Here is a 55,467-nt window from a genome sequence, read left to right as displayed (position 1 = left end):
CGCGTCATGATGGATCGCCCCGAACCGAACCCGGCTCCGCCCGCCGGCCAGGACCCCGCCGACGTCCACCGGGTCCGCCTCGGCCGGCGGGAGATCGTGCTGATCGGCACGGCCCACGTCTCCCGGTCGTCGGTGGATCTCGTCCGCCGCACCCTCGAGGCCGAGCGCCCGGACGCTGTGTGCGTGGAGCTCGATCCCCGCCGGTACCGGGCCATGTCACAGCGGGAGTGGTGGACGGCCCTGGACCTCAAGGCCGTCATCCGGCAGCGCCAGCTGGCGACCCTCGTCGCCAACCTGGCCCTGGCCGCCTACCAGCGCCGCATCGGCCACCGCCTCGGCGTCCCGCCCGGGACGGAATTCCTCGAGGCCGCCCGCTGGGCCGAGGCGGCCGGGGCCGAGGTGGTGCTCGCCGACCGGGACGTCCGGATCACGTTGAAGCGGGCCTGGCGCCGGACCCCCGTCCTCCGGAGGCTCACCCTCGCCGCCTCGCTCGCCGCCGGGCTCTTCGAGCGCGTGGATCTCACCCCCGAGCGGGTGGAGGAACTCAAGCGGTCCGACGTCCTGAACGGGCTCATCCGCGAGCTCGGCGAGACCCTCCCCTCCCTCAAGGAGGTGCTCATCGACGAACGGGACGCCTACATCGCCGAGAGGATCCGCCGGGCGCCGGGCGGCCGCGTGGCGGCCGTGGTGGGGGCCGGACACGTGGCGGGGATCCGCCGCCGCCTCATCGAGGGGCGGGGTGCGGACCTCGCGGCCTTGGAGGAGGTGCCGCCTCCGTCCCCCGCGGCCCGGGCCGCGGCATGGGGGGTGCCGGGGCTCATCCTCGCCCTTCTCGCCGCCGTGGCCGTCCGCAAGGGCGCGGCGGCCGCCGGGGACGACCTCGTCTACTGGGTCCTCGCCAACGGGATCCCCAGCGCCGCCGGGGCCCTCCTGGCCCTCGCCCACCCGGCCACCCTGGCCGCCGCCTTCCTGGCGGCGCCCGTCACCAGCCTCACCCCCGTGATCGGCGCCGGGTACGTCACCGCCCTGGTCCAGGCCTACGTCCGCCCGCCTCTGGTGGCCGACTTCGAGCGGGCCGGCGCCGACATCACCCGCCCGACGGCCTGGTGGCGCAACCGCCTCCTCCGGGTCTTCCTCTCCTTCGTGCTCCCGAGCATCGGCAGCCTGGTGGGCACGTGGCTCGGGGGCTACCGCCTCGTCCACACCCTCTTCCTGCGGCCGTAGCCGCCGGGATGACGCCGCCCCGGGGCATTTACCCTCGCCGGGGGCGACGCCGATGAGGTGAAGGGGACCGGGAACGCCGCGGCGGCCCCCGCCCCGTTGCCAAACCGGCACCGACCGGATAGTGTGAGGGAAAATTCCCCACCGGTTGGGCAGATACACGGATATCCATCCCTTGTTCGAAAAGCTCCACGCCCACAGGCAAGCCCGGGCCGCCACGCCCCGGTGCCTCCGTCTCCTGCCCCTCCTGGTCCTGGCGGCCGCCCTCCTGGCCGCGGTCCCGCGGGCGGCCCCGGCCTTCTCCGGCTTCGACTTCGAGGCCAACCGTGCCCGCCTCCTCGGGCTCCTCGTCCGGACCCAGCTCGAGAGCCACCACTTCAGCCACAAGCGGATCGACGACGAGCTCTCGCGGCACGCCTTCGCCCTCTACCTGAAGACCCTGGACTTCCAGAAGCGCTTCCTGCTCCAGGACGACGTGACGCGGCTTCGGGCCTTCGAGACCGACATCGACCAGGAACTGGCCGGTCGCAGCATGCCCCTCGTGGATCTGAGCGCCTCCCTCATGAAGGCCCGGGTGAAGGAGGTCCGGGAGATGGTCCGCGGCCTCCTGGCCGCGGACTTCCCCCTCTCGTCCCGGGAGACCCTCGAGACCGACCCGGAGAAGCTCGATTTCTGCCGCTCCCGGAAGGAGCTGAACCAGCGCTGGCGCCGGATCCTCCACTACCAGGTGGCGTTGCGCTACCTCGACCTCCTCGACATGGCCCGGACGGAGGCCGGCGCCCCCGGGGCGAAGGACGCCGCCCCGCCGGCCGAGGACCCGGCCCTTCGTGCCAAGGCGCGCGAGAAGGTCCGCGCGGCCTACGAGCAGTTCTTCGACCGGCTGCTCAAGGAGAAGGAACGCGACTACTACGACCGGCTCTTCGACGCGGTGGCCCGGGCCTTCGACCCGCACACGAACTACCTCGCCCCCCTCCAGAAGGAAGACTTCGACATCAGCATGAAGGGCTCCCTGGAGGGGATCGGCGCCCTCCTCCGGGAGGAGGACGGCTACGTCAAGGTGGTGCGGGTCATCCCCGGCGGGGCGGCCTACCGCCAGGGCGAGCTCGAGCCCGAGGACGCCATCCTCAAGGTGGGAGAGGCCGGCGCCGAACCCGTGGAGATCACCGGCATGCGGCTCCGGGACGCGGTGGAGCTCATCCGCGGCCGGAAGGGTTCCGAGGTCCGGCTCACGGTCCGCAAGCCGGACGGCACCATCAAGGTCATCCCCATCGTCCGGGACGTGGTCCAGATCGAGGAGACCTTCGTGAAGGACATGGTCCTCGGACCGGCGGACCGCCCGGTGGGCTACCTCCGGATCCCCTCCTTCTACCGGGATTTCCAGGCCATCAACAACGGCGGCAAGGGCCGCAGCTCCACCGACGACGTGCGAAAGGCCCTCAAGGCCCTCGAGGCCCGGCACATCCGGGGCCTGGTCCTGGACATCCGCAACAACGGGGGCGGTTCCCTGGTGGACGCCGTGGACATCACCGGCCTCTTCATTCCCTCCGGCCCGGTGGTGCAGGTCAAGAACAGCGACGGGAGCGTCCAGGTCCTCGCCGACGACGACCCCGCCGTGGTCTACGACGGCCCGGTGGTGGTCCTGGTCAACCAGTTCAGCGCCTCGGCCTCCGAGATCCTCGCGGCGGCCCTCCAGGACTACGGCCGCGCGGTGATCATGGGAGGGGAACACACCCACGGCAAGGGCACCGTCCAGGCCATGGTGGACATGGACTACATGGTCCGCAACGGTCGTTTCGCCAAGTACAAGCCCCTGGGCGCCCTCATGATCACCATACAGAAGTTCTACCGGGTGACCGGGGAGACCACCCAGTTCAAGGGGGTGGTGCCGGACATCGTCCTGCCCGACCGGCTCAACGCCCTCAAGACCGGGGAGCGCTACCTCGACTTCGCCCTCCCCTGGGACACGGTGCCGCCCGTGGCCTTCACACCGTGGCCGGGGCCGATCCGCGGGCGCCTGGCGGCGGTGAAGGCGGCCAGCGCCCGCCGCGTGGCCACCGACCCGGCCTTCGCCGAGATCCGGCGGGCCATGGAGGAAAGCGCCCAGCGGCAGGCCGACACGCGCCGGTCCCTGGACCTGGCCGCCATCCGGGCCGCCCTCGCCAGCGACCGCGCCCGCAGCCGCACCGCGCCGCACCAGGCCGCCCCCTTCGACGACGCCCTGCCGCCGCCCGAGGCGGACGACAACGCCACCGGCCCCGACGCCTGGCGGAAGGCCGTCCGCGAAGACCCCGTGGTCCGGGAGGCCATCCAGGTCCTGGCGGACCTCGGCGGCCCCGCCTCGGCCCGCAAGGCCCCTTCAGCCGCCGGGTCCCTCCTCCCCGCCCGGGAGCAGGCTCCCCGGCACCACCACGTCCCCGCCGTAGCGCTCCCGCAGCCGGTCCAGGGCCCGGTTGAGCGCCTCCCGTGACGCCGCAGCCCCCGGCCCCCCGAAGAGAGAGAGTTGGCGCCACGCCCCCTCCGGTCCGAACCCGGTGACGGTGAGCCCCAAAAGCCGCACCGGCCGCTCCGGCGGCACCCGGCCCAGGAGCTCCAGGCCGGCATGGAAGACGGCCCCGTCGTCGTCCACCGGGGCCGGCAGGGTGACGGAGCGGGTCACCGTGGAAAAATCCCCGAAGCGGACCTTGAGCACCACGGTCCGGCCCGCCAGGCCGCGCCGGCGGAGCCGGCGGCCCACCTCCCCCGCCAGCCGGAGGAGCACCGGCCGGAGGGCCGCCTCTCCCCGGAGATCCCGGGGGAAGGTCTCCTCCCGGCCCACGGACTTCGGCGGCCCCGGCGGCGCCACCGGCGAGGCGTCCCGCCCGCGGGCCCGGAGGTAGAGCCGGTGCCCCGCCGCCCCGAACCGGCGCACCAGGCCCTCCCGGTCCAAGGCCCGGAGGTCCCGGACGGTCCGGACCCCCATCCGCCCGAGGACCCGCCGGGTCACCTCGCCCACCCCCCAGATCCGTCCCACGGGCAGGGGGTCCAGGAATTCCTGCTCCCGGCCGGGCGGCACCACCACGAGCCCGTCGGGTTTGCCGAGGTCGGAGGCGATCTTCGCCAGGAGCTTGTTCGGGGCGACCCCGGCCGAGACCGTGAGGCCGGTCTCCCCGCGGACGCGGCGGCGGATCTCGGCGGCGGCCGCCGCCGGCGGCCCGTGGAGCGCCTCCGTGCCGGTGAGATCCAGGAAGGCCTCGTCGATGGAGACCGGCTCCACCAGGGGGGTGAAGGAACGGAAGATCTCGAAGACGGCCCGGGAGACCTCCCGGTAGCGGGCCGCTCGGGGCGGCAGGACCACGGCCCCCGGGCAGAGGCGCCGGGCGCGGGTCATGGGCATGGCCGAGTGGACGCCGTGGCGGCGCGCCTCGTAGGAGGCGGCGGCCACCACCCCCCGGGGCCCGGTCCCGCCCACGATCACCGGGCGCCCGCGGAGCTCCGGGCGGTCGAGCGCCTCCACGGACGCGAAGAAGGCGTCCATGTCGAGGTGCACGATGCACCGGAGTTCCCTGTCTCGGCCGCCGTCCATGGCACCTCCCCGCGGGGCGCGCGGCGGTCCCGGCCCTCCCCGGGCCGCGGGCACCCTTCCCATGATACCCCACCCCCGCGCCGCCGCGGAGCCCCCCCGTCCCGCGCCGCGGCCTGGATGCTGGCGCTCTGCCTCCTCCTGCCCGCCGCCCCGGCCGGGGCGGCCTCCCTGGCCGGCCTGGTGGGGGAGCGGCTCGAGTACCGGATCCGGTGGGGCCTCGTCCCGGCGGCCAGGGCCGAGCTCGAGGTGGCCCCGGGCCCGCCGGGGACCGTGGTCTTCCGGGCCCGGGCCCGGACCCTGGCCTACCTCGACGCGGTCTTCCCGGTGCGGGACCTCGTGGAGACCACCGTGGACCTCGCCACCGGCCGCCCCCTCCTCTACTCGAAGTTCGTCCGGGAGGGATGGCGCCGCCGCCCCCCCGTGGAGGTCCACTTCGACCCCGCGGCCGGCCTCGCCCGCCGCTACCAGGGAGAACGGCTCGCCCGGATCGTCCCCGTCCCGCCCGGCGTGCAGGATCCCCTCTCCTGCTTCCTCGCCTACCGCACCCGGCCCGAGGCCACGGAGGGCAACTTCACCCTGGCCGTCACCGACGGCAAGCGGGTGGTGACCGGCGTCGCCGTGGTCCACCGGCGGGAACGGGTGGAGACGCCCGCCGGCCGGTTCGACGCCATCCTGGTGGAACCCCGGATGGAGGGCATCGGCGGCGTCTTCCGCAAGAGCCCGGGGGCGCGGCTCTGGGTCTGGCTCACGGACGACGACCGGCGTCTCCCCGTCAAGGTGGAGACCGAGGTGATCGTGGGCCGCTTCACCGCGGAGCTGACGGCCATCCACGCCCCCCCGGGGACGGGGCCGGCGACCGGGACGAAGGGCAGAAGACCGGCACGATGACGGCCGGGCCGATGGGCCCGCACCCCCACCGGGGCCCCGGCTTCACATCCCGCCGTGCAGATTCGGGCCCGGAGAACCCCTCCACGCGAAACGTCGAGAAGCCCCGTTTAACCGCCGCCCCGTGAAGGTCGATGAGAGAAGAGACCCGCCGGGACGACCCCGCCCGGCGGAGGCGACCCATCCACCGCGGACCGGAAGGCACTCCATGGCAATCGTCCTGTCCGTCGCCTCGGGCAAGGGCGGCGTCGGCAAAACGATACTCTCCGCCAACCTGGCCCTCCACCTCGCACGGGCCGGGCGGCGGGTGGTGCTGGTGGACCTGGACGTGGGCGGGGCGGACGTCCACATGCTCTACGGCCTCTTCCACCCGGCCCACACCCTCACCGACTTCCTGGCCCGGAAGGTGGACGACCTCGACGCCGTGGCGGAGCCGCTCCCGGCCTTCCACGGGCTGCGGGTGATCACCGGGACCGGAGAGACCCTCAAGACCTCCAACCTCCCCTATGCCTCGAAGCAGCGCCTCATCCGCCACGTCCGAAGGCTGGAGGCCGACGTGGTGGTGGCCGACGTGGGCGCCGGCACCAACTACCACGCCCTCGACTTCTTTCTCATGGCGGACCTTCCCGTCTGCATCGCGACGCCGGATCCCACGTCCATCCTGGACCTCTACCGGTTCGTGAAGCTGGCCGCCATCCGGAAGGTCCTGGGCGTGCTCACCGCCCGGGGACCGCTGGGTGCGCCGCTCTCCGAGGCGGACTTCAACCGCATGGACGAGATCTTCGAGCTGGCGAGCCGGGAAGGGCCCGAGACCCGGGCCGCCGCGGAAGCGGCGCTCGCGGGCTTCATCCCCCACCTGGTGCTCAACCGGGTGGGGGCCAAGTCGCACCTGAACATCGCGCAGCTCCGGCGGCTCCTGGCCGGCTACGTGGGGGTGGATCTCCCGCTCCTGGGGGCCATCCCGGAAGACCCGGCGGTGACCGCGGCGGTCCGGGCCTACCTGCCCGTCCTGGAAGCGGCGCCGGCCTCCCCGGCCGCCCGGGCCCTGGAGGAGATCGGCACGGCCGTGGCGGAGAAGGTCGCCCGGCTGGCGGCCGCGGCCTGACCGGGGCGGCCGCGGCTGTCAGCCCGGCGCGGCCGACCCGGCCCAGGCCCGCCAGACGACCCGGCTGGAAACCAAGAGGCCGAAGCCCACGGCGATGTAGAGGCAGCCCGCCGGGGCCGCCGGGACACCGACGGCCCGGAGCCCCCGGCCGAAGAGGATCATGAGGGCCACCAGGGCCCAGTTGGAAAGGGAGAGGAACCCGCCGAGGCACCGGCCGTCCCCCCGTCGCTCGATGCGTGCCGCGATCCGGCCGGCCACCCCGTCGAGGACCCACCGGGCCTTGGCGGCGCCGGCGGCCAGCGCCCCCACCAGGACGAGGCCGCGGGTGAGATCGCCCCACGGCCGGAGCCAGGCCGCGCCGCGGGCCAGCATGACGGCGCCCACCACGGCCCAGACCAGACCGGAGACCATGAGGTGCGTCCGGCGGCAGGCCCCCGGCTTGAACCGCTCCAGGCGGTCCCGCCAACCCTCCCGATGCGGCCCCGGTGGGTGAACGGTCATGGCGCCCCTCCTCTGGACGGACCCGGTTGACGGCGGCCCCGGCGGCCGCTCATAATCGAAACCGGTCCCGGGGCCATTCATACCCCATCACCGCCCGCCATGCCAAGGAGCCGCGCCGACCGCCACGCCCCCCCGATCCACGTGGGGACCAGCGGCTGGAACTACCCCGAGTTCGAAGGGCGCCTCTACCCGCCGGGGCTCCCGCAGGCCCGGCGCCTCGAGTTCTACGCGGGCGTCTTCGGGGCCGTGGAGCTCAACGCCTCCTTCTACCGCTCCTTCCCGGCCAAGACCTGGGAGGGCTGGGCCCGGCGGACGCCCCCGGGCTTCCTCTGGGCCGTGAAGGTCCACCGCTACCTCACCCACGTCCGCCGCCTGGAGGTGGAGCCCGACTCCGCCCGCCGGATCTGGGCCGACCCCGCCCCCCTGGGGGAGAAGCTCGCCGTGGCCCTGGTCCAACTGCCCCCCGACCTTCCCTTCGACCCGGACCGCCTCGGGCGGTTCCTGGACCTGGCCGCCGGCGGCGGCCGCCTCGCCCTGGAGGCCCGCCACTCCTCCTGGCACGCCCCGGCGGCGTGGCGGTGCCTCGAGGCGCGGAACGTGGCCTGGGTGGTGGCCGACACCGCCGGCCGTTATCCCATGAGCGTCCGGGTCACCGCCGACTTCGCCTACGTGCGCCTCCACGGAGCCGAGGGGCTCTACCGGGGCCGCTACGGCGACGAGCGCCTCGGGGCCTGGCTCGAGACCATCCGCTCGTGGGGTGTCGAGACCTTCTGTTTCTTCGACAACACCGCCTCCGGGGACGCCGCCTCGGACGCCCTCCGGATGGCGGAGCTGGCGGGGCGGCGGCTTCCGCCCCCCTTCGCCGGCACCTGAAACGGAGGGACCCGCCCGGCCAGTGGACGGGTCCCTCCGGGGCTCGGTTCAGCAGCCCTCGATCTTCCGGCGCGCCGCCCGGCGCACCTTGCAGCGGACGGTGTCGCCCTGTCTCACGCCGAGCGGCTTCTCCGTCCCGATGACGAGGACCTCACCGCCCTTCGTCCCGGTCCAGGCCACGGCGGGAGAGGCCGCCTTCACCAGGGCCGCGGCCACATCGTCCGGGGAAGCCCCGGCCGGCACCAGCCCGATCACCTGCCCGACGGCCTTGGTGCCGCCGTCCGGGAGGAGCAGCACGGTTCGACCCGGCTTGGCGCCCCGAACGGCCTTGTCGTCCCGGACCACCACCAGCGGCCCGGTGGTGCCCGCGGCCGTGCAGCCCGGGCCGGCCACGGCGGCGGCCGCCTCGCAGGCGGGCGTCCCTTCCGGGAAGACCGCCGTCACCGTACCGGCCTCCGCCCGGAGGCCGCCCGCCAGGATCACCAGGGCGACGGCCCCGGCCAGCAGGATGCCCTTGCGCCCACGTGTCTTCTCCCACTTCGCATGTCGTTTCATGATGTCCTCCTTTTCTTCCGGGCCGTCGGCCCGTTCCGGCAGGGGATGCATCCCCGCCTTAGCGCTTCCTGCCGTGGCAGCCCGCGCACTTCGTGGGGCCCGCCGCCTTCCCCGCGGCCTTCATGGCCTTGTGGCAGCCCTTGCAGGTCTTGTGGTAGCCGGCGGCGAACCGCGCGGGCCCGCCCGCGCCCCGAAGCCGTTCCTCCACCCGCCGGCAGGGATCCGCGCCGAGCAGCTCCGCCTTCGAGGCCGCGCCCGGGTGGCAGGCCGCGCAGGTGAAGTCGTCCCGGTAGGCGAGGCCCGAGGCCGCCTGGTTCCCCGGGAGGTAGACCTCCGCGTGCCGCCGGTGGCTGAAGTCCGTCACCGCCTTCTTGTTCGCCGGAAGGCCCGGGATGTCCGGGCACATGGCCTGGAGATCCAGGGTGAGGGTCTCCGGCGGCTCCGCCGCCGGGGCCGGAGCAACCGCCAGGATCAAGGCGGCCGCGATCCAGGGGAGGAGCAACGGGGTGGTTCGTGGGCCTGGGTGTCGCTTCATGGTTCGTCTCCTTTCGTTCGTCGTTGTCGTCCGTGTCCCGAGGGGCGCCTGGCGCGGCGCCCGCCTTTCCTGGTTTGACTCTAGGCCCCGAACCCCTTAGCCTGAAGGGGACATCGGGCCGCGTGCCGCCCGATGTCGGGCCGGCTTCGGCCGGCGCCGGGTCGACATCGGCCCGGTCCCGGGCCCCTTGCACATGGAACACCTGGACGACAACCACGGGCAGGGCGCACCCATGGTGCGCATCGACGGCCGGGCCGCCCGGCGGAGGCGGGAAGAGCTCGGCCTCACCCAGCTCTACGTGGCCACCGCCGTGGGCGTCACCACGGACACCATCTCCCGTTGGGAGAACCGGCGAAGCCCCTCCATCAAGCGGGACAACGCCCTCCGGCTGGCCGAGGCCCTGGAGATGCCCCTGGAGGCCCTCCAGCCGGCGGAAGCGGCAGAAGGCGAGACGGCGACCGGCCGCCGCCCGTCCCGGCCCCTCGTGCTCCTCCTGGCCGTCCTGGCGGCGGCGCTGGCCGGGGGCGCGGCCTGGTGGCTGGCCCGGGGGCCCGCCCACGGGCGTATCGTGGCCGAGCGGCGGCTGCCGCCCCACGCCGCCCCGGGCGCCGCCTTCCCCGTGCTGCTCCGCCTCCAGGTGGAACGCCCGGGCGACTACTCCCTGATCCTCCGGGAGCGGCTCCCGGCGGGCTGCACCCTCCTGCGGGCCGACCCGCCGCCCACCTCCACCGCGGCGGACGGCCGGGAGCTGGTCTGGATCTTCCCGGCCAACCGGCCCCGGCTCACCTTCGGCTACGTGGCGCGCCTCGCCCCCGGGATCCCCATGGGCAGCCGGCTCGCCTTCTCGGGCCGCGTGAACTACCGCGGCGGCATGGCCCGCGGCCGCCACGAGACCGGCGGCACGGCGGCGCTCGAGGTGCGCCCCCTGCACTGGGCCGACCTCGACGGCAACCACGTCATCGACGACCAGGAGATCCTCACCGTCTACGACGTGCTGGCCCCGGCCACGAAGCTCGATATCGGGTTGAAGGAGATAGAGGCCCTCTGGGCCGCCAGCGGATACCGATGGAACGAGGACCGGAAGGAGTTCGAAGGTGAAGACTGACCCCCGCCCCGCCCGCAGGACCCAGGCCGCCGTCGTGCTCGCCCTGGCCGCCGCCCTCTGGATGGGCCTGCCGCCGGCCGCCGGCGCCGGCGTCACCGCCCGCTACGCCAAGATTCACCGAGGCGCGTGCCGCCTGGTGCTCGAGCTGACCGATCCCGCCCCCGCCACCGTGATCCTCGTCCAGCGTTTCCCGCCCGGGACCCGCCTCCTGGAGGCCGACCCGGCGCCGGCCGGGGTGGACGAGGCCCGCGGGCGGGCCAAGTGGCTGTTCAAGGCGGGACGGACCGGGAAGATCCGGGTGCGGTTCCGCCTGGAACCCCCGGGCGCAACGGCCCGCCTCCGGGGCGAGATCCGCTACCGGGACCCGGCGACCGGGCGCATGGAGACGCGGGAGGTGGCGCCGTAGGCGCAGGGCGGCCGGGGGCCTACTCCTCGACCTGGTGCGCCCGGTACTGGGCGTAGCCGTCCCGGATGGTGAGGTAGGGGTCGAGGGCGTGGCGCTTGATGTCCTCGTACTGGCCGATCTCGAGCGACGTCCGGTTGACGACCTCGGCTCCCCGCCAGGCGAGGCTCTGCCAGGGATCGAGCACCCAGGCCAGGGGATCCAGGAAGACGTCGCCCGCCAGGCCGATGCCGTCCCGGAGGCTCGAGGGACCGAGCAGGGGCAGCACGAGGTAGAAGCCGTGCCCGGCGCCGTAGGCCCCGAGGGTCTGGCCGAAGTCCTCCTCCTGGTCCCGGAGGTGGAGCCACGAGCCGGCCGGGTCGAAGAGACCCGCCACGCCCACGGTGGAATTGACCACGAAGCGGCCGAGCACCCGGGCCCCGGCCACGGGCCGGAGCTGGAAGAGGCAGTTGGCGAACCGGATGGGGGCGGCCACGTTGTGGAAGAGGCGCGAGAGGGCGTTCCGGGCGGGCTTCGGGACGACGAAGGCGTAGCCCCGGGCCACCGGCTTCAGGAACCAGAAGTAGACCTTGTCGTTGAAGGCGAAGACGGCCCGGTTGATGGGCTCGAGGGGATCTGCCACGGCGGCCGGGGCGGCCGCCTCTTCCCAGGGCGGGGCCTCCTCGGCCCACGGCTCTTCCCCAGGCCCTGATCCTGCCTCGACTCCGGGCCCGGCACCGGGCTCCACCGGCTCGGGCGCCCCCACCGCCGGAGGCCCCGCCGCCCGCGCCGGCGCGGCGGCCACGAGGCCGGCCGCGGCCAGGCCGAGGCACCCCACCATCACGATGCACGGGGCGATCCGCATGGACGGGCGGGCCGGGATCAGAACACCGAGGTCAGCCGGGAGGACAGCCCCCGGAGCCGCATGTAGACCACCCGGAGCACCGTCTTCAGGAGCCTCAGGGCGAAGTCGGGATGCCGGCCGGCCAGCTCGTCGAAGCGGTCCCGGTGGAGCACCGCCACCCGGGTGGGTTCCATGGCCACCGCGCTGGTGCAGCGCCGGGTCCCCTCCACCAGGGCGAACTCCCCCACGAAGGAACCGGGCCCGTGGACGGCCATCACCACGGAGTGGCCCTTGAACTCGGTCTCCTTGACGATCTTCACCCGGCCCGAGAGGATGAAGGCCACGAAGTCCGCCGGCTCGTTCTCGCGGTAGAGGGCCTCGCCCGGCTCGAGGTCGCGCCGTTCGAAGTAACAGTAGATGCCGTCGGCCTCCGCCTCGGCGAGGAAGCGGAAGAGCTCCATCTCTTCCTTGAGCTCCAGGCAGGTCCCCTCGGGACGGGGCGCCCGGACGGCCTCCTGGAAGTCGGCCCGGCGGGCGGTTTCGGCTCCCTTGGTCTCCATGTGGCCTCCGGTTCCGACCCGCCCCTCAGGAGGCGGAGGGCCGGTCGAGTTCTTCCACCTTGGTCCGCATGCGGCGGATGAGCCCGTCGTAGCCCTCCCGCTTGAGGATGGTCGCGTAGCTGGCCCGGTAGTTGGAGACCAGGCTGATCCCCTCGATGATCACGTCGTAGACCCACCAGGCGCCGCCGCGCTGGAGGAGGTGGTAGGTCACGGGGATCTCCTTGGTCTCGGTGCGGATCACGGTGAAGACCCGGGCGTACCTCCCCCGGGTTTCCTCCTTGGGGTAGAGGATGGTCTCGTTGTGGTAGGTATCGATCTTGTCGAGGTAGGAGGCCTCGAGGAGCCGGGTGAAGAGCTCGATGAACTGCCGCTGTTCCTCGGGCGAAAGGCGCCGCCAGTTCACCCCGAGGACCCGGCGCGACATCTCCTCGAAGTCGAAGCGCGCCCGGACCAGGGCCCGGATGCGGGCCCGGCGCTCCGGCCGGGGGAGATCCTGCTTGAGGACCGCCACCACCCCGTCCACCGTCTGCCGGATGAGGGCGCCGGGGGTCGGGCCGGCGGCGGGCGCCGGGAGGACGGGGGAGAGGACCAGGGCAAGCCCGGCGAGCAGGAGGGCGGCGGCCCGGGAAACGGGTCTATTTTTCGAAGACATACTTGCTGATCAGCTCCTCGAGGTTCACGGCCGACTCGGTCTCCATGATCTCGCCGCCCGGGGGAATGAGGTCGGGGCTGCCGCCGGGCTTGATCTCCACGAAGCGATCCCCGATGATCCCGGCGGTCCGGATGGAGGCGATGCAGTCCTCCTGGAGGGGGACGCCCTTCCGGATCCGGAGGCGGACCACCGCCTCGAAGCGGTCCGGATCGAGGCGGATGTCGGCCACATTGCCCACGGGGACCCCGGCGATCTCCACGGTGGCGTCCTTTTTGAGGCCCGAGACCGAGGTGAACCGGGCCACCACCGGGTAGCTCTCGTCCCGGAAGAGCCCCACGTCGCCGAGACGCACGGCCAGGTAGGCCAGGCAGGCGAAACCGGCCACCAGGAAGAGACCCACCACGGTTTCAAGGTTGAAGCGTTTCACAGGGGCATCATTCCTTCCCGGAACTCGTCCGTATCATAAATGGTCCCCATGGTGGATTCAATGAAGTCCTTCACGTAGGGGTTGGAGGAGAGCTGGAATTCCTCGGGCGGGAGGCAGGCCTGGACCTTGCCGCCGGCCACGAGGGCCACGTAGTCGGCCAGTTTGAAGATCTTCGGGGCGTCGTGGCTCACGATCACCGCCGTGTAGCCCAGCTGCTGCTGCGCCCGGTAGAAGAGGCGGTAGATCTCGGTGCTCCGCTTGACGTCCAGGCCGGTGGTGGGCTCGTCGAAGAAGACCACCTTGGGGTCGAGCACCAGGGCCCGGGCGAGCCCCGCCCGCTTCTGCATGCCGCCGCTGAGCTGGGCGGGGTACTTCTCCTCCACGCCCTCGAGGTCCATCATGGCGAGCTTCTCCCGGACGATGCGACGGACCTCGTCCTCCGGGAGCCGCGTCCGCTCCCGGAGGGGGAGGGCCACGTTGTCGTAGATGTTCATGGAGTCGAAGAGGGCCACGCCCTGGAAGAGGACCCCGAAGTTCAGCCGGACCCGGCGGAGCTCCCGGGTCTTCATGCGCGTGATGTCCCGGCCGTCGAAGAGGATCCGCCCCCGGTCCGGGCGGAGCAGCCCCAGCATGTGCTTGATGATGACGGACTTGCCCTCGCCGCTCGCCCCCACGATGACGGTGGTCTTCCCCTCGGCCACGTCGAGGTCCACGCCGTCCAGGACCTTCTGGCGCCCGAAGGACTTCTCCACCCCGATCATCTGGATGATGGGCCGTGTCGCTTCCATGCCGCCGCTCACATCAGGATGGCCGTGATGAGGTAGTCCATGACGAGCACCGCCACGGACGAGGCCACCACGGCGTTGGTGGTGACCCGGCTGACCCCCTCGGCGCCGAAGCCGCCGGAGCGCTCGTGGTGGAGGAAGTAGCCCTTGGAGGTGGAGATCCAGACCACCAGGAGCCCGAAGCACAGGGATTTCACCAGCCCCATGGAGACGTCCTTCCAGACCACGCTGTGGACCATGCCCTGGTAGTAGGCGCCCGCGCTGACCCCGAGGAGGTTGACCCCCACGAAGCGCCCGCCGGCGATGCCCACCACGTCGAAGATGCTGGTCAAGAGCGGCAGGCAGACCAGGGCCGCCACGAACTTGGGCACCATGAGGTACTTGTGGGGGTCGATGGCCATGCACTCCAGGGCGTCGATCTGCTCGGAGTTCCGCATGATGCCGATCTCGGCGCACATGGCCGACCCCGCCCGGCCCGTCACCATGAGGGCGGTGAGCACCGGCCCCAGCTCCCGGATGAGGCTCAGGGCCACGGCGGAGCCCAGCGCCCCCTCCGACCCGTACTGCCGCAGGGTGTAGTAGCCCTGGAGGCCCAGGACCATCCCGGTGAAGGCCCCGGTGAAGAGGATCACGAAGACCGACTTGGCCCCGATGAAGTGGATCTGGCGCAGGATGGGCCGGAACTTGTAGGGGGGCAGGAGCGCCTGGACGCAGCACTGCCCGAGGAAGATCCCCATCCGCCCGTACTGGTTGAGGTAGTAGAGGGCGTTGTCGCCGATCCACTCGAAGATGCGGAAGATGCCCATGCGCCGTCCCGGTTGCGGAGGAATACCGCGCGGGAGCGCCGCCGCCCCCGGCCCCTGCATGGTGACCGATCCCGGCCGCGGGGTCAAGCCGGGCGCCCCCGCGCCGCCCCTACCCGCCCCCCGCGGCCTCGGCCACGAAGCGGTCGAGGTCGTCCCGGCGGCCGAGCACCAGGAGGGTGTCGCCGGCCCGGAACCGGATGGAGGGCGGGGGCGCGATGGTGACCTCTTCATCGCCGGCCCGCTTGACCCCGATGACGTAGACGCCGAACCGGCTCCGGATCGCCAGCTCCACCAGGGACTTGCCGACGAAGCCCTCGGGGGCCGGGACCTCCACGATGGCGGTCTCGGGCGAGAGGGCGATGTGGTCCACGAGGTTCGGCAAGAGGAGCTGCCGCGCCACCCGGTCGGCCATGTCCCTTTCCGGGAAGACCACCAGGTCGGCCCCCATGAGCCGGAGGGCCTCGCCCTTCTCCCGGGTGTCCACCTGGGCCACCACCCGCCGGACCCCGGTGTGCTGCCGCAGGTGGTTCACCAGCAGGACCGAGACGTCGAAGGAATGCCGCAGCCCGATGACCACGGTGTCCATTTCGAAGACGCCGAGGTGCTCCAGGGCGGCGAAGTCCATGAGATCGGCGGCCACGGCCCGGCCCGCCAGGTTGGCCACCTGCTGGACGAGCCGCGGGTCGCGGTCGGCGGCCAGCACGTCGGCCCCCGCCCGGCACAGTTCCGCGGCCACCTGGAAGCCGAACTTGCTGAGGCCGAGAACGGCGAAGCTTTCCGAAGGTTTCTTCATGTCACGGCACCTCCGCGGGGCGCGCCCGGCTACCCCACCATGAGATCCTCCTCTGGGTAGGTATAGAACAGCCGCGGCCGCTCCCCCACCAGGGACGACACCAGCACCAGGGGCCCGATCCGCCCGGTGAACATGCATGCCATGAGGACCACCCGCCCGGCCTCGCTGAGCTGCCCGGTGACGCCCGTGGAGAGACCCACCGTCCCCACGGCGCTCATCACCTCGAAGAGGTGCTCGAGGAAGAGACCCCGGCTGGCCACGTGGGGCACCTCCCCGAACTCCGTGGCCTGGAGCACCGTCATGGCGAGCAGCACCACGGCCGCGTAGAGCACCACCACGCCGAGGGCCTTGGAGACCACCTCGAAGGGGATGCTCCGCCCCAGGGCCTCGGGGCGGGGGCGGTTCCGGAGCCGGGCCCGGACCAGCGCCCCCACGACGCCCAGGGTGGTGGTCTTGACCCCTCCGCCCGTGGAGCCGGGGGAGGCACCCACGAACATGAGTACCATGAGCACCAGCAGGCTCATGTTGGTGAGCTGCCCGGTGGGGACGGTGTTGAAGCCCGCGGTCCGCGCCATCACCGAGAGGAAGGCCGCCTCGAGGCACTTGATGCCCCAGGACTGGTGGAAGGCGGGGTTGTCCCACTCGAAGGCCAGGAAGAGGGCGGCCCCGCAGGCCACCAGCCCGGCGGTGAGCCGCAGGACGAACCGGCTGTGGAAGGAGAGCCGGCGCCGGCGGCCGGCCAGGCGCGCCCGGGCCTGTTCCACGAGGTCCACGGCCACCACGAACCCCATCCCGCCCGCCACCACCAGGGCCATCACCACGGCGTTGACCACGGGGTCCGCCTGGTAGCGGGAGAGGCTGTCGGGAAAGGGGCTGAAGCCGGCGTTGCAGAAGGCGGAGATGGAATGGAAAACGCCCAGCCAGAGGGCCTTGCGGGCGGGGTAGTCCGCGGCGAACCGGGCGGCGAGACACGCGGCGCCGGCCCCTTCCGCCGCCGCCGTGAAGAGGATGACCCCGCACAGGACCTTGGCCGGCGGGGTGGCGTAGAGGGCGCCGAAGACGTCCCGGGTGCCGGCGGCCCCGGCCGCCCCCATCCGGCCCCGGACGGAGAGCAGGATGAAGTTGGAGATGGTGAGCAGCCCGAGCCCCCCGGCCTGGATGAGGAGCAGGAGGATCACCTGCCCCCGGAAGGTCAGCCCGGTGCCGACGTCCACCACGCTGAGCCCCGTGACGCAGACGGCGCTGGTGGCCATGAAGGCGGCGGCGAGACCCCCGGGGTGCCCGGCGAACCCGTACCGGTCCAGCAGGACGGCCCCCGCCGCGATGAGCAGCAGGAACGTCGAGACGATCTGGACCCCGGGACGCCTGAACCCGACCATGGTACGCCGGTCCTCCCTTCGGGCACGGCGGCTCTCCCGTCCGCCGCCGGCCACGGACCTTCTACCACGGCGGGGGCCGGCCGGCAAAGCCGCCGGGGTGCACGGGGGCGGCGGCTCAGACGGGTTCCGTGTCGTCCGGCGGCAGCGCCGGGGCGAAGTGGTTGAAGGCGGCCACCACCCCCAGGGCGAAGAGCGCCGTCCCGGCGCCCAGGAGGGCGGCCACGGCCACCGGGGCCATGAGGGCCAGGCGGATGAAGACCGTGGACACGGCGAAGGCGGAGTTCCGGAAGGCCATCCGGTACCCGGAACCGTACCGGAGGGAGAGCAAGACGATCAGGATGTCGCTGAAGATGAGCAGCGTGTAGAAGGAAGCGAAGGTGTCCACATCCCCGCCGCTCATCACCAGGCGGCCGAGGTCCAGGAGGCCCATCCCGGTGAAGGCGGCCAGCAGCGCCAGGGCCACCCCCTTCTTGGCCGCCACGAAGGCGGCGCAGTCGGCCTCCTCGGCCTGCATGGGGTCGCGCCGGAGCGCCCTGTAGTACAGGCCGAGCACCACGAAGATCACCAGGGCGGCCGCGGCCGCCGCGGCCATGCCGCCGACGGCCCCGCCGATCTGGGGCCACGCCAGGGGCTCCGTGAACTCCGCGAATTCCTTGAAGGTGTCCCGAAGGAGGATCAGGGAGAGCACCTCGAACTGCTTGCCCAGGGAGACGGAGACCGACTGCGCCAGGGTGAAGATGAGGGAGAGGACCTCCACCACCAGGAGCAGGGTGAAGGCGAAGCGCACCGCGGCCAGGTGGTTGACGGGAAGGATCCCGGCGGCCGGCGCCGGCAGGAGGTGCCGGCGGTTGGCCTCGATGAGGAGCACCGCGCCCAGGAAGGCCAGGGCGAGCCCCGTCCCGAGCACGGGGCGGAGCCGGGGCGATTCCCATCCGGCCCGGAGCCGGTCGAAGCATCTGATGTGGAGGGATGCGGCATGCATGGGGGATCTCGTTCGCCGCCGGCGCGGCGGCCGGTCACTCCTTGAAGACCTCGGGCGTGTGGCGGACGATCTCCGCCTCCACCAGGTAGACCACGTCCTCGGCGATGTTGGTGGCATGGTCGGCGATGCGCTCGAGGTGACGCCCGATGGAGAGCATGTGGATCAGGCAGTTGACCCGGTCGGGGTGCCGTGCGAGTTCCTCCTTCATGACGGCGTACATCTCGCGGTTCATGGCGTCCACGTCGTCGTCCTCGGCCCGCACCCGGTGAGCCAGCCGGACGTCGAGGTTCACCAGGGCGTCGATGCTCCGCGAGAGCATCCCCTGGGCCTTCTCGGCCATGCCCTCGAAGTCGAAGGGCATGCAGATCCGCTCCTGGGTGGCGAGGAAGGCGGCCCGCTCGGCGATGTTCACCGCGAGGTCGCCGACGCGCTCGAGGTCGCTGTTGATCTTCAAGACGGCGATGATGAACCGGAGGTCGATGGCCACCGGCTGGTAGAGGGCGAGGAGTTTGAGGCACTCCTCCTCGATGTCCACCTCCATCTGATCCACCTCGATGTCGCCCTGGATGACCTCCTCGGCCATCGGGGCGTTGCGTTCCATGACGGCCTGGGTGGCCTTGTGGACGCTTTCCTCCACCACGGCGCTCATGGCCAGGAGCTGCTTCTTGAGGTTTTCGATGTCGCGCTGGAGATGCTTGGACATGGGGGCCTCCCGGTTCGCCTTACCCGAACCGCCCGGTGATGTAGTCCTCGGTCTGTTTCTTGGAAGGATTGGTGAAGATCTGCTCCGTGGCGCCGAACTCCACCAGGCGGCCCTCGTAGAAGAAGGCGGTGTAGTCCGAGACCCGGGCCGCCTGCTGCATGTTGTGGGTGACGATGACGATGGTGTAGTCGGCGCGCAGTTCCCCGATGAGCTCCTCCACCCGCGCCGTGGAGCGGGGGTCCAGGGCCGAGGCCGGCTCGTCCATGAGGAGGATCTCCGGCCCCACCGCCAGGGCCCGGGCGATGCAGAGCCGCTGCTGCTGCCCGCCGGAAAGGCCCATGGCGTTGGCGTCGAGCCGGTCCTTGACCTCGTCCCAGAGCCCGGCCCGGACGAGGCTCCGCTCCACGATCTCGGCCAGCTGGCGGCGGTTCCGCACCCCGTGGATCCGGGGACCGTAGGCCACGTTGTCGAAGATGGACTTGGGGAAGGGGTTGGACTTCTGGAAGACCATGCCCACGCGCTTCCTGAGCCGCACCACGTCGGTTCCCGGGGCGTAGATGTCCTCCCCGTCGATCAGGACCCGGCCCTCCACCCGGGCCCCGTCCACGATGTCGTTCATGCGGTCCAGGGTGCGGAGGAAGGTGGATTTTCCGCACCCGGAGGGCCCGATGAGGGCGGTCACCCGCCGGGCCTCGACGTCCATGTCGATGCCGAAGAGGGCCTGGGTGGCCCCGTAGTAGAAGTTGAGGCCCCGGACCTGGATCTTGATCTCGCCGGACGGCCGGCGGATGCGTCGCGCTACCATCGGTATCTTTTCCGGTAGTGGAGGCGGAGCAGCACCGCCCCGAGGCTCATGCCGAGCACCAGGACGAGCAGCACGAAGGCCGTCCCGTACTGCATGGGGAGCACCTTCTCGGCCTCCGGGTGTTGGGTGGCCAGCACGTAGAGATGGTACGGCAGCGCCATCACCTGGTCAAAGACGGACTTCGGCAGCTGCGGGAGGTAGAAGGCCGCCACGGTGAGCAGGATGGGCGCCGTCTCGCCGGCCGCGCGGCCGATGGCCAGGATGGAGCCGGTGATCATCCCCGAGACGGCGTAGGGCAGGACGTTGGTCCGGATGGTCTGCCACTTGGTGGCGCCCAGGGCCAGGCTCGCCTCCCGGAGCCCCTTCGGGACCGCCTGGAGGGCCTCCTCGCTGGCCACCACGATGGTCGGCAGCACCATGCAGGCCAGGGTCAGGCTGCCGGCCAGGATGGAGGCGCCGAAATCCAGGAAGATCACGAAGAGGCCCAGGCCGAAGAGGCCGAAGACGATGGAGGGGACGCCGGCCAGGGTCACCACGGCCAGCCGCACGAGCCGGGTGAAGCGCCCCTGCCGGGCGTACTCCGAAAGGTACACCGCGGCCCCGATGCCCAGGGGGAGCGCCGCCGCGATGGTGCCCGCCGAGAGGCAGAGGGTACCCACGATGGCGGGGAGGATCCCGCCCTCCGCGCCGCTCCGGCGGGGGAAGCCGGTCACGAACTCCCAGCTCATCACCGGCAGCCCGTGCCGGATCACGTCGAAGAGGATGTAGCCCACCACGGCCACGATGAGGTAGGTGACCAGGCGGAGGCCCCAGAAGCCCGCGCGCTCGAGGTGTTCCCGCCTCATTTCATCATCCCGTAGCGCTTGAGGACCCGCTGGGCCACCAGGTTGATGGCGAAGGTGGCGGCGAGCAGCACCACGCCCACGCAGAAGAGGGCCCGGTAGTGGTCGCTCCCGAAGGGCACCTCCCCCATCTCCGCCGCGATGGTGGCGGTCATGGTGCGGACCGGGTCCAGGGGCGAGAAGGTGATGATGGGGGAGTTGCCGGTGACCATCATGACCGCCATGGTCTCGCCGACGATGCGCCCCATGCCCAGCATCACCGCGGCGATGATGCCCGGCAGCGCCGCCGGCACCGTGACCCGCCAGATGGTCTGGAAGGGGCTCGCCCCCAGGGCCAGCGAGGCCTGCTTGTACGAGCGGGGCACGCTGTTGATGGCGTCCTCGGAGATGGAGATGATGGTGGGCACCGCCATGAGGGCCAGCAGCAGGGCGCCGGTCAGGGCGTTGAGCCCCGTGTAGAGCCCGAAGGCCCGCTTCACCAGGGGCGCCACCACCACCAGGCCGAAGAAGCCCAGCACCACCGAGGGGATGGAGGCCAGGATCTCGATGAAGGGCTTCAGGAACTCGCGCTCGGCGGGCCGGGCCACCTCGGCGATGTAGACGGCCCCGAAGACGGAGAAGGGCACGCTGAAGACCGTGGCGAGCGCCGTCACCAGCGTGGAGCCCGCCGCCAGGGGGGCCAGGCCGTAGCGTTCCCGGACGAAGGAGACCGGGGCCCAGCGGGTGTCGAGGAGCGCCCCGAGCCCCGGCTCTTTGAGGAACGGGAGGGCCTCCTTGCCGAGGAAGACGAAGATGAGCGCCACCACCAGGATGCTGGTGGAGGCCGCCGCGAGCAGCAGGAGGTGGATGGCCCTTTCCCGGAACATCGCCCCCCTACCGGACCGGCACGTACCCCGTCTCGCGGACGATCCGCTGGCCCTCGGGCCCCAGGCAGAAGTCCACGAAGGCCTTGGCCAGGCCCCGGGGCGCCCCGTTGGTGTAGAAGCGGAGCGGGCGGGCGATGGGGTAGCTCCCGTCGCGCACGGCGGCCTCGGAGGGCGCCACCGCCGGGGCGGCCGCGTCCTTCCGGATGCGCACGGTCTTCACCCGCCCCTTGGCCTCCACCGCGTAGCCCAGGCCCACGTAGCCGATGGCCCAGCGGTCGGCCGCCGCGGCCTGGACGATGGCCGAGGTGGCGGGCATGAACCGGGCCCGGGGGGTGTAGTCCTCCTTCTGGAGGACGTGCTCCAGGAAGAAGACGAAGGTCCCGGAGCTGTTGTCGCGGGAGAGGACGAGGATGGGGGCGTCGGGGCCGCCCACCTGGTTCCAGCGGGTCACGGCCCCGGTGAAGATCTTCCGAAGCTGCTCCAGGGTGAGGGTGGAGACGGGGTTCGCCGGGTTCACCACCACGGCGATGGCGTCCCGGGCCACCACGGTGGCCACGGGCTGGATCCCGCGCCGGGCGGCCAGCTGGAGTTCCCGGGGCCGGATGGCGCGCGAGGCCGCGCAGATGTCTGTGGTGCCGTTCAGGAGCGCGGCGATCCCCGTGCCCGAGCCCCCGCCCGTGACCGAGACCTCCACGCCCGGGTGGGCCTTCATGAAGGCCTCGGCCCAGGTGCTGGCAAGGTGCACCATGGTGTCGGAGCCCTTCACCGTGAGGTAGCGGGCCTCCTGCCCCGCGCGGGCGGGACCGGCGGCCGCGGCGAGGAGCGCGGCCGCGGCGGCCAGCAGGAACAGTGTCGGGATATGCCTCTTCATGGGTCTTCCCTCCCTTCCGGGTACCGACGGCACCCTCGTTTCTAGATATCGATTGTTAGGATCGTGTTAGGCCGGGATGAGATTCGCGCAAGGGACGGCGACGTCATCAGAACTTCACCTGCCAGACCGCCTGCACCTTGTGCTCGTCGCCCAGGCGGTTTCCGGGGACCGGGGCCTTTCCCTTCCCGCCGCTGTCCCGCCCGTAGTCCGTGGCCTCCCAGGCCAGGAGCAGCATGTTCCCCTTGTGGAAGTCGTAGGAGAGGCCGGCGATCCACATGTCGTAGCCGGCGTCGCGGGCCACCCGGCCGTCGGTGTCGGCGTCGAAGTGGTCGAAGCGGCCGAGGAGGGCCAGGCGCCGGCCGGGCACCGGCATGGCCACCCGGCAGAAGAAGGAATAGCCCCCGGTGTCCAGGGCCCGGCCCAGGGCGTCCACGTAGGTGCCCTGGGCGTTGCCCTCGGTGGTGAAGACCTGGGCCGTGGCGATCACCCACGGGTGCTCGAAGCTCGCCATGCCGAGGTGCACGGCGTAGTCCGGGTACCCGCCCGTGGGGACGAAGGCGGTGTTGCCCTCGCCGCGGATCCCGAGGTAGCTCAGCTGGAACCCCGGGACGAGGTCCGGCAGCGGCCGCAGCGTGAAGCGGCCCTCCAGCACCTTGTTCCCGTTCTTCTCCGAGGCGTGGTAGCCGGAGCCGTTGTAGACGCCGACGTGCCAGCTCCCGTACCGGCCGTCGTAGTGGGGGTTGCCGGTGCGCCGGGCGGCGCCGGCGAGGCGGCCGAGGAACCCGCCCCGGAGGCTCACGCCGATGTCGGCGGAGTTGAAGATCCCGGCCCGCTCGACGGCCATGGTCCCCTGGCACCGGTACGGGTTGACGTGCTCCTCGAAGTCGAGCCAGGGGATGTGGCCCTGGCCGATCTCGAGCTTGAGCCCGGTGAGGGGGCCGAGGTCGCCGGGCCGGATCTCGGCGTAGAGGTACTTGAGGCGAACCTTCCAGTCTTCATCGGCGTCCCGGTGGATGTCGGTGGTGATCCGGGCGCCGAGCCAGGGGGCGAGGGTCTTCTGCACGGTGAGGTAGCCGCGGGTGAGGGTGAAGCGGTTGAAGCTCGTCGAGGCGTCCGCCGGGGCCGCGGCCTCGCCGGCGGCGTAGTCCAGGTAGGCCAGGACCCCCACCTTGAGCCCCTGGAGGGCGGGCGGGAGCTCGGCCGGCGGCGCCGCTTCGGCCTCGCCGCGGATGCGGGCCGCCTCGGAGGGGGTGAGGACCCCCTTGCGGACCAGGGTATCGACCAGGGCATCGTCCGCCGCCCGCGCCGGCGCCGCGGCGGCCGCGAGCACGGCCAGGGCCAGGGCCAGGGCGAGCATGCCCGGGAGCCACTTGGGGAATCGGGGTTTCGGATCGCGCATGGTGTCGTCCCTCCTCTCCCGGGTGCCTCGGCACCCCGAGTTTCAGGACGAGCCTAGCGGGCCCTTGTAAGAGAACGGTTAGGGGCGGGTTAAAAGTCGATGGCGCCGCCTCACCCACGGTGCGGCGGAAGGGACGCGCCGCGTTCCGGCGCCGAGGGACCTCGGGGGCATCCCCGGGGATCACGCCGACAGGAACAAGGCCGTCACGGCCAGGGTCAGGAGGGTGACCGGAACGCCGGTGCGGGCGTGGTTCCGGTAGGTGAAGGCGACCCCGGAACGCGCGGCCGCGTCGGCGACGATGATGTTGGCGATGCTGCCCACGAGCAGGAGGTTGCCCGCCAGGGTGCTGGCCACGGCGAGGATCAGCGGCGCCGCCGGATCGGTGGCCGCGGGTATGAGGAGCATCACCGCCGGGACGTTGGAGACGGCGTTGCTCAAGAGGACGGTGACCGCGAAGAGCCACCCCGGCCGGGAGGGATCCGCGCCGAGCCCCTGGAGCCCTGCCAGCGCCCGGGCGGGAAGACCGGTCTGCTCGAAGGCGTGGTTCACCACGAAGAGGCCGATGAACAGGACCAGGAGCTGCCAATCGACGAGGTTGAGCATGTCCCTCGAGTAGACCCTGCGGCTGGCGAGGAGCACCCCGGCGCCGCCGAGGGCGGCGATCTCCCTGGGGATGCCGGAGAAGAGGAAGAGGGCGAAGAGGACCGAGGCGACCAGGAGCCCCTTGAAGGTCTGCTCGAGGTCGAGAGGCGGGATCCCCGCCGCCGCGGTTTCCGGAACGCTCTTTCCGGGCGTCTCTTCCCAGCGGCCGCGGAACTGGAAGACGATCACCCCCCAGGTGATCAGAAGGCCGGCCGCGGCCGGCAGCGATGCCGCCTCGGCGAAGGCCACGAAATCCAGCCGGAAGCTCTGGCCGATCAGCATGTTCTGGGGGTTGCCGATCAGGGTGGCGGCGGAGCCGATGTTGGCGGCGCAGGCCAGGGCGAGGAGGAAGGGAAGCGGGTCGAGCCGTTGCTTGCGGCAGCCGTCGATGAGCACCGGCGCCATGGCGAGGCAGATGATGTCGTTGCTGAAGACCGCGGAAAGGATGCCGGCCAGGAAGATCACCGCGGCGAGCCACAACGGCGGCGCGAGGCGGAGCTCCGCGGTCTTCCGGGCGCAGAAGGCGTAGAAGCCGCCCAGGCGGAGCTGGGCCGAAACCACCATCATGGCGAACAGCAGGGAGACGGTGGGGATGTCCACCGCCGTGACCGCCTGCCCGAGGGTGGTCCGGCCGGAGGCCACCAGGACGATGGCGCCCAGGAGGGCGATGCCGGTGCGGTCGAGCCGCAGCCTGGGGAACCTGCCCGCCATCATCCCCAGGTAGACGAGGCCGAAGACCCAGGCCTCCAGCGGTCCGGTCACGGAGGTCATGGGGAGAGCCGTTTGGTCAGGATCACCCGGTGGTCGCCGGCGAGATAGAAATCGCGGACCAGCGCCTCCTCCCTGAATCCGTGGGCCAGGTAGAAGGCGCGCGCCGGGGCGTAGGGCGGGCTGCTCGATGTCTCCACCACCACCAGCCGGCCTCCCTGGCCGGCGATCCGCCGTTCCGCCTCCGCCAGGAGCGCCGAGGCCACGCCGCGACGCCGGGCGCGCCGGGCGGTGACCAGCCAGTAGACGTCATGGGTGCCCACGGTGCAGGGGGTGGGACCGTGGCAGATCCAGCCGCAGACACCGATCCCGTCCTCGGCCACCAGGGAATGGTAGCCGGAGGCGGCCCCGCGGCTGATCGCATCCTCGAACACCTCGCGCCCCACCAGGCACTCCTCCGGCCGGAACACCCCGGCTTCGTACAGGATATCCATCACCGCCTCCTGGTCGCCCTTCACCGCCTCGCGCAAGCTGAGGGGCGCCGTGGGGAGCGCGGCGGAGTGCCCTGCCGGGAGGCTTCCCGGAGCGGCCTTCATCGAGGTACGCACCATGGCGGCGACGAAATCGGCGTAAGGGATCTCGCCCGCCTCCAGGGCGGCGGCGAACCCCGCCTCGGGCGAGATGTCCGGGTTGGCGTTCACTTCGAGGACGAAGAGGGCGCCGGTCGCACTCTCGAGCCGCATGTCCACCCGGGCGTATCCCCGGGCGCCGGTCGCCCGAAAGGCGGCCAGGGCGGTCCGCCGCACCAGGGCGGCCGTCCCTTCGTCCAGGGGCGCGGGGAGGATCCGCGGGGTGTTGTGGAAGGCGAACGAGTCTTCTTCCCACTTGGCGCTGTAGTCCACCACCCGCGGGGTTCCCTCGGGAAGGCGGGAGAAGTCGATCTCCGCCAGGGGCAGCACCACCGGCCCCCCGCCCAGGTCCACCACCGAGACGTTCAGCTCCCGGTCGCCCACCAACGCCTCCACCAGCGCCGGTTGGCCGAAACGCTCGTGGACGGCGCCGATGGCATCGTCCAGCCTCCGGCCGGGCCCGTCCACCACCGACTCGTCGGCCCGGATGCCTTCGCTGGCGTCGGCGCGGACCGGCTTGACCAGCAAGGGACCTCGGGGCAGCCTGGCACCGTCCGCCTGGGTGCCGGGAGGGACCACCACCCCGGGGGGGACGGGGATGCCGGCCTCGGCCAGGGCGCCGCGGGTCCAGGCCTTGTCCAGGGTCAGGGCGAGGCAGGCGGTCTCCGAACCGGTGCAGCCGCGTCCCAGGGCCCGGCAGATGGAGGGCACGTGGACGGCGTCCTCCGGCCGGCCGGGAAAGGATTCCACCAGGTTGAAGACCACCGGCTCCTGGCCGGCCTGGAGCAGCGGCAGCACCTCCTCGAGGCGGTCGGCTGGCGCCGTGCGCACGCGAAACCCCTTCCCGGCGAGCGCCCTGGCCACGGCCTCCACCTCGTCGAGGACGCCCCGGTCGCTTTCGGGGGCGTTCTCGCCGGGTCGGTTGTAGAGGATGATGACCCCGGGAAGCGGTTCAGCCGCCATGGCCGAGCCTCTTCCGCGCCGAGGCGACGATGGCGCCGATGAGTTCCCCGTATTCCATGCCGCAGGCGGTGGCGGTCATGGGGAGATCCGAGTGGGTGGGGTGGAGTCCGGGCAGGGGGTTGATCTCGAGAAAGGCGGGGTTGCCGTCCGCGTCGAGGCGGATGTCCACCCGGCCGGCGTCGCGGCACTGCAGGGCGCGGTAGGACGCAAGCGCCAGTTCCTCGACGGCGGGGAGGACCGGATCATGGGTGACCAGGAGGTAATCCACGTACTGTTCGCATTCCTCCTTGACCTTGAAGGAGTAGTCGCCGTCGGGGGCGTCCGGGCGGAGGCGGACTTCCAGGGTCCCCAGGACCCTGGCCTCCCTGCCGGTGCCGAGGATGGAGGTGGTGAACTCCCGGCCGGGGAGATATTCCTCCACCAGCACCGGCTGGCGGAAGGTCTCGAGCAGCCGACCGCAGACGGCGGCCAGCGCCCGGCCGTCGTCCACCCGGCTCGCTCCGTCGATCCCCTTCCCGGTCCCTTCCGCAAGGGGCTTGGCGAAAAGGGGGTAGCCCAGGGAAAGAGGGTCGAGGTCGTCCAGGGAGGCGATCACCCGGGAGGCGGGGGTCGGAAGCCCTGCCGCCCTGATCACCTGCTTGGCCATCTCCTTGTCCAGGGTGAGCGCGCAGGTGAGCGGATCGGAAAAGGTGTAGGGGATCGAGAAAAGCTCCAGCAGCGCCGGGACCTGCGCCTCGCGGCACCGGCCGCCGCGGCCCTCGGCGATGTTGAAGACCAGGTCCCAGCGATGGCCCTGGGCGAGCCGGGCGCACAGGGCCCGGCCGTTGCCGATGCGGTCGACGTCGAAGCCGTTTCCGGCAAGGGCTGCGGCGATGGCGTCGATGGTCTCGGCGGAGTCGAATTCCGCCGCTTCTTCAGGGCTGAGCCCTTCGGCCAGGGCGTCGCTGCGAAGGTCGTAGGCGAAACCGATGACGGGTTTCATAGGAGTCTCCATGGGGAAAAGGGTTTGTTAGCGGATGCGGGAGGCGACGCCGCGGAAGAGCGCCTTGGCCCCCCGCTTGAGGTTGGCGATGCTGTAGCCTCCTTCCTGCACCAGCAGGAGGGGGCGCCTGAGGGAGGCGAGCTTGCGCCCGATCTCCTCAAGAGCCCGGGCGGAAAGGCGGAACGACCCGGTGGGGTCGCCGGCCATGGTGTCGAACCCCAGGCTGACCACGAGGAACTGCGGCGCGAACCGGCCGATCCGCCGGAGGGCCTCATCCAGCGCCGCCAGATAGTCGCGGCCGCCGGTATTCTCCGGCAAGGGCAGGTTGAGGTTGGCCCCCTTCCCTTCCCCCTCGCCGGTTTCGTCGGCAAAGCCGCTGAAGTAGGGATAGGCGTGGTTGGGGTGGCCGTGGATGGAAACGGTGAGCACGTCGCCGCGGCGGTAGAAGATATCCTGGGTGCCGTTGCCGTGGTGGAAGTCGATGTCGAGAACGGCGGTCCGCCCCATGGCGCTCAGCCGGTTGGCGGCGATGGCGCTGTTGTTCATGTAACAGAACCCGCCGAACAGCCTGTGTTCCGCGTGGTGCCCAGGCGGCCTGCAGAGCACGTAGGCCACCGGCGCGCCTTTCAAGATGGCATCGGCGCCGCTCAAGGCGGCGTCCACCGCCTTGCGCGCGGCATCGAAGGCGTTCCGGGTGAGGGGGGTGAAGGTGTCGATGCAGTAGTAGCCGGCGCGGACGGCGAGCTCCCTGGGCCTCCGCTCGGGGCGGCGCACCGGGAAGACGTACGGATAGACCGCCTTGTTCGGCGGCAGCCCCTTGCACACCTTCTTGAGATAGGCGAGGAACTCGGCGTCGTGCACCGCGGTGATGAACTGGTCGCCGTAATGGCGGATGGGCTGCTCCTGGAAGAGTTCCAGGCCTTGGACGGCCTCCGCCAGGGCGTTGACCCTGGTCGGTCGTTCCACGTAGCCGGTGTCATGGACATGGTGGATGATGTGCTCCCGGGTGATGAACAGGGCGAAGGGCTTGGCGAGACGGCCGGTGGCCACCCCGTCCTTCTGCGCGGTGCGCTTGATGTACCGCGGCGGCCGCAGGCGGACCGGGTCGTCGGTAAAGGACTCCACCACCAGCCTGATGTACTTCCGGTCGGTGATGGCGGCGTATTTGCGGGAGAGGATCAACCGTACCGCGGCCTGCGCCTCCTTCCGCCGCAAGGGTGAGGTCCGGCCGAGCCCGTCGAAAAGGAGCATGGGCGCCGGGCCTTCCCCGATGGGGGTCTCGTAGGCGGTGCCCACCACCGGCAGCACGGAATACCGTTCGTAAAAGCGGAGCCGTTTCCGGTTTTCGGCAAGGGTGGCTTCGTCCATGCCGGGCAGGGGGTTGTCGGGGAGCGCCTCGAGGTAGAGGCCGTGACAGCCCACTCCTCGGCAGAACTCCCGCACCGCCTCGTAAAGGGCGCCGCCGACCCCGCCGCCGCGGAGCCCACCCGCCACGGCCATGAAGTCCAGGAAGGCGAAGTGGGCGTCGGTGAAGTGGAGCAGCAGCGCGAACCCCACCACCTTGCCCGTGGGGCGTTCCGCCACCAGCAGCACGGTGCGGTAGCCCGCGCTCAGAGGGTCGTCCAGCCGCTGGGGGATCTGGTCGGCCACCTCGGCAGCACCGCTGAAGTTCGCCAGGAAGAGATCCTGCACCTGGGCGATGGTCCCTTCCTGTCGAAAGGAACTGAAAATCCTTCGGATACGGATCATATCGCCCCCGGTTCAAGAACGGCGTCGGGCCCGCCGGAGGATCCTGGCCGACCTCTCGGGCAGGATCGTGCCGCAGCCGCCGGCGGCGAGATCGAAGACCGTCGGCGCCTCAGCGGCGGTGCCGGCGCAAGGCCCTTGGCCTCCGTTGTCCTGCCGGGGCTCGGGGTAGCTCACCAGCATCCCCTCGAAGTTCCTGAGCACCGTGTGGGTGGGGCTCACGGTGACCACGTAGTTGGGAAGGACCGGGATCTTGCCGCCGCCCCCCGGGGCGTCCACCACGTACGTGGGGATGGCGAGGCCGCTCAGCCGCCCCCGCAGGTATTCCATGATGGCGATACCCTGGCTGATGGAGGTGCGGAAGTGTTCCACCCCCCGGACCAGGTCACACTGGAAAAGGTAGTACGGCCGGACCCGGTTGCGGACCAGGGCGCGGAAAAGGGTCTCGAGCACCTGCGGATCGTCGTTCACCCCCTTGAGGAGGACGGTCTGGTTCCCCACCTGGATGCCGGCGTCCACCAGCCTTGCCAGGGCCTGGCTCGCCGTAGTGGTGAGCTCGTTGGGATGGTTGAAATGGGTGTTCAGCCATATCGGCTGGTACCGGCGGAGCATGGCGGTGAGTTCGTCGGTGATCCGCATGGGGAGGGTGACCGGCGTCCGGCTGCCGATCCGGATGATCTCCACCGACTCCACCGAACGGACGGCCGCCAGGATGGTTTCCAGCCGTTCGGTTGCCATGGTCAGGGGGTCGCCGCCGGAGATGATCACGTCACGGATCTGGGGATTGGCGCGGAGATAGTCGACGATCCTCTTCAGCCGGGACGGGGCGAGGGACCATTCCCGCCGCCCCGCCACCCGCTTGCGGGTGCAGTGGCGGCAATACATGGCGCACATCGAGGTGGCCAGGAGGAGCGCCCGGTCGGCATAGCGGTGGACCAGGCCCGGGACCGCCATGTCGTGGTCTTCCTCCAGGGGGTCGTTCTGGAGAAAGGGAGGGTCGTACAACTCCTCGGGCTGGGGCACGGCCATCCGGTACACGGGGTCGGACGGGTTCCATTCCCGGATCAATGAGGCATAGTACGGCGTGATGGCCAGCGGGAACTTGAGGGCCGCTTCCACCATTTCCGGGACGATATCGATCTCGGGAAATGCGCGGGCCAGCTCGGTCAGGTTGCGGAACCGCCTCTTGAGCTGCCACCGCCAGGAATCCCAGGATTTGGCGCAGAAACCGGCGGGAGAGAGGGAGGAGGTGCGGTTGGCGGAGGGGATGGCCCTGAACGGGCGGAAGGCGGAAGTGGGCGAAGGGGACTTTGCCGCGGCTGTCGACGGAGGTTCGTCGTCCTCGCTTTCCAGGACGCTTGCCTCCGTGGTGGGGCACGGTCTGGCGCCTTTGACTGTGAAGCTTCTGGTCTCTTTCATCGTTTTTTCTGGCCTCTCCAGGACGATGATCTTCGCCCCCCCACGGGGAGGGGATCCTCTCCCCCCATATATGTATCCCCCGCAGAGAAAGCAAGAAGATTTTGCAGGGGGACAAAAAAAACGGGGAGAGCTCGCCGGCCGGCGGCGGGATTGTATAACTTGATATTTTTACATCAAAAGTCATCCACTCTTCGGCGACCCCGCCGGCGTGCCGCCCCGGCAGGACGGCGGCGATCCCGGCCACAGGATCGGCAAGCACCCGGGAGCGTTCCAGCTGCGGGTGACGGCGGCAGCCTCGTCCCCGCCGGCGCCGCCCTGGCCGAGGGTCCCTCCCGCCGGAGCGCCGCCAACCCCTTGGCGCCCAGGTATTTCGGACGCAGCAGTCAGCGCCGCATCGGGGGCTCCCGGGCGTCGCAGGTCCGGGCGGGCCGTGCCGCGGCACCTCGAACCGCCCGGGACCCCATGGATTTCGGAGGCACCCACCCCGATCCCCCTCCCCGGGGCGGCGCCCGATTTTTTTATTGACTTGTTTTTAACGGAAAATTATTCTCCAAAACTAGGTTCCGGAAACGAGGAGGAGGACCGCCGCTCCATTGGGAGACCCCCGGACAAGACTGGAAGCGATGCTCGCGCGGTTGCGGGAGCGCAAGTTCCGCATCACGCCCCAGCGGCTGGCGGTCCTCAAGATCCTCTCCGAGAGCCGAGGCCACCCCGGTGTCGAGGCCATCTACAGGCAGGTGCAAAGGGACTTCCCCACCACCAGCCTGGCCACCATCTACAAGACGATCTCGCTTTTGAAGGAACTGGGCGAGGTGCTGGAACTGGGGTTCCCCGAGGGGGGAAACCGCTATGACGGGAACAGACCCTATCCGCACCCCCACGTGGTCTGCATCCGGTGCCGGAAGATCATGGACCTGGACCTGGCAGGCTTCGAAGGGCTCAGCCGGGAGGTGAGCGCGAAGACCGGGTTCAGGATCGTCAACCACCGCGTGGACTTCTTCGGCATCTGCCCGGAATGCCAAGAGAAAAACCGGAAGTCAGTGCTGCCTTGAGCCCTATGATCGAGAACGATTATCTGGAGAATTTATTTCTTTTTGAGGTGTTGGTGGTCTTTGCGGCCGTGCAGGCGAAGATGTAACGGCCGGGAAAGCGGGCGCGGCCCGGGACGAGCCCTCGGTCCGAGGGGAACAAGGAGGGAGCCATGGAAGAGAAGACCCAAAATGTCAGGAAGAAGAGGTGGATCACGGACTGGTGGCCAAACAGGTTGAACCTCAAGGTGCTGCGGCAGAAGTGCCCGGATTCCAACCCCTACGGGCCGGAATATGACTACAGGAAGGAATGCGGGCAACTGGACCTGGCAGCCGTCAAGAAGGACCTCCAGGAGCTCATGACCCAGTCCCAGGACTGGTGGCCGGCGGATTTCGGCCACTACGGGCCCCTCTTCATCCGCCTGGCCTGGCACAGCGCGGGCAGCTACCGGATCCACGACGGCAGGGGCGGGGCCAGGGGCGGCGGGATCCGCTTCGCCCCCCGCATCGATTGGCCGGACAACATCAGCCTGGACAAGGCCGTCCGTCTGCTCTGGCCCGTGAAGCGGAAATACGGCCGGAAGCTGTCCTGGGCCGACCTCATCGTGCTCGCCGGCAACGCGGCCCTGGAATCCATGGGCGTCAAGGTCATCGGCTTCGCCCTGGGGCGCGAGGACGCCTGGGAACCGGACGAGGGGGCGGACTGGGGCCCGGAAGAGGAGATGCTCACCGGCAAGGAGCGCTTCAAGGGAGGGGGCCTGGAGAAGCCCTTCGCCGCCACGGAGATGGGCCTGATCTACGTGAACCCGGAGGGCCCCGGGGGCCATCCCGACCCCGTGGCCTCCGCCGAGGAGATCCGGGTGGCCTTCGGGCGCATGGGCATGGACGACGAGGAGACCGTGGCCCTGATCGCCGGCGGGCACGCCTTCGGCAAGTGCCATGGTGCGGCCGAGGACATCCACCTGGGGCCGGACCCCGCCTCATCGCCCCCGGAACAACAGGGCCTGGGCTGGAAGTTCGACTACAAGACCGGCAAGGGGCCGGACACCTTCACGTCCGGGTTCGAGCTTGCCTGGTCGCCCACCCCCACGCGTTTCGGCGTCCAGTACCTCCACCTGCTCTTCAACAACGAGTGGGAACTGACCAAGAGCCCGGCGGGCAAGCAGCAGTGGGTGGCCAAGGACGCGCAGGCCGTCGTTCCCGACGCCCACGACCCGCAGAAGAAGCACCCGCCCATGATGCTCACGGCCGACCTGGCCCTGCGGTTCGACCCGGTCTACTCCGAGATCGCCCGGCGGCTCCTGAAGAACCCCGAGGAATTCGAGGCGGCCTTTGCAAAGGCCTGGTTCAAGCTCATCCACAGGGATCTCGGGCCCCGCTCCTGCTACCTCGGTCCCGAGGTGCCCGAGGAGGTCTTCGTCTGGCAGGATCCCCTGCCCGAGCGCGTTCACGAACCGATCGATCAGGACGACATCCGGGCGCTGAAAAGGGAGATCCTGGCCTCGGGCCTGGATGTGGCCCGGCTCGTCTACACGGCCTGGTCCGCGGCCGCCACCTACAGGGATTCGGACAGGCGCGGGGGGGCCAACGGCGGCCGTCTCCGCCTCGCCCCCCAGAAGGACTGGGCGGTCAACCACCCCCAGGACCTGGCCAAGGTGCTCTCCGTCTACGAGGGCATCCAGGAGAGGTTCAACGAAAGGGCGCGGGGGGGCAAGGGGGTCTCCATGGCGGACCTCATCGTGCTGGGCGGGTGCGCCGCTGTGGAGGCTGCGGCCAGGAAGGCCGGGGTTGAGATCACCGTGCCCTTCGCCCCGGGAAGGGTGGACGCGGGCCGGGACCAGACGGACGAGGCCTTCTATTCGGCCATGGAGCCTTCGGCCGACGGATTCCGCAACTACTGGCAGGATCGGGGCCCCGTCGCCGAGGACGATGTCTTGGGCACGCCGGAGTACTGCCTGGTGGACAAGGCCCAGCTCCTCACCCTCACCGTGCCCGAGATGACCGCCCTGGTGGGCGGGCTGCGGGTCCTGGGGGCCGTGTACAACTACGAAAAACACGGGGTCCTCACCGCCGCACCCGGCACCCTCACCAACGACTTCTTCGTCAATCTCCTGGACATGGGAACGGAATGGAAACCCGCCGACGACCGGCACCACCTCTACAACGGCTACGACAGGAACACGGGCGGGTTGAAGTGGACGGCGACCCGGGTGGACCTGGTCTTCGGCCACCACGACGAGCTGCGGGCCGTGGCCGAGGTCTACGGTGCCGCAGACGGCCGGGAAAAACTGGTCCACGACTTCGTGGCCGCGTGGGACAAGGTCATGAACCTGGACCGCTTCGACCTGAAATAGCCCCCGACGTGTGCACGGGATGGGCGGGGCTCGGCCGCCCACCGTGCACCGTGGCGCCCGCTCCCGCCCTGCCTCTGGGGTGTCCGGGGCGCCCCGCCCGGGCGCCAGGGAGGCGCCTAGTCCGCGCAGGCGGGGAGGTGCGGCCCGTCGCGGCGTGCACGTCTTCGTCGAACGCTGGCCGGTCCGTGCCGCCGCCGTCTTTCCCCCACGGGCCGCCGGCGCAGACAGGCCGAAGATGTACTTCGATCCCCGGCCTGCACAACGCCGAGCCACGCCGTGGGCCCGTCCTCGTCGCGGAGGGAGCGTGTCATGCCCGTATCGCTGTCCATCGCCCTGGCCCTCCTGCTCGGCGCCTCCGGCGGCGTCTTGCTGCTGCACCACCGGCGCGCCGCAGCCGAGCGGCTCTTCCTGCTCCTCTTCACCGATGGCTGCCTCGCCGGCCTCGAAATTCCTGGGACACCTTGCCTATTGCTCTTCTTCTGACGCCCTGGCTTCCGGCGTCTCAAACCCGACCGGTTAGGTTTTCAAGACGGGCCACAAAATCCTCATCCCCCACGGAGCGGCCTGTCCTTTCGTGGCCATGAAACCCCGAAAAAGCTCCTCCTCACCGCCAAATGCCCCCGATACCCCTCTTGAGTGGCTCACGACATGGGGCGGGCTTATCCTGTCGTAATCCCTTCAGTAATCAGGTCAATTCCTTCTATAAGCTGCTTCGTCGTTTAGGTTTCTTGCTCGACGGGTCGTAATCCCTTCAGTAATCAGGTCAATTCCTTCGAAAGAGACGCGGCAAGAGATCATCGCCGCGTCAACGTCGTAATCCCTTCAGTAATCAGGTCAATTCCTTCTTGTCGCAATAAACGGGAGAGTCGGCGGAGTATATGAGTCGTAATCCCTTCAGTAATCAGGTCAATTCCTTCCGCGAGTTTCGTTCGTCAATATCTCAAGAAAGGAGCGTCGTAATCCCTTCAGTAATCAGGTCAATTCCTTCAGTAAGAACTAGTAGGCTCAATCCGTTCGAGGATTTTGGTCGTAATCCCTTCAGTAATCAGGTCAATTCCTTCACCGGTGACAGGTATGCGAACCTATACGTGAAAGGAGGTCGTAATCCCTTCAGTAATCAGGTCAATTCCTTCCAGAAAAGGAGGGCATAAAAAATGAAACAGGTTCTAGAGTCGTAATCCCTCATCGGAGGTTACCCGATCGACCCTAAAGCGGCCTTTGTGACCCCTCCGGCCAATGCCTATTTCTCCCATACGCATCACAGAAAAGACGATATGTGGACGAAACCGAAGTGCAGGCCCAAAAATCAACAAACTGAAAGAAAAGATGTCGCCAGCCGCAAAACTCGTCCGGCCATCTAGAGGGGGCTCCAAGACATAGGGTGAGGTCCCCTGCGCCCCTCCTGGATCTTCCCCTCCAGACCCCGCTGAACAGACGTTTTCAAAGACCAAAGCATAGCAACACGCCGACGCCAAAGGGCATTCCGGACAAGGCTTTCGAGGCAATGCACACGTCAGCTGTTTAAGCGCCCGCCCGAAAAGCCCTCTCAGGGCCGATCCCTTGAAAGGGGGCAAAGCGCACGCTTCCCGGAACGTGCATGTAAACTGGAATCGTTGAATATCCATGGCCATCCTCCCCGAAAGCCACAGGAATATCTGTGAGTGTAGGGTACTCCCTCCCTCCGGGGTGTGCCGCCTTCGCCACGTTGCTTGACTCCGCCGGCTGGAGAAACCGATCCGATAGATTCGGTACCCCGACAGAGTGAAGACCCTGGGCTACTAGAAAACAAACCCACCCCCACCCGGCCTTCTTTTTTTATAGCCCCAAGCCCCCTCCCTGAGAATCCGCCTTCCTCCCCCCCACCACCCCCGTCCCCCTCGGCCGGCGACCCTCCCCTCTCTTTCCTTCTATAGCACCGGGCAGGGCCCCTGGTTCACCTTTTAGAAAAAGAGCGTCAGGTCTAGGGGCGGGACGGGGTCGCCCTCCTGGTAGATCCAGACGTTCTCGGCCCCGGAAAGGAGCTTCCCCAGCACCTCGAACCCCCCGCCCCGCGCCCCCTTGGCGTTGTGCACGTCCCTTCCGTAGATCTCGAACCAGCCGTCGCCGTCCTCGAAGACCAGGTAGATGTGCCGGGTGCCCCAGCTGGGCATCCGGGCCACCACCACCGCCTTGATCCGCTCGCCGACGATCTCCCTGAGGTGCATGTTGATGGACATGGCCGAACCTCCCGGGTGGTCTCTCCCCTCTCTGTTATCTTTAGTAGCACAGCCGGGTGGTCATGGAGTGAGCGCCCGGCGGCGGGGCTGGCCCGCCGCGACAGCCGGTGCTCCGAAACAACCGCTTCCGGCGGTCAGCGCCGCTGCCTTCGCCGCCAAGGCCGCCGCCCAGGCCCGCGGCACCCTCCAGGCAGAGCTCGAAAGGGCGGCCCCCTCGCCCTGGCCGACCTGGAGACCGCCGCCATCGCCCCGGCCCAACGACCTGACCCTGCCCGGCGGCGACACCGGCCGCTTCGGCCGGATTCCGGGCCTGCGCCTTACAAACCGGCCGGCGTGAGCGGCCCCCGCCCGGCCCGTCTTGCCCGGCGGGCCCTTTTGGGGCATAAAGGAGGGGATGGAGGCCCCGGCGTGAGCATCCTGGAACGCATCTACGAATTCCACCACCAGGTCCGAAAGGGCCGCTACCCCAACGCCCGGAGCCTGGCCGACCAGTTCGAGGTCTCCCTCTCCACGGCCCGCCGCGACATCGACTACCTGCGCGACCGCCTGCTGGCGCCCCTGGCCTTCGACCGGGTCCGGAACGGGTACCGGTACGAGGGCGGGGGGTTCCGCCTCCCCTTCGACGACACCCAGCGGGTGCTCCTCTTCCTGGCCCTCCTCGAGCGCATGGCCGAGGAGACGGGGCTCTCGTGCCTGGAGGAGGTCCAGCGCCTCCGCCGCCGGCTGGGAACGCTCCTCCAGCGCGACCAGGCCCACCTCCTCGAGCGCCTCCACTGCGAGTTCGTGGAGGTGGAGCCGGCGGACCCGGAGGTGATGGATCGGGTGCTCACCGCCCTCCTCGAGGACCGCCCCCTGGCCATCCGCTACGCCGACCCCAAGGGCCGGCGGACGGAACGGGTCATCGAGCCCCACCTCCTCATCACCTACCAGGGCCGCTGGTACACCCTGGCCCGGTGCCGGCTGCGGGACGAGATGCGGATCTTCCTCCTCTCGCGCATCACCGAGGCGCGGCCGGAAAAGGGCCGCTTCGCCCCGGACATCGAGGCGGCCCGGGCCCTCCTCGGGAAGAGCTTCGGGATCTTCAAGGGCCCGCCGCGCCACCGGGCCCGCGTCCGCTTCACCGGGGACGCCGCCGAGGTGGTCCGCCGCCAGCGCTGGCACCAGGACCAGGTGCTGGAGGACACGGGGGACGGGGGCGCCGTGGTCCTCACCGTGCCCGTGGCGCCGGACTACACGGAGTTCCTCATGAAGGTCCTCCAGTTCGGGGCCCGGGCCGAGGTGCTGGAACCGCCCGAGATCCGCGCGGCCGCCGCCCGCGAGGCGGCGGCCCTGGCCCGCGTTTACGGCGGGGGGGGAGGCCGGGCATGAGGGCGCCCCTCGCCCTGGCCTGCGCCCTGGCGCTGGGCGCCGCCGGCGGCGGGCCCGCCGCGGCGGCCGCGGACCGCCACGAGTGGCGCTCGGAGGCCGCCGTGGCCCACATCCGCTACGCCGAGCCCGGGGTCATGAAGGAACGCGGGATGTTCTACGGCCTCTCCGGCGGCTACACCTACCGGCGCGCCCTCTTTCTCCGCACCGAGGCCCGCGCCCTCTACGGCCGGGTGGACTACCGGAACTCGGGTTCCATCGACGACATCGACGACTACCTCATCGAGGCCCGCCAGCTCGTGGGCATCGACCTGGAGCCCGGGGGCGGGGCCCACCTCACGACCTTCGCCGGCATCGGCTACCGCTACCTCCAAGACGACGCGGGGGGCCGCCTCTCCTCCACCGGGGCCCTGGGCTACGAGCGCGAGTCCCACTACCTCTACAGCCCCGTGGGCCTCGAGCTCACCCTCCCCCTGGACGACACCTGGTCCCTCCGGGCCGAGGCGGAATACGACTTCTTCTGGCGGGGACGCCAGGAGAGCCACCTGAGCGACGCGGACCCGGGCTACGGGGACATCGACAACCGGCAGGACCACGGCTACGGCGTGCGGGGGGCCCTCACCCTGGCGGCGCGGCTCCGGCGCGTGCGCCTGGCGCTCACCCCCTACGCGGCCTACTGGCGGGTGAGACGTTCCGACCTCGAGCTCCTCACCTACTACGGCACGGTGGTGGGCTTCGGCTACGAGCCCGAGAACGAGTCCACGGAAATCGGGGTGCGGCTGGGCATCCGCTTCTGATGGCGTCCGGCGCGGACCTTCACTGCTGGCGCTGCGGCGCCCCCGTGGCCGACCTCCCCCTGCCCCTCGGCCGCCGGGCGGAGTGCCCGGCCTGCGGGGCGGACCTCCACTGCTGCCGGATGTGCGCCGCCCGCGATCCCGGCGCCGGCCGGGGCTGCCGGGAGCCCAACGCCGAGGCCGTCCGCGACCCCGAGCGCGCCAACTTCTGCGACTGGTTCCGGCCGGGCGCGGCCGGGGAGGCCGGCACCGACGGGGCGGCCGACGCCGCCCGCGCGGCCCTGGAGGCCCTCTTCCGGAAGGGCTGAGCGGCCCGCCCGGGCGCCGCCTACTCCCAGCCCCCGTCGTCGCGGCGCCGGAGATCGATGGTGCCGTCGAACCGGCCCTCGTCGCTCACCAGGGAGTTCAGGAGCCAGTTCACCAGGCTGATCACCAGCGAGCCCAGCACCGCCCACCAGAACCCGCGCACGTGGAAGCCCCGGATGACCCCCGAGGCCATCATGAGGAGCACGGCGTTGATGACGAAGGTGAAGAGCCCCAGGGTGAGGATGTTGATGGGCAGGGTGAGCAGGATCAGGATGGGGCGGAAGAAGACGTTCAGCACGCCGAGGACCCCCGCGGCGAAGAGGGCCGAGAAGAAGCCGGCCACCTCGATGCCGTCCAGGAGGTAGGCCGCGGCCAGGATGGCCAGGGTGAGAAAGATCCAGCGGACGGCGAGTCCCTTCATGCGCGCCTCCCCCGCCTCAGGCCCGTGTCAGCCGGCGGTACTTGATCCGGTGCGGCTGGACCGCCTCGGGCCCGAGCCGTCGCACCTTGTCGGCCTCGTACTCGGTGAAGTTCCCCTCGAACCAGTGAACGCGGCTCTCCCCCTCGAAGGCGAGGATGTGGGTGGCCACCCGGTCGAGGAACCACCGGTCGTGGCTGATGACCAGGGCACATCCGGCGAAGGCGTCGAGGGCGGCCTCCAGGGCCCGGAGGGTGTTCACGTCGAGGTCGTTGGTGGGCTCGTCGAGGAGGAGGACGTTGGCCCCCTCCCGGAGCATCCGCGCGAGGTAGACCCGGTTCCGCATGCCCCCGGAGAGGTCCGAGACCCGCTTCTGCTGGTCGGCCCCGGTGAAGTTGAACCGGGCCACGTAGGCGCGGGAGTTCACGGTCCGGCCCCCGAGGTCCAGGGTCTCCTGGCCGCCGGAGACGGCCTCCCAGACCGTGGCCGCCGGGTCGAGGCCGCGGCGGGTCTGATCCACGTAGGCCAGCTGCACCGTCTCGCCCAGGCGGATGGTGCCCGCGTCCGGGGCCTCCTCGCCGGTGATCATGCGAAAGAGCGTGGTCTTGCCGGCCCCGTTGGGGCCGATGATCCCCACGATGGCCCCGGGGGGCACGGTGAAGGCGAGGCCGTCCATGAGGAGCCGGTCGCCGTAGGCCTTGCGGACGCCCTCGGCCTGGATGACCACGTCGCCCAGGCGCGGCCCGGGGGGGATGTAGATCTCGAGCTCCCCGGCGCGGGCCCGCCCCTCCTCCCCGAGCAGCGACTCGTAGGCGCTGATCCGGGCCTTGGACTTGGCGTGCCGGCCCTTGGGGGTCATCCGGATCCACTCGAGCTCCCGCTGGAGGGTGCGGCGGCGGCGCTCGGCGTCCTTCTCCTCCCGGGCCAGCCGCTGCTCCTTCTGTTCCAGCCACGAGCTGTAGTTCCCCTTCCAGGGGATGCCGCGGCCCCGGTCGAGCTCCAGGATCCAACCGGCCACGTTGTCCAGGAAGTAGCGGTCGTGGGTCACGGCGATCACCGTGCCCTCGTAGCGCGACAGGTGCTGCTCCAGCCAGGCCACGGTCTCGGCGTCGAGGTGGTTGGTGGGCTCGTCGAGGAGGAGGATGTCGGGCCGCTGGAGCAGCAGCCGGCACAGGGCCACGCGCCGGCGCTCACCGCCGGAGAGGACGTCCACCGGGGTCTCCCCGGGCGGGCACCGGAGCGCGTCCATGGCCATCTCGAGCCGAGCGTCGAGGTCCCAGGCGTCCAGGGCGTCGATCCGCTCCTGGACCTCGGCCTGGCGGGCGATGAGGCGGTCCATCTCGCCGTCGTCCAGGGGCTCGGCGAACCGGGCGCTGATCTCGTTGAACTCCGCCAGGAGCGCCACGGCCTCGGCGGCCCCCTCCTCCACCACCTCGCGGACCGTCTTGGTCTCGGCCACTAGGGGCTCCTGCTCGAGGTAACCCACGGTGTAGCCCGGGGAGAGGACCGCCTCCCCGTCGAAGTTGCGGTCCACGCCGGCCATGATGCGGAGCAGCGTGCTCTTGCCCGAGCCGTTGAGGCCCAGGACGCCGATCTTGGCGCCGTAGAAATAGGAGAGGGAGATGTCCTTCAGGACGGGGCGGCCGTCGTAGGACTTGCCCACCCGCATCATGGTGTAGATGATCTTTTCGCCGTCGCTTCCCATGGCTCTCGTTCAAGGGGCCGCCGGCCGGATGGCGGCACCCGGGCGCCCGCGTGAGGCGGCAGGGTCCGAGGAGACCGCGGGCCCGGCGCGCCGGCCTCATTCCTCGTGGGCGTAGCCCTTGATGATGTAGCCGCCGGACTTCTCGTCGCGCTCGAGCTCGAGGAGGCGGCGGGCCTCGGCCTCCTCCAGCAGCTTGCTGAAGGTCCGGAAGCCGTAGTACGACTCGTTGAAGCCGGGCTTCCGGCGCTTGAGGGTCTGCTTCACCATGGAGCCCCAGATCTTCTCCTCCTCGCCCCGTTCCTCGAAGAGGGCCTCCACGGTCTCCATGACGAGGTCCAAGGCCTCCTGCTTGCGCTCCTCCTCGTTCTTCGGAGCGGCCTTCTCGTCGGCCCCGGCCTGGGGTTTGGCGGCCTTCTTGCCCCGGGAGCGCTTCTTCTCCTTCTTCCGGACGAGATCGTCGTAGTAGATGAACTCGTCGCAGTTGGCGATGAGGAGGTCGGAGGAGGAGTTCTTCACCCCCACGCCGATGACCACCTTGTTGTTCTCCCGGAGCTTGCTCACCAGGGGCGAAAAGTCGGAGTCGCCGCTGATGATCACGAAGGTGTCCACGTGGGCCTTGGTGTAGCAGAGGTCCAGGGCGTCCACCACCATGCGGATGTCGGCGGAGTTCTTGCCGGACTGGCGCACGTGGGGGATCTCGATGAGCTCGAAGGCCGCCTCGTGCATGGGCTCCTTGAACTCCTTGTAGCGGGCCCAGTCGCAGTAGGCCTTCTTGACCACGATGTTGCCCTTGAGGAGCAGGCGTTCCAGGACCCGGTGGATGTCGAACTTGTCGTACTTGGCGTCTCGGACCCCGAGGGCGATGTTCTCGAAGTCGCAGAACACCGCCAGGTTGTCCGTCTTGGGCTGACCGTTCACGTTGGCTGTCTCTCCGTTGGGGCGCGGCGGGCCCGGTGGGCCCCCGCCCGGTGATTTGCACCTGGATCCGTGGCGGACTCACCCCGCCGCCCTTCGGGGCGCTCGATAACGGGCCGACCTGCGGCGTTGGCAACTCGTCGATATACATCGACATCGCCGCCGCCTTGCATCCGGCCCGTTCTCGAACGCCCACGGATCCAGATTGCAGGTATAATACAGCATCCGTCGTCGGAAGGTGAGCCCCCCGGCCTCCGGGCGGGCCGCCGGCAGCCCTCAACCAGGAGCCCACCGCCATGAAACGCTGGCAAAAGATCGCCGTCGCGGCCGCCGGGACCGTCCTGGTCCTCGCGGCCATCTTCTACGTGCTGGCCAAGGTCCTCATCACCCCGGAGCGGGTGCGGGCCGTGGTGGTGCCCGCCGCCGAAAAGGCCCTCCACCGGAAGGTGGACCTCGGGCGGATCGAGGTGCAGCCCTTCACCGGGATCGTCCTGGAGCGGCTCACCGTCCACGGCCTCGGCGGGGCGCCGCCCTTCGTGGCCGCCGACCGGGTGGTGCTCCGCTACCGGCTCTGGCCGCTCCTCGTCCTCAAGGTGGTGGTGGACGAGGCCCGCCTGGAGAGACCGCGGATCCGGGTGGTCCGGGAGGCCGGCGGCCGCTTCAACTTCAGCGACCTGGCCGGGCCGCCCGCCGAGGCGCCCGCGAAGGCCGCCGCCCCGGAAAAGGGCGGCGGCGCCCCGCCCATCCGGCTCCTCGTCTCGCGGGTCTCGGTCACCGGCGGCGACGTCGCCTTCGAGGACCGCGCCGTGGCGGGGAAGGCCCCCTTCCGCTTCCACGTGGCGGAGCTGTCGGTGGAGGCCGAGGACATCACCCTGGCCGGGAGTTTCCCCTTCCGCCTCTCGGCCCGGGTGAACGGGGCCCCGCTCACCGCGGAGGGCCGGGTGAGCCCCGCCGCGGGCCGGGTGAGCGCCGCCGTCCGCCTCAAGGGGCTCGACGTCACCGCCTTCGCCCCCTACTACGCGGCCGCCCTCCCCGGCCGCCTCCGCGCCGCCCGCCTGGACCTCGACCTCACCGCCGACGCGGGTGCCGAGACCGCGGCCTCCCGCGGCCGCGTCCGCGTCCACGGTCTCGATCTCGACCTGGCCGCCCTGCCGGAGGCCCCGATCCGGGGGGCCGCCCTCACCCTGGACTACGACGTGAACGCGGACCTCGCCACCGGGGCCCTGGTCCTGGGCAAGAACCGCCTGGACGCCAACGGGATCGCCGTGGAGGTCTCCGGCACGGTGCGGGATCTCGCCGGGACCCCCCGCCTGGACCTCACCGCCGCGCTTCCGGCCCTCGACCTCCGCGCCGCCCTGAAGGCCCTGCCCCCCGCCCTCGCCGCCCCCGCGGCCGGGCTCGACCCCTCGGGGACGGTCTCGGCCCGGGTGCACCTGGCCGGCCCGGCCGACCGTCCCTTGGCGCTGGCCGGGGACGGCAACGTCACCTTCACCGGCGTCCGGGTCTCGGCGGGGGGCCTCCGGCCCGGGCTCGACGGCGCCCTCCGCCTGGAGGGGGACCGGGTGCACAGCCGCGGCCTCGCCCTGGACCTGGAAAAGGCCGGGCGGGCGGCCCTGGACCTCGAGGCGTCGGGCATCTTCGGCCGGCCCGTGACCGCCCGCCTGGACGTCACCGCCGACCGCCTGGACCTCGACCCGCTCCTCGGCGGGGCCGGGGCCGCGGCGGCGCCGGCCCAGGCGCCGGAGCCGGCCCGGAAACCCGCCGCGGCCCCGGCGGGTGAGGTCGGTCCCTTCGACATCCCGGCCACGGCGCGGGGGACGGTCCGGGTGGCCGAGGCCCGCCTGAAGGGCCTCGCGGTCACGGACTTCCGCCTCCGCTGGCGGCTCAAGAAGAACGTCCTCACCGTGGAGGAACTCGCCGGCCGGGCCGCCGGCGGCGCCTTCCGGGGCACGGCCGCCGTGGACCTCGGCCGCCGGGGCCTGGCCTGGCAGGCCCGGCTCGCCCTGGACCGCATCCAGGCCGAGCCCGTGACGGCCGCCCTCCTCCCTGCGGCCCGGGGCACCGTCTTCGGCACCCTCACCCTCGACGCCCGCCTCTCCGGCCGGGGCACGCGGCCCGAGGCCGTCCGCCGGTCGCTTTCCGGCACGGGAACGGTCCGGCTCGCCGACGGCCGGCTCACCGGCACGGGGCTGGTGCAGGGCCTGGCCGACTTCGTGGGGATCGAGGACCTCCGGGTCCTCCACTTCCGGAAGGCCGACGGCCGCTTCACCGTGAAGGACGGCAAGGTCCGCCTCGACGCCCGGCTCGGCGGCGGCGACGTCCGCCTGGCCCCCAAGGGGACGGTGGGCCTCGACGGCACCCTGGATCTCGCCCTCGGCGCCCGGCTCTCGCCGAAGCTCGCCGCCCGCCTCGACCGAAAGGGCGGGGTGACGCGCTACCTCGCCGACGCGGAGGGCTGGACCCTGCTCCCCCTCCGGGTCCGGGGCACGGCGGACCGCCCCCGGTTCGCCCTGGACGCCAAGGCCGTGAAACGACAGGTGAAGGAGCGGGCCAAGGGCGAGATCCGGAAGCGTGTCCTCGAGGAGATCTTCAAGGAAAAGGACGGAGAGAAGCGGCAACCGGACGGCGCCCGGCAACGGCCCGAGGAGCGGCTCCTCGACGACGCCCTCAAGGGGATCCTCGGCAACTGAGGCCGGAGCCCCCGGCCCGCGGCCCTTCCGGCGGCCCGGGAAACGGCGCGGACCGGGTGCTTCAGGAGGCCTGCGAGGCCTCCCGCTTCTCGACGGGGGAATAGCTCCCGATGCGGGCCAGGATGGCCTCTCGGGGGAAGCCCAGGACCAGGGGGTTGCGTTTCAGGACGCGGACGATGCAGTCCTCGCACACGTGGTAGTAGCGGCGGTAGTCATCGGGGGGACGGGCCACCTGCCAACAGGGGACCTCGGGGTGGTGGTAGGCGGCGCACGAAAAGCGCCGTTCCCCGCACTGCATGACCTCCCAACAATGCAACAAGCCGAGGGCCTTCATCTCTGGATACCTCCCCTTTTTGACGGCGTCGCAAAAGTCGCGGGCTTCGGATGCCCCCGTCATTGCGGCGTAGCTCAAGTCCGCTTCATTCCTCGACATCCTCGCGCCTTGCCTTCGGCGGTTCTTGCTGAGCCATCCACTCAGATGGCCTTTTCACGAGGCCATCCTTTTTTCGGGATAAGATCCAGATTAGCGGGATTTCGCCAAAATGCAAACAAAAAATGACTTATAGAAGATGTATTATCTGTTAATATTCTTATTATAAGCGGATATTCCTTTCCCTCCCTCAAAACATCCGCACCCGGCCGCAATCCGGGCAGATCCAGGTCGGCCCGTTGCTCATGCCCCAGCGGTTCTCTTCCATGCAGTCGTTGCAGATCTGGAAGCCGCAGGGACAATTCCAGCAGAAGGGCAGCTCCCGGCCGCAGCAATGGCACTGGAAGGTCTTCCGCCGACGGCGGCGCCCCGCCGCCTTCGCCGCCTTGTCGTCCCGTTCCATGGTCACGACCTCCGGCCCGGCGCCCCGGTCGGCGCCGATCTCGGCAAGAAGATAAGCCCCCCGGGCGCCCCGGACCACTCCCTCAGTCGAGCCCCAGCAGGGGATAGCGCCGGAGGGCCTCCCGCCGCCACAGGGAGAGCCCGGCCCGGCCGCCCACGGTCTCGAGGGCGATCACGGCGTCGGGGTCTTCGAAGGCGATCCGCCCCGGCCCGCCCCGGGCCTCGAGTTCCCCGAGGAGCAGCTCGTCCAGCCGCCGCTCCTCCTCGGGGCTCCGAAGCCGCCCCCTGAAACCCCGCCGGTGCATCCGGACGTGGAAGGCCTTTCCCAGGAGATCCGGCACCCAGCACCGCACCGCCGCCGCGGCCCTCGCCCGGAACTCCTCCGCGTCGCGGAAGGGAAAGGTCACCGTGACGGGGACCACCCGGGCGAGCACGGAGCGGACCCCGGGATCTTCCAGGATCCACCCGCGCACCGCCTCCGGCACCTCCAAGGGATCCCGGGCCCTGAGGACCAGGACGTTGTGAAAGTCGGTCCGCGCCACTTCCCCGAGTTCCTCCAAGAGCTCGCAGCCGCGGACGAAGCCCCGCCGGTGGACCGTGGCCACCACGTTCCAGTCCTTCATGCACCGGCCTCCTCTCTCCATCGGCCGATGGACCCGGGACGGGGCCCGGGGGGGATGATCCCCGGCGGCCGCCGAGTGGAAGGCGCGAAGGCCTTCAGGCATGTCGTGCACGGCGTCGGGGGGCCGCGCGGCAGCTGGTGATCGGTGCAACGCCGCCATCCGGCCGCGACACGGCCGGGGGGCGGCCCGCCACGGAGGCCGCCTCCGGCCCGGGGCCATCAAAGGGGGCCCGTGGACATGACAGGACTGAGCTCCTCGATCTCGTTGTGCTTGAGCCTGTAGTTGTAGATGTCCTCGATGTCCTTGTAGACCTGGAAGATCTGGAAGAAGCCGTGCCAATGGGCGTAGTCGGGCCCGTCCATGGCCGCTCCGTGGCGGGCGCGGCGCCCGGTGTGATGCCACAGGTAGTAGTGGAGTTCCTGGGCGGGGTCCTTCCACGGGTCGGCCTTGAGCAACCTCTTGGCCTTGAGGGTGTCGATCATGGCGGTGGCCTTGTCGAAGTAGAAGTTGTAGAGCTCCACCGCCCGGTCCAGCTTGGCGAAGTGGTTGTCTATGTGGAGGGTGGAGTGGCAGTTGGCGCACACCTTCCTCATGAGGCGGCGCCCCTTTTCTCCGTCACCCCTGGCGCCGCTCCGCACCACGCTCTTTGGGTGGACCAGGTCCCAGTGCAGCCTCTCGTTGACGTTGTGCGTGGTGTTCAACTCTCCGATGCCGCTCATGTGGCAGGTGGCGCAGGTGGGAGCGGTATAATCCCCGGGCTCCCAGGCGTCCGGGGCGCTGTCCCACTTCCAGTTCTCCCCGTCGGTGAGGAAGATCTGGCCGTGGCTGCTCTCGTAATAGATCTCTATGTCCGGGTGGTCCGGGCCCAGGTGACACTTGGCGCAGGCCTCGGGTTTCCTGGCCTCCGAGATCTTGAACTGGTGCCTGTTGTGACACACCACGCAGTTGCCCACGCCGCCGTCCGGGTACCGCATGCCGATGCCGCCGGGCCAGCTGTCATTGGTGGGCTTGCGGTCCGGGCCCAGCTGGACCTCGGCGCCGTGGCACATCTGGCAGCCGCTCTGCCTGGTGGCCAGGCGCAGCTTGCTCTCGCCCGGGACACCGGCGAAGGTCCCGCCTTCGAGTTCATAGATGAGGTTCTTGAACTTTTTCTTCTCCACCACGGGGGCCGAGGCCAGCTTGGCGTGGCCGCTCTTGGAGAACTGGTCCACCTCCGTGGGGTGGCACCGGGCGCAGGTCTTCGGGGAGACCATGGGCGAGGTGAAGATCCGGGTGCCCTTGAGCCCCTTGCACTGGCTGGCCATGGGGCTGCTCGCGTCCACCACGTGGCAGTCGTAACAAGAGACGCCGGCATGGGCCATCCTGCCCTCCTTCCAGCCGGCCACGATCCCCGGGGTCTCCTTGGCGTGGCACTCGATGCACTTCAGGGCCTCGGGAGAGTAGCCCCGCTTGATCACGATGTCCGCGCTCTTGGACATGTTTGGATAGGCCCGTTTCTCCTCGGCCAAGGCCGCGGACCAACAGCTCATGGCCGCCAGGAACAAGGCCAGGCCCAACGACACGCTCCCAGGACGACGCTTCATGACCCCTTCCTTTCATCAAAAAAATCGATTGTCATAGCCTTCCACCCCCGGCCGGCCCGTCCCCCTGCCCGCCCCCGGCCTGGAGCACGGCGGCGATGTCGCCATGCCCGGCCTTCTGGTGACAGTCCAGGCAATGAAGGGTGGTCTCCCCGAGCCGGTAGGCCCGGTGAGCGCTAAAGGCCTTTATCGGGATGCCGGGGACGACGAGATCCTTGTGGCAGTGGCGGCACCCGGATTCGTAGGCGCCGTGCACGTGGGGGCCCCTGTTTTTCCACTTGGAGAGCCAATCGGTCTTCTTCCCCGTCAGATGGGCGAGGACGTCGTGGATCCCGGCCCTGGTCTTGACGGCCAAGTACCCGACCACCCCCTCGTGGGGGAGGTGACAGTCCACGCACCTCGCCTTTATGGCCCCCATCCTGGCCGTGCCGTGGGGCCCGGTCTCCCACGTCCGCCTGAAGAGGGTCATCTCGTGGCACGAGGCGCAAAACTCCACCGAGCTGGTGGACCGGACTTGCGACGCGGTCAGCAATCCGGCGGCGGCGGCGGCGACGAAGCCCACCGCCAGGGCCGCCGCCACCGGGCCCCTCTTCCCTTCCGCTTGTTTCATAGGCTGGACCCTCCCGGGAATCGTCCATCCGTTCAATTCCCGATTATATGGGAAAAGCGCATAGACTTGCGGTTAAAGACGATTACGCCACGGTTCAGTAGCGGGTGGGCCCGGCCCGACGGCCCCGGCCGCCGGGCGCACCGCCACCTTCTCCACCAGGAAGGCGGGGTCCCAGGAGAGCTTGGCCTTGCGGAGGCCCGGCTCCCCCAGGTCCTGCTCCCGGTTGACGTACCGGAACTCCCTCCAGACCTGGCGGCAGCACAGGTGGTTGACGGCCACGTAGAGACCCCGGACCTCCGGATCCGCCTTCTCCACGTGGACCACGGCGGTCTCCGGGTTGAGGGGTTCCCCGAAGCTGAAGGCCGCCACCCGCCCCCCGATCCGGACGAGGCCGCCCCGGAGGGGTAGGTCGGACCAGTGTCGGAGGGCTTCGGCCACCGCCTCGTCCTCGGCGCGAAGGTCCTCGTGCCCGGCGCACTCCCGGAACCGGCACCAGTACGCCTCCAGCTCGAGGCACTCGGCCGCACGCTCTGCGTCCAGAAGCTCGAAGGCGAAATCGACCCGCGCGAGAAAGTGGTTGAGGTGGTTCTTCTTCTTCCGCAGGCGCCGCCCGCGGAGGGCCGCCAGGTCCGCCACCCGGTAGACGTAGTCCGCGTCCTCGCGGGTCTCTTCCACCCGGAAGCCCGTCCCCGGGCCGAGGCCGAGTTCCTCGGCCCAGGCCTTGGACACGCGGCGCATGAGGGGGGCGAAGCCCTCGGCGGCCATCCAGTCGAAGAGCTCCCGGACCGCGGCCGCGGTGGCCCCAGGCCCCAGGGGCGGGAGGAAAAAGGCGGACCCCCCGGTGGCGGGATCGGCGAAGACGGCGACGGCGGAGCCCATCCGGGAGAGGCGGAACCGGTAACGGCGGCGCCACATGAAGAGGTTGGTGAAGGTGAGCTCAGAGGTCACCGGCGGCGCGGCACGGAGGGCTTCCGTCACCTCCGCGGCGTCGGCGAGCTCCAGGGCCTTGAACCGCGGAAAGGACGGGATCATGCAGGGCCCTCCGGGCGCCGCTGCGGCCTTCCCGTGACCGGGACGGCGGGGTTTAATGCCGGGTGGGCCCGCGCCGGGTATGGCGCCTGCCCGAACTCGACTCCATTCTACGCCGTCTCCCGGGCGGCGGAAAGGATCCGGCTCCCGTGCCCCGAGGTCTCTTCCTCCAGTGCCTGGCCCTGGCGGCCGGCTGGCTCGCCTTCTTCGCCTGGCATTCCGTCCTGGCCGCGGACGGACCGAAGGCCTGGGCCGCCCGGCACCTCCCCCGCCTCGCCCCGGCCTGGCGCCTGGCCTACAACGTCGCCTCCACCGCCTGGGTGGCCGTCCTGGTCGCCCTGGAACACCGCGTGGAGACCCCCGTGGCCTGGGACCCCCTCTCCGGCCCCCTCGCCCCCTTCACCCTGGCGGCGGACGCGGCGGCGGCCGTCTTCTTCGCCTCGGCGCTCCTCCGGGCCGATCCCCTCCACTTCGCGGGCATCCGGCAGATCCTCGTCCGCGAGGTGGACCCGCCCGACCGGCTGGTCACCACGGGGCCCTGGCGCTGGATCCGCCACCCGCTCTTCGCCTCCGGGATCGTCCTGGTCTGGGGCCGCCGCCTCGAGGTGCACCAGGCCTGCTCCGCCCTCCTCATCACCCTCTACCTCGTGGTGGGGGCCCGGCTGGAGGAACGGCGCCTGCTCCGGCGCTTCGGCGACGACTACCGGCGCTACATGGAACGGACGGGCCGCTTCCTGCCCCGGGCGGGCCGGCGGCGCCGGGACGGGACCAAGGGGGGGACGGGGGCACGGGGCGCCGCCTCGTAACGGGCCGGGGCGGCGAAGGCCGCCGGCGCATCCCGTCGGGGCCGTCGCCCCGGGAGCCTTTTCGCGGCGGGGCCGTCAAAGTTGAAACATTTCAATGTGTCATGGTAAGGTTCGGGGCCGCAACCGGCCGCCGATTCCGCGCCTTCCAGGAGTGAACGCATGAGTGACAGCTACCGAATCCTGCTTCCCGAGTCCGAGCTCCCCGAGGCCTGGTACAACATCCTGCCCCACCTTCCCAAGCCCCTGGCCCCGCCCCTCAACCCGGCCACCGGGAAACCCGTCACGCCGGACGAGCTCAAGCCCATCTTCCCCGACGCCCTCATCGCCCAGGAGATGAGCACCGAGCCCTGGATCGAGATCCCCGGCCCCGTCCGGGAGATCCTCCGCCTCTGGCGCCCGAGCCCGCTCCACCGGGCCCGGAACCTCGAAAGGGCCCTCGGGACCCCGGCCCGCATCTACTACAAGAACGAGGGCGTCAGCCCCCCGGGCAGCCACAAGCCCAACACCGCCGTGGCCCAGGCCTACTACAACAAGGAGGCCGGCATCCGCCGCCTGGCCACCGAGACCGGGGCCGGCCAATGGGGGAGCTCCCTCGCCTTCGCCTGCCGTTTCTTCGACATGGAGTGCACGGTCTACATGGTGAAGGTGAGCTACGAGCAAAAACCCTACCGGCGCATCATGATGAACGTCTGGGGCGGCGAGGTCTTCCCCTCCCCCACCGACCGCACCGCCGCCGGCCGGGCCGTCCGCGAGCGGAACCCCGACTCCAACGGGAGCCTCGGCATCGCCATCTCCGAGGCGGTGGAGGACGCCGCCACCCGGGAGGACACCAACTACGCCCTGGGCAGCGTGCTCAACCACGTCCTGATCCACCAGACGGTCATCGGCCTCGAGACCCAGAAGCAGCTCGCCCTGGCCGGGGAACGCCCCGACATGCTCATCGGGTGCGTGGGCGGCGGCTCCAACTTCGGCGGCTTCATCCTGCCCTTCGTCAAGGAGCTCATCGACGGGAAGAGCAACGCCGAGATCATCGGCGTGGAGCCGAAATCCTGCCCCACCCTCACCAAGGGAGCCTACCGGTACGACTTCGGCGACACGGCGGGCATGACGCCCCTCATGCTCATGTACACCCTGGGCCACACCTTCGAGCCCCCGGGGATCCACGCCGGCGGGTTGCGCTACCACGGCGACGCCCCGCTGCTCTGCCACCTGGTCCACGAGGGCTACGTCAAGGCCCGGGCCTACACCCAGAACCCGGTCTTCGAGGCCGCCCTCCTCTTCGCCCGGACGGAGGGGATCATCCCGGCGCCCGAGACCTCCCATGCCCTGCGGGCCGTGGTGGACGAGGCCCTTCGGTGCAAGGAGACCGGGGAAGAAAAGTGCATCGTCTGCTGCTTCAGCGGGCACGGCCACTTCGACCTGGCCGCCTACGACGCCTTCCTCGAGGGACGCCTCGAGGACTACGAGTACCCGGACGAACTCATCCAAAAGGCCCTGGGCGACCTGCCGAAATTCCCCACCGGGATCTAGACGCCGGGGCGGCCCCGCCCCCGGGAGACCGCCCCGTGCCGTGCATCCCGCCCTCCCCGGGGCGCCGCGTCCGCGCCCCCGCCGCTCCGTGCGGTTGACACCCGGCCCCCGGGTATTACTCTCCTTTCAAGGCCGGAAGACCCGGCGGGATCTTTCCCCGAGCAATACCGAAATGTTAAGCAAAGAAGGCGCACCCGGCGCCGTCCCGATAGACAAGTTCTTTATCACCGAAGAACCATTCTACCTCCCGCAGGGCCGGGAGGTGGAACTGGCCGAGGCGGCCCACGCCAACCGGCTGCCCCTCCTCCTCAAGGGGCCCACCGGGTGCGGCAAAACCCGCTTCATGGAATACCTCGCCTGGCGCCTCGGCCGGCCCCTGGTCACCGTCTCGTGCCACGACGACCTCACCACCGCCGACCTCGTCGGCCGCTACCTCATCCGGGGCGGGGAGACCGTCTGGGTGGACGGCCCCCTGACCCTGGCGGTGAAGGCCGGCGGGATCTGCTACCTCGACGAGGTGGTGGAGGCCCGAAAGGACACCACCGTGGTCCTGCACCCGCTGGCCGACGACCGCCGGACCCTGCCCGTGGAGAAACGGGGGGAACTCCTCCGGGCGCCGGCGGACTTCATGCTGGCCGTCTCCTACAATCCCGGCTACCAGAGCGTCCTGAAGGAGCTCAAGCCCAGCACCCGGCAGCGCTTCGTGGCCCTGGAGTTCGGCTTTCCGCCGCCGGAGATCGAGGCCCGGATCGTGGCCCGCGAGGCGGGCCTCGACCCGGAGACGGCGGCCCGCCTGGTGCACCTGGGGGGGCTGACCCGCGGGCTCCGGGAACAGGGGCTCCTCGAAGGGGCGAGCACCCGCCTCCTGGTCCATGCCGGCCTCCTGCTGCGGGCCGGCATCGATCCGGAGGCGGCGTGCCTGGCCGCCGTCTGCGAACCCCTCACCGACGACCACGAGATCCTGGAGGGCCTGCGGGAGATGGTGCGGGCGGTCTTCTGATGCCGCGTCCCCCGCGACGGCCCCCGGGGCCCGACCGCGGCGGCGAGGCCCTCCAACGGGCCCTCCTGGCCATCTTCGGGACCGACCACGTGGGCCACTGCCACGTGGACGCCGCGGTGGAACACCTCCTCGAGCTGCCCCGCCGCCACGTGGGGCCGGTGCTCTCCCAGGTCCGCCTCATCGCCGGTTCCGTCTCGGACATCCTGGCCTTCGGATTCATGGAGCACGCGGGCCGCGCCCTCGAATTCCTGGAGACCACCGAGCAGCTCGAGGACTGGGTGCGGGGGGCCCTGGCCGTCTACGAGGCCGAGGGCCTCCACCCGGCCCTGGCCTACCTCCGTGACGCGGCCCGAACGGCGCGCCGCGTCACGGGCGCCTCGGGGGCGGTCACCGTCGAAGAGGCCGCCCGGCGGCTCTCCCTCCTGGTCGCCGGTCTCGCCGGGCGGCCGCTCCCCTTGAAGAAGGGGGCCGAGGCCTTCACCGACACCACGGCGATCTACGCCCCCGCCACGGTGGACCGGTTCCCGGCCCGCGCGGACAACGCCCTCTACTACCGCGTCCTGGCCGTCCACAAGGCCGCCCAGGTGCGGTACCGGTCCTTCCACCTCCCCCCGGCGCCTCTGGACGAGCTGATCGGGGCCGCCCCCCGGCGCGCCCGGGAGGCCGCCCGCCGCGCCGGCGCCACCGGCATCGAGCGCCTGGCGGCCGCCCTCGAGGCCGTGGCCCCCGGCGGCGCCTGGATCTTCGTGCTTCTCGACACCCTCCGGGTGGAGGCAGGCCTCCGGCGCGGGTTCGCCGGCCTGGACCGCGACCTGCACCGCCTGAAGGGCCTGCTCTCGGCCACGGCGCCCCCCTCCCCCGGCGTCCCCGGGCCCGCCGCCCGCCTGGCCCGCTGGCTCCTCGAGGGGACCGAGGGCCCGCCCCCGGCCCCCTCCGGGGACACCCTCCCGCGCCTCCGGCGCCTGCTCGAGCCCTGGGCCGGCGCCCTGGACACCGCGCGGGCGGCCCTGCACCTGGCGCGTTTCACGAACCCCGGCGACATCGAGGCCGCGAAGGCCCTCCTCCCCTACGCCGGGGCCTTCCACCCCGGGGCCGTGGCCCGCGGCCTGCTGAAACGCCGGGAAGAGGTCCGGGAACGCCTCGTGGAGCTCCTGGCCGCGGTGGTGGCGGCGCGCCCGGCGGGGCGGCGCCGGGGGGCGGCGGAAGCGGAAGAACGGCACCAGGGCCGGCCCCGCACCGAGGGCGACTCCGGGGTGGCCCTCCTCGTGCCGCCGGGGAGGGGCCGGGGGCCGGACGCGCCGCTTCTCGACCCGGCGGAATGCCTGCGGCTCGGCGGGGATGCCCCCGTGGAGGGGCTGGAGGAACTCCGGGCCCTCATCGAGGAGGCCGCGGCCGACCACGGCGGCATCCCGGCCGCCTACGTCGCCGCCGCCCAGGCACTCGCCTCCGGGGCCTACCACCCCGGGGTCACGGGCGCGGCGGAAGAGGCGCCGCCCGCCGCCCCGGCCGCCTCACGCCCGGTCTTCACCTACCCGGAGTGGGACTTCCGGCGGCGGGGCTACCGGCGCGACTGGTGCACCGTCTCGGAGATGCCGCCGCCCGAGGCCGGCGGCGACTTCATCCGGCGGACCCTGGAGCGCTACCGGGGCCAGCGCCTCGAACTGCGGCGGCGGTTCGAGATGCTCCGCACCGTGGACCGGCTCCGAACGCGCCAGGCCGAGGGGGACGAGGTGGACATCGACGCCCTGGTGGAGGCCCGGGCGGACCTCCTCGCCTCGGGGACCGCCGCGGAGCACCTCTACGTGCGCCGCCAGCGGGACCGGCGGGACATCGCGGTGGCCTTCCTCGTGGACATGAGCGCCTCCACGGAGGGCTGGGTGAACCGGGCCATCCGCGAATCCCTGGTCCTCCTCTGCGAGGCGCTCACGGTGCTCCGGGACCCCTTCGCCGTCTACGGCTTCTCCGGCATGCGGCGGACGGGGTGCCACTTCTTCCGCATCAAGGACTTCGGGGCGCCCTACGACGGCGAGGTGGGGCGGCGGATCACGGGAATCAACGCCCGGGACTACACCCGGATGGGGCCGGCCATCCGGCACGCCACCCGGCTGTTCCGGGAGGTGGACTCCCGCCTGCGGGTCCTGCTCACCCTGAGCGACGGGAAGCCGGAGGACTACGACGAATATAAAGGGCCTTACGCCATAGAGGATACGCGTAAGGCCCTCATCGAGGCGAAAGAACAGGGAGTGAAGCCGTTCTGTATCACCATCGACCGGGAAGGCCGCGACTACCTCCCCCACATGTACGGGGAGGTGAACTACGTGGTCGTCCCGGAGGTGAACCTGCTGCACCGGAGAATTCCGGAGATCTACCGCCTGCTCACCACGTGAGGAGGGCGGTCCAAGCCCGCAGCGGTTCAGGCCTCCTTGACCTCGATCTCCTTGACCTTCCCGGCCTCCTTCTTGGGAAGGACGATCTTCAGGACCCCCTTCTTGTACTGGGCGTCCACCTTGTCCTGCTTCACCTCCACCGGCAGCCGCAGCGTCCGGGCGAAGGCCCCGTAACGCCGCTCCACGCGGTGGAAGTTCTCGCCCTTCTCCTCGGTCTCCTGTTTCTTTTCGCCCCGGATGGTCAGGGTGTCCCCGGCGAGGTGGATCTTGATGTCCTTGGGATCCATGCCGGGGATCTCCGCCTTCACGACCAAGGCGTCCTTGGTCTCCGAGACGTCCAGGGCCGGCGCCCAGGTCGCCTCAAGGGCGGGAAGGGCCTCGGAACGGCCCATGAACTCCTCCCACAGGCGATCCATCTCACGGCGCAGGCTGGAAAGTTCCGGGAAGGGTTTCCAGGGTGCCAGTTCGAACATAGCCTTCACCTCCTTCTCCAACGGGTTTCACTCCTCACTCCCTGCTCGCGGCTGAAAGTTAAGTATGCCCCCCGCCGGGGTCAAGGCCGGCCGGCCCGGCGGCGGAGGCGGACAACTTCCCGTTTTCAGAAACCTTTCCAGGAGAGGAGGACCCCGGCCGCCACCGCCAGCGCCACCCCCAGGCCCTGCTGCCAGCTCAAGCGTTGGTGCCATCGCAAAGATGCGCGGGTGGCTCTGCGTTGCTTCGAGGCCCTCTTCATTGCGGCAGAGCTCAAGTAT

The 55,467-nt window shown here is 70.6% G+C and carries 53 protein-coding genes and 1 CRISPR repeat array; of the genes, 18 read left to right on the top strand and 35 right to left on the bottom strand.

The genetic code is table 11. The features are described from left to right. The first annotated feature begins 9 nt into the window (after positions 1–9). Positions 10–1,224 carry a TraB/GumN family protein gene (locus tag HCU62_RS10390; RefSeq protein WP_163297822.1) on the top strand — a complete coding sequence of 405 codons (1,215 nt, stop codon included), beginning with the start codon at positions 10–12 and terminating at the stop codon, positions 1,222–1,224. 172 nt (positions 1,225–1,396) lie between these two features. Beyond that, positions 1,397–3,688: a carboxy terminal-processing peptidase gene (locus HCU62_RS10385; protein WP_163297800.1), complete on the top strand. Its 2,292-nt coding sequence runs from the start codon at positions 1,397–1,399 to the stop codon at positions 3,686–3,688. On the opposite strand, the gene HCU62_RS10380 is transcribed toward HCU62_RS10385, so the two are convergent. Continuing rightward, positions 3,578–4,783 carry a DNA polymerase IV gene (locus HCU62_RS10380; RefSeq protein ID WP_163297799.1) on the bottom strand — a complete coding sequence of 402 codons (1,206 nt, stop codon included), beginning with the start codon at positions 4,781–4,783 and terminating at the stop codon, positions 3,578–3,580. The two genes, HCU62_RS10385 and HCU62_RS10380, sit on opposite strands and share 111 nt — an antisense overlap. Before the next feature lie 117 nt (positions 4,784–4,900). On the opposite strand from HCU62_RS10380, the gene HCU62_RS10375 reads away from it, so the two are divergent. Both HCU62_RS10375 and HCU62_RS10370 read left to right on the top strand, forming a co-directional pair. Further along, complete coding sequence (locus HCU62_RS10375) at positions 4,901–5,671, top strand: DUF3108 domain-containing protein (RefSeq protein WP_169755609.1); 771 nt, start codon at positions 4,901–4,903, stop codon at positions 5,669–5,671. A 205-nt stretch (positions 5,672–5,876) separates the two neighbouring features. Next, the gene (locus HCU62_RS10370; protein WP_163299080.1) at positions 5,877–6,773 is read left to right on the top strand and encodes a nucleotide-binding protein; all 897 of its coding nucleotides are present in this window, start codon (positions 5,877–5,879) and stop codon (positions 6,771–6,773) included. Positions 6,774–6,791: 18 nt separating this feature from the next. Here the strand turns inward: HCU62_RS10370 and HCU62_RS10365 are convergent, their stop codons facing one another. Beyond that, positions 6,792–7,274: a hypothetical protein gene (locus HCU62_RS10365; protein WP_163299081.1), complete on the bottom strand. Its 483-nt coding sequence runs from the start codon at positions 7,272–7,274 to the stop codon at positions 6,792–6,794. Positions 7,275–7,373: 99 nt separating this feature from the next. Between HCU62_RS10365 and HCU62_RS10360 the strand changes: the two genes are divergently transcribed. After that, positions 7,374–8,147, top strand: coding sequence for a DUF72 domain-containing protein (locus HCU62_RS10360; protein ID WP_163299082.1), 774 nt, complete (start codon positions 7,374–7,376; stop codon positions 8,145–8,147). 48 nt (positions 8,148–8,195) lie between these two features. Here the strand turns inward: HCU62_RS10360 and HCU62_RS10355 are convergent, their stop codons facing one another. Together HCU62_RS10355 and HCU62_RS10350 are read right to left on the bottom strand one after the other, a co-directional pair. Beyond that, positions 8,196–8,702: a hypothetical protein gene (locus HCU62_RS10355; RefSeq protein ID WP_163299083.1), complete on the bottom strand. Its 507-nt coding sequence runs from the start codon at positions 8,700–8,702 to the stop codon at positions 8,196–8,198. A gap of 58 nt (positions 8,703–8,760) precedes the next feature. Beyond that, positions 8,761–9,237 (bottom strand): cytochrome c3 family protein, encoded by a 477-nt coding sequence (locus HCU62_RS10350; protein WP_163299084.1) that lies wholly within the window; start codon positions 9,235–9,237, stop codon positions 8,761–8,763. Positions 9,238–9,430: 193 nt separating this feature from the next. Here HCU62_RS10350 and HCU62_RS12725 point away from each other — a divergent pair, with 193 nt between their 5' ends. Both HCU62_RS12725 and HCU62_RS10340 read left to right on the top strand, forming a co-directional pair. Then, entirely contained in the window at positions 9,431–10,342 is a 912-nt protein-coding gene (locus HCU62_RS12725) for a helix-turn-helix transcriptional regulator (RefSeq protein ID WP_163299085.1), read from the top strand. After that, positions 10,332–10,748 carry a hypothetical protein gene (locus tag HCU62_RS10340; protein ID WP_163299086.1) on the top strand — a complete coding sequence of 139 codons (417 nt, stop codon included), beginning with the start codon at positions 10,332–10,334 and terminating at the stop codon, positions 10,746–10,748. The genes HCU62_RS12725 and HCU62_RS10340 overlap by 11 nt, the downstream gene beginning before the upstream one ends. Before the next feature lie 19 nt (positions 10,749–10,767). On the opposite strand, the gene HCU62_RS10335 is transcribed toward HCU62_RS10340, so the two are convergent. The 20 genes from HCU62_RS10335 to HCU62_RS10240 all read right to left on the bottom strand — a co-directional run bounded on the left by HCU62_RS10335 (position 10,768) and on the right by HCU62_RS10240 (position 30,377). Next, entirely contained in the window at positions 10,768–11,589 is an 822-nt protein-coding gene (locus HCU62_RS10335; RefSeq protein ID WP_163299087.1) for an MlaA family lipoprotein, read from the bottom strand. A 17-nt stretch (positions 11,590–11,606) separates the two neighbouring features. After that, complete coding sequence (locus HCU62_RS10330) at positions 11,607–12,128, bottom strand: Crp/Fnr family transcriptional regulator (protein ID WP_163299088.1); 522 nt, start codon at positions 12,126–12,128, stop codon at positions 11,607–11,609. Between the two features lie 25 nt (positions 12,129–12,153). Further along, the gene (locus tag HCU62_RS10325) at positions 12,154–12,780 is read right to left on the bottom strand and encodes an MlaC/ttg2D family ABC transporter substrate-binding protein (protein ID WP_163299089.1); all 627 of its coding nucleotides are present in this window, start codon (positions 12,778–12,780) and stop codon (positions 12,154–12,156) included. Further along, positions 12,764–13,207, bottom strand: a complete 444-nt coding sequence (gene mlaD, locus HCU62_RS10320; protein WP_163299090.1) for an outer membrane lipid asymmetry maintenance protein MlaD — start codon at positions 13,205–13,207, stop codon at positions 12,764–12,766. The genes HCU62_RS10325 and mlaD overlap by 17 nt, the downstream gene beginning before the upstream one ends. Continuing rightward, positions 13,204–13,995, bottom strand: coding sequence for an ABC transporter ATP-binding protein (locus tag HCU62_RS10315; RefSeq protein WP_163299091.1), 792 nt, complete (start codon positions 13,993–13,995; stop codon positions 13,204–13,206). Before HCU62_RS10315 ends, mlaD begins: the two co-directional genes overlap by 4 nt. Positions 13,996–14,003: 8 nt before the next feature. Beyond that, complete coding sequence (locus HCU62_RS10310; protein ID WP_163299092.1) at positions 14,004–14,798, bottom strand: MlaE family ABC transporter permease; 795 nt, start codon at positions 14,796–14,798, stop codon at positions 14,004–14,006. A 109-nt stretch (positions 14,799–14,907) separates the two neighbouring features. Continuing rightward, complete coding sequence (locus HCU62_RS10305) at positions 14,908–15,591, bottom strand: potassium channel family protein (protein ID WP_163298519.1); 684 nt, start codon at positions 15,589–15,591, stop codon at positions 14,908–14,910. A gap of 29 nt (positions 15,592–15,620) precedes the next feature. Next, positions 15,621–17,024 carry a TrkH family potassium uptake protein gene (locus tag HCU62_RS10300; protein WP_309474789.1) on the bottom strand — a complete coding sequence of 468 codons (1,404 nt, stop codon included), beginning with the start codon at positions 17,022–17,024 and terminating at the stop codon, positions 15,621–15,623. Positions 17,025–17,085: 61 nt separating this feature from the next. After that, positions 17,086–17,952: a hypothetical protein gene (locus tag HCU62_RS10295; protein ID WP_163298521.1), complete on the bottom strand. Its 867-nt coding sequence runs from the start codon at positions 17,950–17,952 to the stop codon at positions 17,086–17,088. A 34-nt stretch (positions 17,953–17,986) separates the two neighbouring features. Next, on the bottom strand, positions 17,987–18,655 hold the full coding sequence (phoU, locus tag HCU62_RS10290; protein WP_163298522.1) for a phosphate signaling complex protein PhoU: 669 nt from the start codon (positions 18,653–18,655) through the stop codon (positions 17,987–17,989). Between the two features lie 19 nt (positions 18,656–18,674). Beyond that, positions 18,675–19,460 carry a phosphate ABC transporter ATP-binding protein PstB gene (gene pstB / locus HCU62_RS10285; protein WP_163298523.1) on the bottom strand — a complete coding sequence of 262 codons (786 nt, stop codon included), beginning with the start codon at positions 19,458–19,460 and terminating at the stop codon, positions 18,675–18,677. Next, on the bottom strand, positions 19,454–20,305 hold the full coding sequence (gene pstA / locus HCU62_RS10280; protein WP_163298524.1) for a phosphate ABC transporter permease PstA: 852 nt from the start codon (positions 20,303–20,305) through the stop codon (positions 19,454–19,456). The genes pstB and pstA overlap by 7 nt, the downstream gene beginning before the upstream one ends. Then, on the bottom strand, positions 20,302–21,168 hold the full coding sequence (gene pstC / locus HCU62_RS10275) for a phosphate ABC transporter permease subunit PstC (protein WP_163298525.1): 867 nt from the start codon (positions 21,166–21,168) through the stop codon (positions 20,302–20,304). The genes pstA and pstC overlap by 4 nt, the downstream gene beginning before the upstream one ends. Before the next feature lie 7 nt (positions 21,169–21,175). Further along, entirely contained in the window at positions 21,176–22,039 is an 864-nt protein-coding gene (locus HCU62_RS10270; protein WP_163298526.1) for a phosphate ABC transporter substrate-binding protein, read from the bottom strand. A gap of 106 nt (positions 22,040–22,145) precedes the next feature. After that, positions 22,146–23,438, bottom strand: a complete 1,293-nt coding sequence (locus tag HCU62_RS10265; RefSeq protein WP_163298527.1) for a hypothetical protein — start codon at positions 23,436–23,438, stop codon at positions 22,146–22,148. Positions 23,439–23,618: 180 nt separating this feature from the next. Next, positions 23,619–24,851, bottom strand: coding sequence for an anion transporter (locus HCU62_RS10260; RefSeq protein ID WP_163298528.1), 1,233 nt, complete (start codon positions 24,849–24,851; stop codon positions 23,619–23,621). After that, positions 24,848–26,380, bottom strand: coding sequence for a GNAT family N-acetyltransferase (locus HCU62_RS10255; RefSeq protein ID WP_163298529.1), 1,533 nt, complete (start codon positions 26,378–26,380; stop codon positions 24,848–24,850). Before HCU62_RS10255 ends, HCU62_RS10260 begins: the two co-directional genes overlap by 4 nt. Next, the gene (locus tag HCU62_RS10250) at positions 26,370–27,362 is read right to left on the bottom strand and encodes a D-alanine--D-alanine ligase family protein (protein WP_246325457.1); all 993 of its coding nucleotides are present in this window, start codon (positions 27,360–27,362) and stop codon (positions 26,370–26,372) included. Before HCU62_RS10250 ends, HCU62_RS10255 begins: the two co-directional genes overlap by 11 nt. Before the next feature lie 27 nt (positions 27,363–27,389). After that, a complete protein-coding gene (locus tag HCU62_RS10245; RefSeq protein ID WP_309474790.1) occupies positions 27,390–29,054 on the bottom strand; it encodes a histone deacetylase family protein in 1,665 nt (554 codons plus the stop codon). A gap of 69 nt (positions 29,055–29,123) precedes the next feature. Beyond that, entirely contained in the window at positions 29,124–30,377 is a 1,254-nt protein-coding gene (locus tag HCU62_RS10240) for a KamA family radical SAM protein (protein WP_425484853.1), read from the bottom strand. Between the two features lie 773 nt (positions 30,378–31,150). Here HCU62_RS10240 and HCU62_RS10235 point away from each other — a divergent pair. From HCU62_RS10235 to HCU62_RS10225, 3 genes are all read left to right on the top strand, one after another. Further along, positions 31,151–31,579 carry a Fur family transcriptional regulator gene (locus HCU62_RS10235; RefSeq protein WP_246325456.1) on the top strand — a complete coding sequence of 143 codons (429 nt, stop codon included), beginning with the start codon at positions 31,151–31,153 and terminating at the stop codon, positions 31,577–31,579. Between the two features lie 149 nt (positions 31,580–31,728). Further along, positions 31,729–33,909 carry a catalase/peroxidase HPI gene (katG, locus tag HCU62_RS10230; protein ID WP_169755607.1) on the top strand — a complete coding sequence of 727 codons (2,181 nt, stop codon included), beginning with the start codon at positions 31,729–31,731 and terminating at the stop codon, positions 33,907–33,909. A 309-nt stretch (positions 33,910–34,218) separates the two neighbouring features. Beyond that, positions 34,219–34,392 (top strand): hypothetical protein, encoded by a 174-nt coding sequence (locus HCU62_RS10225; RefSeq protein ID WP_163299909.1) that lies wholly within the window; start codon positions 34,219–34,221, stop codon positions 34,390–34,392. Between the two features lie 183 nt (positions 34,393–34,575). Beyond that, a CRISPR array of direct repeats spans positions 34,576–35,042; the repeat unit is 35 nt; unit sequence GTCGTAATCCCTTCAGTAATCAGGTCAATTCCTTC. Positions 35,043–35,849: 807 nt separating this feature from the next. Here HCU62_RS10225 and HCU62_RS10220 read toward each other — a convergent pair. After that, positions 35,850–36,125 carry a hypothetical protein gene (locus HCU62_RS10220; RefSeq protein WP_163298826.1) on the bottom strand — a complete coding sequence of 92 codons (276 nt, stop codon included), beginning with the start codon at positions 36,123–36,125 and terminating at the stop codon, positions 35,850–35,852. Positions 36,126–36,533: 408 nt separating this feature from the next. Between HCU62_RS10220 and HCU62_RS10215 the strand changes: the two genes are divergently transcribed. From HCU62_RS10215 to HCU62_RS10205, 3 genes are read left to right on the top strand one after another with little or no spacing between them, the layout of a single operon-like run. Then, positions 36,534–37,493, top strand: a complete 960-nt coding sequence (locus tag HCU62_RS10215; protein ID WP_163298827.1) for a helix-turn-helix transcriptional regulator — start codon at positions 36,534–36,536, stop codon at positions 37,491–37,493. After that, positions 37,490–38,287 (top strand): hypothetical protein, encoded by a 798-nt coding sequence (locus HCU62_RS10210; protein ID WP_163298828.1) that lies wholly within the window; start codon positions 37,490–37,492, stop codon positions 38,285–38,287. Before HCU62_RS10215 ends, HCU62_RS10210 begins: the two co-directional genes overlap by 4 nt. Next, positions 38,287–38,592: a hypothetical protein gene (locus HCU62_RS10205; RefSeq protein WP_246325455.1), complete on the top strand. Its 306-nt coding sequence runs from the start codon at positions 38,287–38,289 to the stop codon at positions 38,590–38,592. The genes HCU62_RS10210 and HCU62_RS10205 overlap by 1 nt, the downstream gene beginning before the upstream one ends. Positions 38,593–38,612: 20 nt before the next feature. On the opposite strand, the gene HCU62_RS10200 is transcribed toward HCU62_RS10205, so the two are convergent. The 3 genes from HCU62_RS10200 to HCU62_RS10190 all read right to left on the bottom strand — a co-directional run bounded on the left by HCU62_RS10200 (position 38,613) and on the right by HCU62_RS10190 (position 41,631). Next, positions 38,613–39,011 carry a phage holin family protein gene (locus tag HCU62_RS10200; RefSeq protein ID WP_163298830.1) on the bottom strand — a complete coding sequence of 133 codons (399 nt, stop codon included), beginning with the start codon at positions 39,009–39,011 and terminating at the stop codon, positions 38,613–38,615. 16 nt (positions 39,012–39,027) lie between these two features. Next, positions 39,028–40,713 (bottom strand): energy-dependent translational throttle protein EttA, encoded by a 1,686-nt coding sequence (gene ettA / locus HCU62_RS10195; protein ID WP_163298831.1) that lies wholly within the window; start codon positions 40,711–40,713, stop codon positions 39,028–39,030. A 96-nt stretch (positions 40,714–40,809) separates the two neighbouring features. Beyond that, positions 40,810–41,631, bottom strand: a complete 822-nt coding sequence (locus HCU62_RS10190; RefSeq protein ID WP_163298832.1) for an NYN domain-containing protein — start codon at positions 41,629–41,631, stop codon at positions 40,810–40,812. A 293-nt stretch (positions 41,632–41,924) separates the two neighbouring features. Here HCU62_RS10190 and HCU62_RS10185 point away from each other — a divergent pair, with 293 nt between their 5' ends. Beyond that, complete coding sequence (locus HCU62_RS10185) at positions 41,925–44,318, top strand: AsmA family protein (RefSeq protein ID WP_163298833.1); 2,394 nt, start codon at positions 41,925–41,927, stop codon at positions 44,316–44,318. Positions 44,319–44,379: 61 nt separating this feature from the next. Here the strand turns inward: HCU62_RS10185 and HCU62_RS10180 are convergent, their stop codons facing one another. The 6 genes from HCU62_RS10180 to HCU62_RS10155 form a co-directional block, all read right to left on the bottom strand. Further along, positions 44,380–44,652 carry a hypothetical protein gene (locus tag HCU62_RS10180; protein WP_163298834.1) on the bottom strand — a complete coding sequence of 91 codons (273 nt, stop codon included), beginning with the start codon at positions 44,650–44,652 and terminating at the stop codon, positions 44,380–44,382. A gap of 286 nt (positions 44,653–44,938) precedes the next feature. Then, positions 44,939–45,151: a hypothetical protein gene (locus HCU62_RS10175; RefSeq protein WP_163298835.1), complete on the bottom strand. Its 213-nt coding sequence runs from the start codon at positions 45,149–45,151 to the stop codon at positions 44,939–44,941. 82 nt (positions 45,152–45,233) lie between these two features. Continuing rightward, complete coding sequence (locus HCU62_RS10170; RefSeq protein ID WP_163298836.1) at positions 45,234–45,773, bottom strand: hypothetical protein; 540 nt, start codon at positions 45,771–45,773, stop codon at positions 45,234–45,236. Positions 45,774–45,991: 218 nt separating this feature from the next. Continuing rightward, positions 45,992–47,356 (bottom strand): multiheme c-type cytochrome, encoded by a 1,365-nt coding sequence (locus HCU62_RS10165; protein WP_163298837.1) that lies wholly within the window; start codon positions 47,354–47,356, stop codon positions 45,992–45,994. A 31-nt stretch (positions 47,357–47,387) separates the two neighbouring features. Then, positions 47,388–47,963, bottom strand: a complete 576-nt coding sequence (locus HCU62_RS10160; protein ID WP_169755606.1) for a cytochrome c3 family protein — start codon at positions 47,961–47,963, stop codon at positions 47,388–47,390. A 72-nt stretch (positions 47,964–48,035) separates the two neighbouring features. Beyond that, positions 48,036–48,995: a DUF2156 domain-containing protein gene (locus tag HCU62_RS10155; RefSeq protein WP_163299922.1), complete on the bottom strand. Its 960-nt coding sequence runs from the start codon at positions 48,993–48,995 to the stop codon at positions 48,036–48,038. 146 nt (positions 48,996–49,141) lie between these two features. On the opposite strand from HCU62_RS10155, the gene HCU62_RS10150 reads away from it, so the two are divergent. The 4 genes from HCU62_RS10150 (at position 49,142) to HCU62_RS10135 (ending at position 54,715) form a co-directional block, all read left to right on the top strand. Beyond that, positions 49,142–49,798, top strand: a complete 657-nt coding sequence (locus tag HCU62_RS10150; RefSeq protein ID WP_169755605.1) for an NnrU family protein — start codon at positions 49,142–49,144, stop codon at positions 49,796–49,798. Positions 49,799–49,957: 159 nt separating this feature from the next. Continuing rightward, complete coding sequence (locus HCU62_RS10145; protein ID WP_169755604.1) at positions 49,958–51,328, top strand: TrpB-like pyridoxal phosphate-dependent enzyme; 1,371 nt, start codon at positions 49,958–49,960, stop codon at positions 51,326–51,328. Positions 51,329–51,500: 172 nt separating this feature from the next. Beyond that, entirely contained in the window at positions 51,501–52,328 is an 828-nt protein-coding gene (locus HCU62_RS10140; RefSeq protein WP_163299946.1) for a CbbQ/NirQ/NorQ/GpvN family protein, read from the top strand. Then, complete coding sequence (locus HCU62_RS10135) at positions 52,328–54,715, top strand: hypothetical protein (protein ID WP_169755603.1); 2,388 nt, start codon at positions 52,328–52,330, stop codon at positions 54,713–54,715. Before HCU62_RS10140 ends, HCU62_RS10135 begins: the two co-directional genes overlap by 1 nt. Before the next feature lie 26 nt (positions 54,716–54,741). Here HCU62_RS10135 and HCU62_RS10130 read toward each other — a convergent pair whose 3' ends face one another. Then, a complete protein-coding gene (locus tag HCU62_RS10130) occupies positions 54,742–55,188 on the bottom strand; it encodes an Hsp20/alpha crystallin family protein (protein ID WP_163298201.1) in 447 nt (148 codons plus the stop codon). Between the last annotated feature and the right edge of the window lie 279 nt (positions 55,189–55,467).

This window comes from Dissulfurirhabdus thermomarina (genome assembly GCF_012979235.1).
GTDB classification, from domain to species: domain Bacteria; phylum Desulfobacterota; class Dissulfuribacteria; order Dissulfuribacterales; family Dissulfurirhabdaceae; genus Dissulfurirhabdus; species Dissulfurirhabdus thermomarina.
Note: the sequence above shows the minus strand (reverse complement) of the source record. Positions and strands in the feature narration are given on the sequence as shown.

Bases quoted from the DNA above. Each gene is read 5' to 3' on its own strand.
- HCU62_RS10335 (WP_163299087.1), bottom strand. From the start codon at position 11,589: ATGCGGATCGCCCCGTGCATCGTGATGGTGGGGTGCCTCGGCCTGGCC.
- HCU62_RS10135 (WP_169755603.1), top strand. From the start codon at position 52,328: ATGCCGCGTCCCCCGCGACGGCCCCCGGGGCCCGACCGCGGCGGCGAG.
- HCU62_RS10225 (WP_163299909.1), top strand. From the start codon at position 34,219: ATGCCCGTATCGCTGTCCATCGCCCTGGCCCTCCTGCTCGGCGCCTCC.
- HCU62_RS10210 (WP_163298828.1), top strand. From the start codon at position 37,490: ATGAGGGCGCCCCTCGCCCTGGCCTGCGCCCTGGCGCTGGGCGCCGCC.
- HCU62_RS10325 (WP_163299089.1), bottom strand. From the start codon at position 12,780: ATGTCTTCGAAAAATAGACCCGTTTCCCGGGCCGCCGCCCTCCTGCTC.
- HCU62_RS10200 (WP_163298830.1), bottom strand. From the start codon at position 39,011: ATGAAGGGACTCGCCGTCCGCTGGATCTTTCTCACCCTGGCCATCCTG.
- HCU62_RS10315 (WP_163299091.1), bottom strand. From the start codon at position 13,995: ATGGAAGCGACACGGCCCATCATCCAGATGATCGGGGTGGAGAAGTCC.
- HCU62_RS10390 (WP_163297822.1), top strand. From the start codon at position 10: ATGGATCGCCCCGAACCGAACCCGGCTCCGCCCGCCGGCCAGGACCCC.
- HCU62_RS10185 (WP_163298833.1), top strand. From the start codon at position 41,925: ATGAAACGCTGGCAAAAGATCGCCGTCGCGGCCGCCGGGACCGTCCTG.
- HCU62_RS10155 (WP_163299922.1), bottom strand. From the start codon at position 48,995: ATGATCCCGTCCTTTCCGCGGTTCAAGGCCCTGGAGCTCGCCGACGCC.
- HCU62_RS10260 (WP_163298528.1), bottom strand. From the start codon at position 24,851: ATGACCTCCGTGACCGGACCGCTGGAGGCCTGGGTCTTCGGCCTCGTC.
- ettA (WP_163298831.1), bottom strand. From the start codon at position 40,713: ATGGGAAGCGACGGCGAAAAGATCATCTACACCATGATGCGGGTGGGC.
- HCU62_RS10355 (WP_163299083.1), bottom strand. From the start codon at position 8,702: ATGAAACGACATGCGAAGTGGGAGAAGACACGTGGGCGCAAGGGCATC.
- HCU62_RS10370 (WP_163299080.1), top strand. From the start codon at position 5,877: ATGGCAATCGTCCTGTCCGTCGCCTCGGGCAAGGGCGGCGTCGGCAAA.
- HCU62_RS10380 (WP_163297799.1), bottom strand. From the start codon at position 4,783: ATGGACGGCGGCCGAGACAGGGAACTCCGGTGCATCGTGCACCTCGAC.
- HCU62_RS10270 (WP_163298526.1), bottom strand. From the start codon at position 22,039: ATGAAGAGGCATATCCCGACACTGTTCCTGCTGGCCGCCGCGGCCGCG.
- HCU62_RS10360 (WP_163299082.1), top strand. From the start codon at position 7,374: ATGCCAAGGAGCCGCGCCGACCGCCACGCCCCCCCGATCCACGTGGGG.
- HCU62_RS10220 (WP_163298826.1), bottom strand. From the start codon at position 36,125: ATGTCCATCAACATGCACCTCAGGGAGATCGTCGGCGAGCGGATCAAG.
- HCU62_RS10130 (WP_163298201.1), bottom strand. From the start codon at position 55,188: ATGTTCGAACTGGCACCCTGGAAACCCTTCCCGGAACTTTCCAGCCTG.
- HCU62_RS10170 (WP_163298836.1), bottom strand. From the start codon at position 45,773: ATGAAGGACTGGAACGTGGTGGCCACGGTCCACCGGCGGGGCTTCGTC.
- HCU62_RS10375 (WP_169755609.1), top strand. From the start codon at position 4,901: ATGCTGGCGCTCTGCCTCCTCCTGCCCGCCGCCCCGGCCGGGGCGGCC.
- HCU62_RS10310 (WP_163299092.1), bottom strand. From the start codon at position 14,798: ATGGGCATCTTCCGCATCTTCGAGTGGATCGGCGACAACGCCCTCTAC.
- HCU62_RS10295 (WP_163298521.1), bottom strand. From the start codon at position 17,952: ATGCATGCCGCATCCCTCCACATCAGATGCTTCGACCGGCTCCGGGCC.
- HCU62_RS12725 (WP_163299085.1), top strand. From the start codon at position 9,431: ATGGAACACCTGGACGACAACCACGGGCAGGGCGCACCCATGGTGCGC.
- HCU62_RS10265 (WP_163298527.1), bottom strand. From the start codon at position 23,438: ATGCGCGATCCGAAACCCCGATTCCCCAAGTGGCTCCCGGGCATGCTC.
- HCU62_RS10250 (WP_246325457.1), bottom strand. From the start codon at position 27,362: ATGAAACCCGTCATCGGTTTCGCCTACGACCTTCGCAGCGACGCCCTG.
- HCU62_RS10305 (WP_163298519.1), bottom strand. From the start codon at position 15,591: ATGAAGAAACCTTCGGAAAGCTTCGCCGTTCTCGGCCTCAGCAAGTTC.
- HCU62_RS10175 (WP_163298835.1), bottom strand. From the start codon at position 45,151: ATGGAACGGGACGACAAGGCGGCGAAGGCGGCGGGGCGCCGCCGTCGG.
- pstB (WP_163298523.1), bottom strand. From the start codon at position 19,460: ATGGTAGCGCGACGCATCCGCCGGCCGTCCGGCGAGATCAAGATCCAG.
- HCU62_RS10365 (WP_163299081.1), bottom strand. From the start codon at position 7,274: ATGACCGTTCACCCACCGGGGCCGCATCGGGAGGGTTGGCGGGACCGC.
- HCU62_RS10180 (WP_163298834.1), bottom strand. From the start codon at position 44,652: ATGAAGGCCCTCGGCTTGTTGCATTGTTGGGAGGTCATGCAGTGCGGG.
- katG (WP_169755607.1), top strand. From the start codon at position 31,729: ATGGAAGAGAAGACCCAAAATGTCAGGAAGAAGAGGTGGATCACGGAC.
- HCU62_RS10145 (WP_169755604.1), top strand. From the start codon at position 49,958: ATGAGTGACAGCTACCGAATCCTGCTTCCCGAGTCCGAGCTCCCCGAG.
- HCU62_RS10165 (WP_163298837.1), bottom strand. From the start codon at position 47,356: ATGAAGCGTCGTCCTGGGAGCGTGTCGTTGGGCCTGGCCTTGTTCCTG.
- HCU62_RS10160 (WP_169755606.1), bottom strand. From the start codon at position 47,963: ATGAAACAAGCGGAAGGGAAGAGGGGCCCGGTGGCGGCGGCCCTGGCG.
- HCU62_RS10140 (WP_163299946.1), top strand. From the start codon at position 51,501: ATGTTAAGCAAAGAAGGCGCACCCGGCGCCGTCCCGATAGACAAGTTC.
- HCU62_RS10330 (WP_163299088.1), bottom strand. From the start codon at position 12,128: ATGGAGACCAAGGGAGCCGAAACCGCCCGCCGGGCCGACTTCCAGGAG.
- pstC (WP_163298525.1), bottom strand. From the start codon at position 21,168: ATGTTCCGGGAAAGGGCCATCCACCTCCTGCTGCTCGCGGCGGCCTCC.
- HCU62_RS10350 (WP_163299084.1), bottom strand. From the start codon at position 9,237: ATGAAGCGACACCCAGGCCCACGAACCACCCCGTTGCTCCTCCCCTGG.
- HCU62_RS10255 (WP_163298529.1), bottom strand. From the start codon at position 26,380: ATGGCGGCTGAACCGCTTCCCGGGGTCATCATCCTCTACAACCGACCC.
- HCU62_RS10235 (WP_246325456.1), top strand. From the start codon at position 31,151: ATGCTCGCGCGGTTGCGGGAGCGCAAGTTCCGCATCACGCCCCAGCGG.
- HCU62_RS10205 (WP_246325455.1), top strand. From the start codon at position 38,287: ATGGCGTCCGGCGCGGACCTTCACTGCTGGCGCTGCGGCGCCCCCGTG.
- phoU (WP_163298522.1), bottom strand. From the start codon at position 18,655: ATGTCCAAGCATCTCCAGCGCGACATCGAAAACCTCAAGAAGCAGCTC.
- pstA (WP_163298524.1), bottom strand. From the start codon at position 20,305: ATGAGGCGGGAACACCTCGAGCGCGCGGGCTTCTGGGGCCTCCGCCTG.